The following is a 57671-nucleotide window of genomic DNA, read 5'->3' as shown; positions in this document are numbered from 1 at the left end:
GCTTCAACAAGGCGGCAGGCAAGCTTGAGGGCCTGAGGGCGGATCTTGCCGCCAAGGAAGAGGAATGGCTGGAACTGGAAGTGCTCAGGGAGGAATTGGAGGGCTGATGCCGGAAGGGCGCATCTATTTCGCCTATGGCTCCAATATGCTTGGCGAACGACTTTTGCGCCGCTGCCCTTCCGCGCGCGCCCTTGGTCCGGCCGTTCTTGAAGATCACGCGCTCGACTTTGCCAAGCCGGGGCGCGACGGTTCCGGCAAGGCGACGATTTGGGCGACGCCCGGCGCGCGCGTTTTTGGCGTGCTGTTTTCGCTCGAGCCCGGCGATTGCGACCTGCTCGACGGGTTCGAGGGGCGCGGCAAGGGGTATGACCGGGTCGAGGATTGCGTGGTCAGGCCGATGGCTGGCGGAGCGCCTGTCACGGCATTCACCTATATGGCGCCGCCTGCCTTCCGCGCATCCGGGCTTTTACCCTTCGACTGGTATCATGCCCTGATCATCGCCGGGGCGCGGCAGAATGGCCTGCCGGAGGAATATATCGCGCGGCTTGAGGGCATTGCCGCTCTTGCCGACCCGCAGGCAGGCCGCGCCGCGCGTTGCGAAGCGCTCGACATCCTCTCATCCCAGGCAACCGAGGCGTGCTTGCAAGCAAGGCCGCGAACCCCCTAAATAGGACGCCGCGCCGTCTGATAGACGGCAGCCGCCCCGTGTGAAAGCGAAAGCAAGAATGCCGGAAGCACCGCAAAAGGACCACAGAATGCAACGCTGGATTGGCCAGGCCTCCGTTGGCCGCGCGCCGCTGATCCCGTCGGTCACCGCCGCCCGCTGGCTGCTTCTCGGCGTGGCGATCGCCGCCGTCTATTTCTTCCATGGCTTTCTCGTGCCCGTTCTGGCGGCTCTCATCATCGCCTTTGCCTCGCAGCCGGTTTTCCGGGACCTCAACCGACGCCTCGGCAACCGCCGCACGCTTTCGGCAACGATCGCCATTCTCCTCATCCTTCTCTTCCTGATCCTGCCGATCATCTTCGCCGTGATCTACATGTCGCGCGAGCTCGAAGCCTGGATTGCCTGGGCGGCGGAAGCGAACAGGGTCGGTGCGCCGGTGCCGGACTGGATCTTCAACCTGCCGGTCGTCGGCGAATGGATTGCCACCAAATGGCGGGAATATCTCGGCCAGCCCGGGGATATCGGCCAGCTGATCCAGGCTGTCAGCGGCGAGAATATCGGCAGCATCTACCGCACCGCGCTGTTTGTCGGCGGCCGGGTGTTCGGCCTGCTGCTTTCAGCGCTGTTCATGCTGATCGCGCTGTTCTTCCTTTATAAGGACGGCGACAAGTTTGCAGCTCAGCTCGATGTGCTCGGCGAGCGGCTGTTTCCCGACCGCTGGTACCGCATCTCCCGCGTCGTCCCGGCGACGATTTCCTCGACGGTTACCGGCATGACGCTGATTGCCATGGGCGAGGGCATCGTGCTGGGCACGGCCTATTATCTTGCCGGCGTGCCGAACTTCGTCTCCTTCGGCCTTCTGACGGCGGTGATGGCCATGGTGCCGGGCGGGGCGCCGCTGACCTTCACCCTGATCTCGGGCTATCTGATCGCGCGCGGTACGCCGGTCCACGGGATCGCGCTGATGGCCTGGGGCACGATCGAGCTCTTCATCGTCGACAAGACCCTGCGGCCGCGTCTGGTCGGCGGGCCGATCAAGCTGCCTTTCCTGCCGACCTTCTTCGGCCTTGTCGGCGGGGTGAAGACGATGGGGCTGATCGGCCTGTTCGTCGGGCCGGTTCTGATGGCGCTGATTGTGGCGATCTGGCGCGAATGGGTGCTGGAAGCCTCCGGCACGGCGCCGGAAGCCGCCAATCCCAACGCCGAGGTCGCTCCGCCAGCGGGCGATCCGCCGGCCGGCGAGCCCGAGCATGTTCCCCGCCCCGGCGCCTATGCCGGGTCAGCGGAAGCGGCCGCCCCGCCGGAAGGAACGATGCGCTAGCGCATCGGCTCGAAAATCGGAATCGATTTCCGAAAAGAACGATGCGTAGATTCAATAAGTTAGAGCCCTTCAGGCTTAAATGGGAGCGTTCTGCGGCAAATTCATGTCGCCCAGTTCAGCGCGCTTGACGCGCTGAACCGACTGGAACACGCCCTTGCCGGTTTGGGCAAACAGAACGGATTCCATTTAAGCCTGAAGGGCTCTAGGCCTCAGCCGAGGACGGCCAGTCGCATGCCGCGTTTCAGATGCGGCAGAAGCACGCGCATGGCCGAAGGTGCAATGGCGACGCAGCCGGCCGTCGGTTCGAAGCCTGGCCGCGCAAGGTGGAAGAACACGGCGGAACCCCGCCCTTTGATACGCCGTCTCATGTTCCAGTCGAGAATGATGACGATATCGTAGATGCCGTCGTCACGCCTCAGCCGCTCGTGGCTTGCGGAAAAGGGCAGGCGGACGGCACGGTTGTAGTTCGGGTCGGACGGCGCGTCGCACCAGCCGTCATCGGGCCTGATCCGGCGAAGGCCGAGCGGGCTTTGCGGCGGAATCGGCAGGCGGTCGCGGACAAGGCCGCCGGCCAGTGGCATGATGGCAAGCGGCGTTGCGCCATCGCCTTCCCGTTTGCGCGTCGAAATGCCGCCGCGGCCGATGGCTGCGGGAAAGCGCAGCGGCCCGAAGGCGAGGATCGCGCGGTTGGGTCCGCCCGGCGCGCGGCGCACGGCGATGACTGTCCCGTTGCTGCGGCGCGTTTTGATGGGTTTCTTCACTTTTTTTTGCTTTGTGCGTGAAATCATATAGTTTCATAGGACTACGCCCGGCGATAGCCTGCCGCAATATCGATATTGACGGATCACGCCATGCGGGAGAGCGAATGGCGCATAATGACACGAGAGGGCCGAGTGCATGACGGAGAGGACGATCCTTCTGGTCGATGACGACCAGGATTTGCGCGAAACGCTTGTCGAGCAGCTGGAGCTCTACGACGAATTCGCCATCCTTTCGGCCGATTGCGCCGCCCGATCACTGAAAATGCTCAAGGAAGAACAGGTCGACCTGCTGATCATGGATGTCGGCCTGCCGGACATGGACGGGCGCGAGGCGGTCAAGATGGCCCGCAAGAACGGGTTCAAGGCGCCGATCATCATGCTGACCGGCCACGACACCGACAGCGACACGATCCTGGGGCTTGAGGCGGGCGCCAATGATTACGTCACCAAGCCGTTCCGCTTTGCCGTGCTGCTTGCCCGCATCCGCGCGCAATTGCGCCAGCACGAACAGAGCGAGGACGCGACCTTCAATGTCGGGCCCTACGTGTTCAAGCCGGGGCAGAAGCTCTTCACCGGGGCCGGCAACAAGAAGATCAGGCTGACGGAAAAGGAAGCGGCAATCATCCGCTATCTTTACCGCGCCGGCCAGAAAGTGGTAACCCGCGACATGCTTCTGGAAGAGGTCTGGGGTTACAATTCCGGCGTCACCACCCATACGCTGGAAACCCATGTCTACAGGCTGCGCCAGAAGATCGAGGAAGACCCGTCCAATGCGCGGATCCTCGTGACTGAAAACGGCGGCTACAAGCTGGTGCCCTGACCGGCCCTTTTGGCGGGCCGCAGGGGAGAGCGGCTCGGGGAGATCAAGTTATGGCACTGTCGCGCGATATCGAGACGATCCGCCGGACCGAGCTTTTTTCCGGTTTTTCCGTCGACCAGCTGCGCCTGATCGCCTTCACCGTAACGCGGCTTTCCTGCGAGACGGGGCAGATGCTCTTCGAGGAAGATGCCGAAAGTCTCGGCGCCTACCTGGTCGAAAGCGGAACGCTGACGCTTGAGGCTGGCGGGCGTTCGGCCGGCATTGCCGGCGCCGGCAGCCTGCTTGCGGAAGCCGCCCTGATCAGCTCCGTGCCGCACCGCGTCCGCGCCATCGCCGCAGAACCTGCCGACATCCTCCTCATCCGGCGCGACCAGTTCCTGCGCCTGATCGAGGAATATCCCGACATCGCCAGCGAAATGGACCGTCGGCTCCGCCGCAACTTCGCCGAAATGGTCAGCGCGCTTTCCGCCGTGAAGACGCGGCTTTCGGATTTCTAAGCGGAGGCGGGCTCGCCCTTCGGTGCGAACCCGGAGCGCCGACCGGCTCTCAGTGCGAAAGCATCACCGTGTCCGCATCGACGCTGCCCTGACTGAAGGCCTCGAGCGGCACGAGCTTCGGGCCGGCCGCCCCTTCCTTCAGCGCGGCAAGATCGAAGGAAACATAGCCGAGGCTTCCATAGGTGCGCAGCATCAGCTTACCGCCCGCAAGGTCGATCAGCGTGATCCAGGACGTGTATTCGGTGATGAAGTCCGGCTTTTCGGCCGCCGCGCCGCCGGTCAGCTTGGTCGCCGATTCCGTCAGCGCGCTCGCCTTGGCGCTGGAATAGACGGACGCGCCCTTCGGTCGGTCGAACTTGTTCATCACATGGCCGAGCTGGCGAAGCGCAGCCTCGGAACCGTCGACCTTTTCGGAAAACTGGGCGTAGTAAACGGCGCGCACGAAACGGTCGACGGCGGTGTCGGAGCCCGGAAGCGTCACCGTGGCGATGCCGGAATCGGGCTGGATGAAATCCTTGCCCAGGAATGTTGCGCTCGAATGATCGACATTGCTGAGATGGGTGTAGTTGTTGAGATTGGTCAGGTGCCAGTCGAAGCGCGGGCTGTTGGTCATCACGCCGAGCGGGTTGTCGAAGATGTGCCGCTTTCCGTCGAAGAACTCGATGACGATCGACGCGCCGCTCTTGTCATGCACCGTATAGTGAAAGGGCGGCACCACGCCGCCGAGCGCTTCCAGCGGATCGACCAGAACCGCCTGCTTCTCCAGTGCGTCCTTCACCTCCGCCACGGTTGAAAACTGCGCCAGCATCCATGCGCCGAGATCGATCGCCGACAGCACCGGCGTGTCTTTTGCTTCCGTATCGTCCGGACCGTGCGTATCGGCGAAGGCGAGCAGCGAGAAATTGAGCCCCGCCTCGTTCAGTCCCTCGACGACCTTGAGGTCTTGCGCATTGCCGTTCGGAACGACGATGCCGAAGACATCATAGACGCTCTCATAGGTCAGCGGCGCGTGCTCTCCGGCTCTGGAGGCAAGCGGTGTTCCCTTGGGCAGAAAGGCTGCGAAATAGGGCAGTTCCACAGGCAGTTCCAGCGTTCTGCCGGCAAAGACGGAGCCGGACAGGTCGGTGTAGAGGAGAGACGTGCACATGAATGACCTCGCTGCTTTTTCTCTGTTGGACGCAGCGTATTGTGCGGCTCACGCAGGCGCAAGGTCTCGAAATTTCCGGTGAGGTAAATTTTCGGCATGGCGATCTTGCCGACAGACAGATGCCCATCGGTATGCGATGCTTATCCGCGCAGGCAACGGGAGAAAGACAGAATGACGGGCTATCAGATCAACCGCGATTTCATGATCGAAGACGAGCAGTCGCTGCGGGACCTGTTCCCGCCGGTAAGCGCGCTGGCCGCGAAAAAATGCCTTCCCGCCCTCGACGCTCATGCGACCGCCTTCATCGAACGCGCACCCTTTCTCTGTCTGGGAACCCAGGGCAGCGATGGCCGCGGAGACGTCAGCCCGCGCGGCGATCCGGCGGGCTTCGTCAAGGTGCTCGATGCAAACACGCTCGCCATTCCCGACCGACCCGGCAATAATCGTCTCGACAGCCTGTCCAACATCATCGCCAATCCGAGCGTCGGTCTGCTGTTCATCATTCCGGGCTTTGACGACACGTTGCGTATCAACGGCACGGCGCAGCTTACGCGCGATCCGGCCCTGCTGGAAAGCATGAGCGTGCAGGGCAGGGCGCCGACGCTTGCCATCGTCGTCAGCATCCACGAGGTGTTCATGCACTGCGCCAAGGCCTTCCGGCGTTCGCATCTGTGGGATCCGGCGCATTTTCAGGATCGTGCCAGCTTTCCCTCACTGTCGAAGATCATCCTCGACCAGACAACCGGCGCCCCGGACGATGAGGACGAGATGAAGCGGATCGATGCCGATCTCGAAGATCGCTACAAGACCTCACTTTATTGAGACCGCTGTCAGCAGGCCATGCGCTGCCCGGCTTCATCGAACAGGTGGACATCGGCGACATCGAAGGCGAGATCGATCGCGGCTCCGGTCTTCAGAAGATGCTGGCCGGAAAGGACCGCCATCACCCGCTCGCCATTCTTCGCCGTGGCATAGACGACGGTCTCGGTGCCGAGCGCCTCGACAAGGGTGATGTCGACGGCGAAGCTTTTCTCGCCGGTCTCCGCGAGCCGGATATTTTGCGGGCGCACGCCGACCGTTACCTTCGACCCTTCCGGCGGCAGGCCTCCTGCAAGCGGCACGTCGATCGTTTCCTCGCCCAAAAGGTTGAGGGCGATGCCGCTGGCCTCGGCCTTCTCCACGGTTGCCGGCAGGAAGTTCATCGCCGGAGAGCCGATGAATCCCGCGACAAAGAGGTTTGCCGGCGTGTTGAACAGTTCGAGCGGCGTGCCGATCTGTTCGACAATCCCCTGACGCAGCACCACGATGCGGTTGGCAAGCGTCATCGCCTCCACCTGGTCGTGGGTCACATAGATCATCGTCGTCTTCAGCCGGTTATGCAGGGCGGAAAGCTCGCCGCGCATATGAACGCGCAGTTCCGCGTCAAGGTTCGACAGCGGCTCGTCGAACAGGAAAACATCCGGGTGGCGCACGATGGCGCGGCCGATGGCAACCCGCTGGCGCTGGCCGCCCGACAGCGCCTTCGGCTTGCGGTCGAGATAGGTCTCGAGCTCCAGCATCTTCGCCGCATCCATGACGCGGGCCTCGATCTCCTTTTTGTCCATGCCGGCAAAGCGCAGGGCAAAGCCCATGTTTTCCCGCACGGTCATGTGCGGGTAGAGCGCATAGGTCTGGAACACCATGGCGATGCCGCGCTTGGCAGGGTCCTCGTCGGTCATGTCCTTGCCGCCGATGGCAAGCGCGCCGGAGGTGATGTCCTCAAGGCCGGCGATCATCCTCAGGAGCGTCGATTTTCCGCAACCGGACGGGCCGACGAAGACAATGAACTCGCCGGACTTGATGTCGAGATCGACGCCCTTGATCACCTCGATCGACCCGAACGACTTGCGGATGGCATTCAGCGAAACGTCAGCCATGGAAAAACCTCAGGAAAGCGTAAAGGTGACGGTCTGGTCGGCAAAAGGCCGGCAGCGGACGGAAAGCGTCAGCGTGCCGGGTTGATCGCCGGCCTCGATATAGAGCCCGGCGGTGCCGCCCTTGAAGCTGACGAGGTCCGGGCCGATGATCCGTCCGGGCCCTTCGAGCGAAAGCGCGGCCGGATCATCGAAGAAGGGCAGGATATTGCCGGTCTGGTCAAGCGCGCGCAGGATCACCCGCACGCAGTCCTTTTCACCGGCTTTCAGTTCAGTGTCGTCCGGCGCGATCTGAAGCGTCGTCGGCACCGGATCTGCCGTGAGGTTCATCGTCCTGGCCGGTTTGCCGTCAACATAGCCGGTGATCCTGCCGTTTTTCCACACGCGCCCCCACTCGCCGAATTCTTCCGGCGTGACCGAGCGCAGGTCGATGACGATGGGAGGATGCGGCAGGTGCGGATAGGTCGCGCGGTCAGGATCGATCCGGCGCGGCTCCATATCGCCGAAACTGAATTCGACATAATCGCAGTTCGTCAGAATGATCAGCGGCAAAACGCCGCCGATATTGCGCTCGCCGCGCGCCCAGAAGGTGACGGGCTGCAGAACCACGTTGTCTTCCGGATCGCCCTGTGATGCATAGGCATAGGCCGCGAATTTCGGCTCGCGGTACATGTCGAGAACGCCGTGATAGCAGATGCGGTCGCCCGAGCCGAAATCCTGGTGGGTGTTGTAGTCGAACATGCACCAGCCGGTGCCGCCGGCAATTGTCGGGTCACCGGCAATCGCGTTCAGCATCTGCAGATGGCGGGTCACATGTTCGGCCTGGCGTTGTTCCTGGTCGAAGCGCTTGGTCGGATACATGTGGCCGCAATATTCGGTGATCATGTAGGGCACATCGCGGGAAAGCCCGGTGACCTTTTTCTGCTCGCGGCGGTGCATGCGCAGATGGTTGCTGCCCGGCATTTCCTCCGAGCCGAGAACGAAGTCGTTCATCGTGTAGACGTCTTCGAGCAACTCGCTGTCTTCGATGCAGCGCACGCCGCCGGTCGGTCTCGTGCCGTCCAGTTCATGCGCCAGACGGTTGGTCTCGGCGTAGAACTCATGGTCGTCGGCCGATTCGTTGATGCGCACGCCCCAGATGATGATCGACGGATGGTTCCAATCGCGCCGGATCATGCGCTCGACATTGGCGATGGATTCCTGTTTCCAACCCTCGCCGCCGATATGCTGCCAGCCGGGGATTTCCTCGAAGACCAGCAGGCCGATCTCGTCGCAGCGGTCGAGGAAATATTTCGATTGCGGATAATGCGAGGTGCGCACGACATTGCAGGCAAGCTCGTATTTCAGGATGTCGGCATCCTTCTCCTGCCCGCGCCTGCCCATGGCATAGCCGAGATGCGGGTAGCTCTGGTGGCGGTTGAGGCCCCGAAGCTTCAGCGGCCTTCCATTGAGGTGGAAACCGTCCGTGGCGAAGGCAACGGTGCGGAAGCCGAAGCGGGTGGCGACGGCATCAGTGCCGTCTGCCGTTTCCAGCGTGACGGCAAGCGTGTAGAGCGCCGGGTCGTGAATGTCCCAGAGCCGGATATTTTCCAGCCCGTCGATTTCGAACGAGGCCTTGTCGCCGCTGACCGCGATTTCGGTCGTGGCGAGGCTGTGGCCGTCGGCGTCATAGAGCGTTGCCTTCAGCGTCGCGGCTTCCGGAGCCGCTCCTGTCAGGAAGACATCCGCCTGAACGCATTTCTGCGGCGCAAGCGGGTCGGGCGTCTCGACCTTGACGTTGCCGATCGCCGTCGGGGTCGTCACCTTCAACCAGACATCGCGGTAGATGCCGGCGAAGGTCAGGTAGTCGATCATGAAGCCGAAGGGCGGGATCTCCGGGTTTTCCGACCCGTCGATCTTCACCGTCAGCAGGTTGTCGCCGTCCTTCAGGCGTCCGGTCAGGTCGACCGCAAAAGGCGTGTAGCCGTCCCTGTGCGCGCAGAGTTTTTCACCGTTCAGAAAGACCACGCTGTCGGCCATTGCCGCATCGAAGACGAGGGAGACGGCCTTGCCGTCAAAGGCGGGGTCGTAGGCGATGATCTTTTGATAGGTGAACGGTTTCTGGTAGCTGTTCTCGTCGAAATAGTTGAACGGCAGTTCCACGGCGGTGTGCGGCAGGGTGACGGCCGCGCCATCCTGCAGGGCGCCGGTCCAGCTTTCGTCAAAGCCTTCGGTGAAAACCCAGTCGCTGTTGAACTTCTCGAATGTGCGCATTGTCATGACCTATTTGACCGAGCCAAGCATGCCCTGGACGAACTGGCGCTGCATGGCGAAGAAGATGAAGAGGGTGGGAAGCGTGGCAAGGATCGTGCCGATCATGACGGTGCCGTAATCGGGATAATAGGCCGACGCCAGCGACGAGACGACGAGGGTGATCGTCTTGGTCTCGTTCGATTGCAGCACGATCAGCGGCCACAGATAATTGTTCCAGTTGAGCATGAAGACGATGACGAAGGCCGCCGCATAGGTCGAACGCATCACCGGAAAATAGATGTAGAAGAAGATCTGCCACTCCTTCAGCCCGTCGACCTTGGCCGCATCGCGCAGTTCCGACGGGAAGGCCTTCGAGGCCTGCCGGAAATAGAAGATGACGAAGGCCCATGCGATGGTCGGCAGGATCACGGCGATATGCGTGTCGATCAGCCCCGCCTTGGCCATCAGCATGAACAGCGGGATCATGATCGCGGCAAAGGGAACCATCAATGTCAGGAGCACGAGGGTGTAGACCCGGTCGCGAAAGCGCGAGCGGAAGATCTCGAAACCGTAGCCGGCCAGCGAGGAGACCAGCAGCGTCAGGACCGTGCCGGCGATCGCGATCTTCACCGAGTTCCACATGATCAGCGGCACATCGACCTGGGTGAAGAACATCTTCAGATTGTCGAGGAAGGCGAGGCCGAAAGAGGCCTTGCCGGTGACGATGTCGGCCGTCGTGTTGGTTGCCGAGATCACCATCCAGATGAAGGGGAAGACTGAGATGAAGGCGGCCAGCGCCAGCGCGCCGTAAAGAAGCGCCGTCGAGAGATAGCGTGTCGTGTAGCGCGGCATCATTTGCGTTCCCTCGCGGCATAAAACTGCAGGAAGGACAGGATGGCGACGATGACGACGATGACGTAGGAGACCGTTGCCGCATAGCCGAAGTTCGGCGTGAAGCGGAAGGTGAGATTGTAGATATAGAGCGACAGCGTCAGCGTCGCATTGGCCGGTCCGCCGGTGCCCTCGGTCAGATTGTAGACCTCGTCGAAGAGCTGCAGCGTGCCGATGGTCGAGGTGATGGTGGTAAACAGGATCACGGGTTTGAGCATCGGGATCGTCAGGTGCAGGAATTGCCGCCATTTCGGCACGCCGTCGACGCGGGCGGCCTCGTAGATCGACTTGTCGATATTCTGCAGCGCGGCCAGGTAGAAAATCATGTTGTAGCCGGTCCAGCGCCAGGTGATCGCCAGGATGATCAGCAGCTTGGCCCAGAAGGGATCGGTAAACCACGGGATCGGAATGTCGATAAGTCCGAGCGTCTGCAAGGTGGAATTGATGATCCCGTCTGTCGCGAACATGCTCTTGAACAGGATCGAATAGGCCACAAGCGAGGAAACGCAGGGCAGGAAAATCGCGGTGCGGAAAAGCCCGCGGAATTTCAGTTTCGGACTGTTGAGCGCGCTGGCGAGGATCAGCGCCAGCATGATCATCACCGGCACCTGGATGACGAGGAAGGTCAGCGTATTGGTCAGCGCCTGCAGGAAGACCGGGTCGTTGAAAAGCCGTTCGATATTCCCGAAGCCGACGAACTTCATCATCATGCCCCGCCCGGAATAGAACGAGAGCACCAGCGAGCGAATGATCGGGTAGAACATGAAGGTGCCGATCAGGATGAGTGCCGGGACAACGAAGGCCCAGCCGTTCACATCATAAAACCGTCTCAGATTGCCGGGTCTGGCAGTCACCATTTTTCAAAACCTCGCGCCGCATGCGACCTTTTGGAGAAAACGCCAAATCATCCGCCTCAACCTGTTGGCTAAGGTTCTCGCCTCTCATTTCCGTCATGCCGGCCTTGAGCCGGCATCCAGGGCCAAAAACCGGGGACCATCAGGTCGATGATCCTGGCACAAAAGGCGATTTACAGCCCTGGACCCCGGATCAGGTCCGGGGTGACGGACAATGGTTGGTGAGTAGCCCTTGTCTGCAACAGGCTTGTCAGAAGGCTCGTGAACAGTTTGGGGCGGACGGGGAAAATCGTCCGCCTCAAGGCATTGAGCCTGTTACTGGATCTGGTATTTCGCCTGCTGTTCGATCGCCTTCAGCACCTCGTCGATCGGCTTGCCGTCGACGAGCGAACGCAGGTTCGCGGTCACCGCCGTGTCGAGTTCATTGGTGAAGATGCCGTAGTCGACCGGCGGGATCTGGTTCAGCCAGTCGGAGAACTTCTGCCAGACTTCCTCGCCGCCGAAGAACGGGTCTGCTTCCTGGTAGGCCGGGCCCTCGCGGGCGGCCAGAAGCGAACCGACAGCGCCGCGTTCGGTCAGGATCTTCTGGTAGAAATCGACATCCTTGGCATAGACCTCGTTGAGGAAGTCGATCGCCTCGTCCTTCACGTCGGAGGAGGAGAGCACATACCAGCTCGAGCCGCCGAGATTGGAGGCGTGCGTCGCGCCTTCCACGCCATCGAGCGAGGGGATCGGCGCCACGCGCCATTTGCCGGACTGCGCTTCCTGGGCCTTGATCGTGCCGGTGATCCACACGCCGGTGACGACGGAAGCGGTATTGCCGGAGGTGAAGGCGTTGACGTAGTTGGACCAGCCGGTCGCGGGATAGAGAATGTCGGCCTTGGCCATCTTGGCCTGGGTCTCGAGCGCGGCCTTCAGCGCCGGATTGTCGACGACATTGAGGTCGCCGTTCTCATCGAAATACCATTCGCCGGCCGACTGCATCATGATGCGGGTCATGCCGCCGTCATTGAGGTCGATCGAGGTCATCTTGTGGCCGGTCTTTTCCTCAACCTGCTTGCCGATCTCGATGAAACGGTCCCAGGTGATGCCTTCCATGTCGGCGGCGGTAAAGCCGGCTTCTTCCAGATAGTCGCTGCGGTAGTAGAGCCCGGTAACGCCTGAATCGAAGGGCATGCCGTAGACCTTGCCGTCGAGCGTCATCAGCTGGACCTTGTAGGGCGCGAATTTGGAATAGTCGACGACGTCATCCATCGGCGCAAAGGAGCCGGGGAAGGACTGGAGATATTTTTGCGCGCCGTAATCCTCGATCAGCACGATATCCGGCAGCGCGTTGGTGGTGCCGGAGGCGAGCGCGGTCTGCAGCTTCTGCTCGACGTCGAGCTTGGCGAAGTCGACAACGTTGAAGGTCGTGTCGGGATGGGTCTTCGAATAGATTTCGCCTGCTTCCTTCATGATGGCGACGTTGAAATTCGGGTCCCAGCACCAGATCGTGATCTCGCCGGCAAAGGCCGCCGATGCACTCATGACGCAGGTGCCGGCAAGGGCCGCACCCGTAATCCGCTTCAGCACGGTATCCATTGGTTTCCTCCCATTTGGACGATCGCTGGCGGCGCTCTCCTTGCCGCCCGTCAAAAAGCTAACGTCAAAACCGGCGGGTTCGCAATAAAAAATTTAGTAAAATAATAAGTAAAATTTTTATTGCGATGGTGGGCGGCGGCAGCTGTCACGCCAGACCATCTCCGTGGGAATGACGACGCGCTTGGTGTATTCGCGGCCGTTGATGCGCTCGACAAGAAGGTCCACGGCGCATTCGCCGATGGCCTCGCCGGGAATTTTCATGGTCGAAAGCGGCGGCGTCAGAAACTGTGCCACCGGGATGTCGTTGAACGAGGCGACGGCGATATCGCCCGGGACCGAAAGGCCGGCCTCCTGCAGCGCGCGACAGGTGCCGATGGCGATATTGTCGTTCGCCGTCACGATCACGTCGGGCCGCTCGGCATGGGCAAGCAGGGTGCGGGCGTTTTCATAGCCGACTTCGAGGCGCAGGTTCTGGCCGTTGTTGCAGTCGTCATTGAGCGCGATCAGCGCCGAATCGAAGCCGCCATGCTCCTTCTGCCATTCGACATAGGCGTGACAGCGCGTCTCGCTGTAGGGGCTGCCCTTGCGGCTGATGCGGTCTTCCGCGCCGATAAAGGCGATCCGGCGGTAGCCCGCGGCATGAAGCCCGTCGAGAATGATGCGCGTGGCGCTGGCGAGATCGCTTGAAACGCAGTCGAAACGCTCGTCTTCCGGCACGAAATCGGCAAAGACCAGGTGCCGGCTGTTTTCCTCGAGAAAGGCGATTTCGTGGGGGCGGTGCTTGCCGATCGCGATCACCCCGGTCATCGCCTGCAGCGTCGCGGCCTCCGCTTCCAGGTCGTCGTGGAAGACCTTGACAATCTCGGTCCCATAGGTCTGGCAGCGGCGCTCGATACCGAGCCGGACGCCGATATAATAGGGATCGATCAGTTCCTCGTCGCGTTCGAGGAAATGGACCGTCGCCATGCGCGGCATCGCCTGTTTGCGGCGCGGCGCGCGCAATGGCCCGGTTTTCGCCCGCAGGCGATTGCGCGGCGTGGCGTAGTTCAGCGCCTCGGCGGTTTCGATGATCGCTTTGCGCTTGACCTCTGAGACGGAGAGCGTCGGATCGTAATTGAGGACGCGCGAAACCGTGCCGGCCGACACGCCGACCGCCTTGGCTATTTCCCGCAATGTGACCATCTGCCTGTGCCCCGCAATCATATGTTGGGGTAAATTTTTACCAATTTGATCGCACCCGCAAGCCTTAAGTTTCGAATTGCGGTACGTCAGCGCATGGCAGGTTGAGGATCAGGCGTCTTCGACCATTTCGATACGTTCCATGCCGCCCACGACCGGGGCAAACTCCGTCCACACGCCGCGAGCGCCCGCTCGCCAGGCATCCATGTCCGCGGGCTGGAACACTTCGCCGCCGTTTTCACGCGCGGTTTCCATCGCCGCCGTCTCGTCCTCCACGATCAGCGCGTTGAAATAGAGCGCGGCCTCGGCGCTGATCTCCATCAGCAGGCCTTGCGTTTCGGCATCGAGCCCGTTCCAGAAACTTTCGGAAAAATAGATCACGCCGGAGGCGCGGATATGGCCGGTTTCGGTCAGGCAGGGCACGACCTCATAGAGCTTGAAACCGGCATAGGCGGACTTGGTCAGATCCATCGCATCCGCCACGCCGGTCGCCAGCGCGTTATAGGTCTCGGTGATCGGAATGCCGACGGGCACGGCGCCGAAGGCGCTCCAGAGCCCGGTGTGAAGCGGGCTGTTGATGACCCGGATGGTGACGCCCTCCAGCTCTTCCGGCCGCGTCACCGGGGTCTTCGTCAGAAGATGGCGGGCGCCGTAATCGATGAAGCCGCCGACGATGAAGCGTTCGCCGGCGAGTTGCGCCTTGAGATCGTCGCCAACCGGTCCGGTGACGACGCGTCGCAAATGCGCAGGGTCGCGAAACAGGAAAGGCAGGTCGAGAAGCTGGAGCTCCGGCACCCAGGCGGAAAGCGCCGAAACGGTTGACAGGCTCGCCTGAACCGAACCGAGGCGAATGCTGTCGGCCACCTGTTTTTCACCCCCGAGCGCGCCATTGGTGACAACGTTGAAGCGGAAGCGGCCCGGAAGTCGTTCCTCGGCCCTTTCGGCAAAGAAGCGCCAGACCTTCGTTTCTGGCTTGTCCTCGCCGAGCAGCGAGGCGACCGTGACCGTGGTCTGGGCAAAGGCGGGACGGGCGAGATAGGGGACGGAAAGCGCTGCGAGCGTTCCGGCCTTCAGGAGTGTGCGACGGTTGAGGGTGTTCATGGCGTTTCCTCTCAGATCAGAAGGGTGAATGCGCAGATGAGCGCGACTGCCGACACAAGCGCGGCAAGATAGGGCAGAACCGCGCGAAACAGCGCCGCCGCCGGAATCGTCGCAACGCCGCCCACCACCAGCACCAGCATGCCGACCGGCGGCGTCAGTCCGCCGATCATCAGCGTGGTGACGACGATGACGCCGAAGGCGATCGGGTCGAGGCCGGCGCCGGCGGCCAGCGGCAGCAGCAGCGGACCGAAGAGCAGAATGGCCGCGCCGATATCGAGCACCAGGCCGGCGGCAAGCAGCACGGCCACGCAAAAGGCGAGGATCGCGGCGGGCGAACCGCCGAGCGCGCCGGCGGCCGAAGACAGCATCCCGGCGACGCCGTCGATGGCGAGCTGGAAGGCGAAGGGTCCGGCCGAGCCGATCAGCAAGCCGATGGCCGCCGCTTCCACGGCCGTCTGCCGGAATATGGAAAAAAGCGGGGTCCGGCGCGTTTTCGAGAAAGCCGCAAGGGCGAGCGTATAGGCAGCCGCGAGGGCGGCGGCCTCGGTGGTGGTGACGATGCCGATGCGGATGCCGACGACGACGATGATGCCGAGCCCGAAGGCCGGGACGGCGGCCAGGAAGGTCCGCTTTCGCTCGCCGGGGCTTGCCCGCTCGCCGCCCGGCTGATCGCGGGTTGTCAGGTGAATGGCGATGGCAAGGCTTGCCGCCATGACCAGACCGGCGAAAAGCCCGCCGACAAGCAGCTTGCCGACCGAAAGATCGGTCGCGGCGGCGAGGATGAGAAAGGCGATCGACGGCGGGATCACATTGTCGAGCACGGAGGAGGCGGCGATGATCGCGCCTGCGCGAGCCGGCGGATAGCCGCGGCGCGTAAGCTCAGGCTGGAAGGTCGTGGCCGAAAAGACGGCATTGGCGACCGAGGAGCCCGAAGCGCCGGAGAAAAGCGTGCCGGTGGCAAGCACCGTCTGCGCCAGCCCGCCGCGCCGGTGGCCGACAAGCGAAGCGGCGAAGGCGACGAGATGGGCGGCCGCGCCGGACGCCGAAAGGGCGGTTCCCGTCAGAAGAAAGAAAGGAATGGCGAGCAGCAGGAAATGCGACATGCCGGAGACCGCGGTGGTCACCATGGTTTCCGGGGCCAGGTTGCCGCCGAAGGGCATGGCGACAAGGGCCGCGGCGAGAAAGGCATGGGCAAGCGGCGCCGCCGCGATCAGGCCGATGGCGGCGAAAAGCGCGATCGCCGCGCTCGCCGGCAGGGCCGTTGCCAGGTTCATGCGCAGGCAGGCGAGGGATATAAGGCCGGCCAGACCCGCAGAAACGGCAAGCGACGGAAACTGCCGCTCGCCGATGCGCCTGAGAACAAGGATGACGGCGATCAGCGCCCCGCCCGTGCCGGTGACGGCAAAGCGCACCCATTCTGGAACCCCGAGGGTCGGCGATGCGCCGCCGATCAAGGCGACGACGCGGGCGCTGCCGAAGGCGAGAACGAAGGCGGCGATGAGGCTGACGGCATCGGCGACCACCCGGGAAATGCTTTGCGTGCGCGGACCGAGCGGCAGGTCGAGCCGCATGGCAAGCGGGCCCGACATGGCAAGCGGCGCGGCGAGCGAAATCAGCGCCACATTCAGCCAGATGCCGAGATCTTCCGTGCCGATCAGCCCGGTGCCGAACACGTAGCGAAGCACGACGGCGAGGAGAACAAGCGCGAGCATCAGCGCCAGGACGACGCCGACGATTGCCGCAAGCGCCGTCTCCAGCCCTCGGGCGAGCCAAACGGATCCGTTCTCCTTGATTGGCGATGTCATCGCGCCCGGTTCGCAAGCGCCATATCGATGGCCCGGCGGAAATCCCGGGTCGCCTGTCCGACATCGGGTGCATGGAAGATCGCCGAAATCACGGCGATGCCGTCTGCGCCCTCGGCGATCAGTTCGGGCACGTTTTCGAGCTTGATGCCGGCAATCGCGCCCACCGGAAGGCCGGGCCTGGCGCTTTTGAGGCCGCGGCGCAGCGCGCGAAAACCTTCGACGCCCACGGGCGGATCGGCGTTGATCTTGGAGAGCGTGTGGAAGACGCCGCCGATACAGGCGTAATCGACCGGGGACGCTGCCGCGCGCGCGCCGTCGGAGGCATTCTTGACGGTGAGGCCAATGATCGCCTCCGGTCCGAGCAGGCGTCGCGCTGTCTCCGGTTCCATGTCGTCAGCGCCGAGATGCACGCCGGCGGCATCAGCGGCGAGCGCGACGTCGACCCGGTCGTTGACCACCAGCGGCACGCCGGTCGGCTCCAGCGCCTTGCGGATATCGACGGCGCGCTCGATCATCTGGCGCGTCTTGGCGTATTTGTCGCGGTACTGGATCAGGGTCGCGCCGTTTTCGGCGGCGTGTCGCGCCAGTTCGGCGAGCGGGGCGGTTTCGACCAACCCGGCATCAACCAGCGCATTCAGCCGGTAGTCGACCGTTCTCATGGCTGCACCCCGGGCGCCCCGACAGGGCGGATTTGGCGAAATTCCAACGACATATGACGACCTCCTTGGTATTGCGGAGACCGGCGCGGAAGCGAAAACAAGGGGAATGACCATCTTTCCGTTCCTACGCCGGTATGACCCGGATCAGGTTCAAGGGTCCGGCCCATTGCCATCTCAGCATCGCAGGATGCTCCCCTCGGAATGTGGGTGATTCTGTCGGGCTTTGGGGCCCGTGTCAACAGGCCTCAGACGGCGCCGAAGGCGGCGGCCTCGAAACCGGAAAGACCGGTCAGCACGGTTGCCGCGCCGGCGGCCCGAAGCCGTTCTGCATGAGGGGATCTGGCGCCCTCAAGGTGGCTGCCGCCGACAAAGCCGATTGCGCGCATGCCGGCGCGCCCCGCGCCGGTCACGCCGGCGATGGCGTCTTCCAGCACGACGCAGTCCGCCGGCGGGGCGCCGCGTTTTTCGGCGGCGTAGAGGAAGAGATCGGGCGCCGGCTTGCCGTGCTCCACCGATTCGGCGCTGAAGGCGCGGCCTTCGAAGCGCTCGGCAAAGCCGATCGCCTGAAGCGCGACGCCGAGCCTCTTGTAGGAGCCGCCGGAGGCGATGCAGTAGTCGATCCCGGCGGCATCCAGCCGATCCAGCATCGCTTCTGCCCCCGGCATCGGTTTCAGCTCGCGACGATAGCGTTCGAAAAGCCGGGCGTACCAGTCCTTCTGGAAATCGGGATCGACCGGCCCGTCGATCCTTGCTTCAGCGAAGGCAATGATCTGCTTGACGGATGCGCCGAGAAATTTCTCGAGCAGCGTATTCCAGTCGACCGTGATCCCGTATTCGGCAAGCGAGACCTGCAGCTCGGCGAGGGCGATGATCTCGCTGTCGGCAATCACGCCGTCGAAGTCGAAAATGACTGTCTTCATCATGGTTTCCTGGCCCATGCGTTTCGGCTGAGGCGACGCCGTCGAGGCCGTGCCGTTCCATCCTGCTGCCTCCTATGGCCTGTTTTGCCTGCAAATGCAAATCCGCGCACGCGGGGATTTAATTGAAAACTAATGAAAATCAATTGTTTACGCGGACGCCTGATGGGATTCAGTATGGAACTTCCTGGTCGGAGACCAGTGGCAGGAGCGCGATGTTGGCGCTCTTGCATCAAAAACGCTGACGTCTGAAATCATTGATATTGGATATTCATCCGAATTGATCCCTGCTAATTCTGCCCCAAGGGATCTTTCAGGGCAGAGTTCGATGGAACAGGCAGAGCGTAGCGGCACGAACCGCGATATGTTGATCATCATGCTGGCGGGCGGGCTGGTGCTGGCCTTGTCCTTCGGCGTGCGCTCGGTGTTCGGCGGTGTGGTTCTGCCGCTTTCCGATGATCTCTTTGCCGGCCGGATCGAGATCTTCTCGCTGTCGATTGCCATCCAGAACCTCGTCTGGGGTCTGGCGCAGCCGTTCTTCGGCATGCTCGCCGACAAGTTCGGCGACCGGCGCGCGCTCTGGCTCGGCTTCGGCTGTTATGTGCTCGGCATGCTCATCTGCGTCTTCGGCGCCTCGCCCTTTGCCCAGCATATGGGGGCGGGCGTTCTCGTCGGCATGGGCGTTTCGGGCACGGCCTTCGGCACGGTCCTGGCCGTGGTCGGCCGCGCGGCGCCTGCGGAAAAGCGCGGCTTCTATCTCGGCGTCGCCTCCGCCATGGGCTCGGCCGGCCAGGCGGTGCTGCCGCTTCTGACGGCTTTCCTGATCAGCCGGTTCGACTGGCAGACGACGCTTCTGATCATCACTGCGCTGCTGGCGCCGATGGCGCTCGCCATCCCCTTCCTGCATGTAAAAAACAAGGGCTCCGCCGCCGAGACCGACATCGACCTGCCGCAGACCATCCGCGCCGCCTTCGGTCATGGCAGCTTCGTGATGCTGGCGGCCGGCTTTTTCGTCTGCGGTTTTCATCTCGCCTTCATCACCGCGCATCTGCCGAACTATGTGCAGAATTTCTGTACCGGTACGACGCTTTCCGCGCCGGAATTGCGCGCGCTCGGTCTGAAGGCGCTGGCGCTGGCCGGTTTTGCCAACATCTTCGGCACGCTGATTGCCGCGCGTCTTGGCAATTTCTTCGCCAAGCCGCATGTCCTGGCTGCCATCTACGCCCTGCGCGCCGTGGTTATTCTTATCTTCATCTGGCTGCCGCTGACGCCGGTTAGCGTACTCATCTTCGGCCTCGTCATGGGCGTGCTCTGGTTGTCCACCGTGCCGCTGACGAGCGCGCTGATCGTCGTCATGTTCGGCCCGCGCGCCATGGGCACGCTGTTCGGCTTCGTCTTCCTGAGCCACCAGCTCGGCGGCTTCGCCGGCGTCTGGCTCGGCGGCGCCTGGTTCGACCGGTATGGCAATTACGACGTGATCTGGTATGTCGCGATCGCGCTCGGCATTCTGTCCGCGGCCATCCACCTGACGGTGCGCGAGCGCGCCGCCCCGGCGATTGCCGCTACGGCGTGAGGCCGCGCGGGCGACCTTAACACTTCCGAAACCATGATCGCATTAATCTCGGCGCTCCCGTTCAAGGCGGGCGCCGGGCGTTTATTTCCGTCGGACTCTTTTCGCGGATTCCCCAAGCGTCTATGTTTTGAGAAGGGCGATTCGGTCCGGCAATGACCGGATCATCATCGGATGTGAATGGCCTCTTGAAGGCGGCCTTCGCGCTTTGCGGCAGCGCGGCCCGCCGAAAGACAGATGCGGAAGAGACGAATGGAGCGGGGCGGCAAAAGCAACGAGGGCCGGATGATTCGCGGCATGCGCGGAAAACGCGCAATCGCGCGATGGCTTGCAGCCGGCACGGCGCTTTCGCTCACTGCCGCACACGCCTTCGCCCAATCTGCCGACGTCGCGCCCGTGCTTTCATCCCGTGAGGTCATGGCCCTTTCGGCCTTTTGCGGCATTCTGGCGGCCACCGTCCTTTCCACCCTCTGGTTCATGCGCCTGCGTGGCCGCACCGAAGCGGAGAACCAGCGGCTTGCCCTCGAGCTCGAAAACCACCGCGAGCGCATCGCCAATCTGAAGGCGCTGAACGCCGAGCGCAATCGTCGCATCATTTTCTGGGAAGGCCCGGATGCGGACCCGGAATTTCTCGGCGCCCTGCCGGACGAGGCCGGCGCGCCGGAAGACGATCATGCCTTCCTCGCCTTTTCCGACTGGCTTTCTCCGGGCAGCACGAAACAGCTCGAGACCGCGATTGCCGCGCTGCGCCGCAAGGCCAAGGCCTTCGAGATGCTGGCGGAAGCCAGAAACGGCTATGTGCTGGAAGTCGTCGGCGGCACCACGGGCGGCCGCGCCCATGTGCGCTTCGGTGCGCTGGAAAGCATCCGCGCCGAACTGGCCGAGCTGAAGGTGGATCACAAGCGCACGAAAGCGGTGCTTGAACGTTTCGAGACGCTTTTCGACGCGATCGACATGCCCTGCTGGCAGCGCGACGGAGACGGTGCGCTCACCTGGGTCAACCGCGCCTATATCGCGGCTGTCGAAGGGGAAACGCGCGAACGCACGCTTGAGGAAAACCGCATGCTCCTGGGCGCGGCGGTTCAGGAAAAACTCGACGAGGCGGTGCGCGCCGGTGCGCGCTTTGAAGGCCGCCAGCCGGTGGTGACCGGCGGCAACCGCACATTCTACGAGCTCAGCGAAGTGGCGAGCGGCGACGGCTCCGCCGGCATTGCCCGCGATGTCTCGGAACTGCAGAGCGTCGAAAACGCGCTGGAACAGACGCTTGAAAGCCATGCCGACACGCTCAACCATCTGAACACGGCGGTCGCCATCTTCGATGCGTCGCGGCGGATGACCTTCTACAACCAGGCCTTCGAAAAGCTCTGGAAGCTCGATATGGGCTTTCTCGAGTCCCATCCCGACAATGGCGAGCTGTTCGAGCGCCTGCGTGCCGATGGCAAGCTGCCGGAGCCGCACCAGTGGCGCGAATGGAAGGAAAAGGCTCTCTCCGTCTACCGTTCCGTCGAGCCGTATAACGATCTCTGGTACCTGCCGAGCGGCGAGACGCTCAGCGTGTTCGCCTCCGCCCATCCGCGCGGCGGCACCACCTGGGTGTTCGAGAACCATACCGAGCAGGTGGCGCTGAAGACGCGCTACAACACGCTGGTGAAGGTGCAGGGCGAGACCATCGATCATCTTTCCGAAGGGGTTGCCGTTTTCGGTCCGGACGGCAGGCTGAAGCTTTCCAATCCCGCCTTCCTGGCGCTCTGGCGCATTGCCGACAAGGACGCGGCGCCCGGCACCCATATCCGCGCGCTGATCGAGACCTGCGAGGATGATCCCGGCGCCAGCGACGGCTGGAAGCTCTTTGCGCGGATGATCACCTCCTTCGATGACGAGCGCGTTTCGCGGCAGGGCCGGCTCGATCTCGCCTCGGGCCTGGTGCTCGACTATGCGGTGACGCCGCTGCCGAACGCCCAGACCATGCTCACCTTCGTCAACAAGACGGATTCGGTGAAGGTGGAGCGGGCGCTGACGGAAAAGAACGATGCGCTGCGCAAGGCGGAGGAACTGAAGAACGCCTTCCTCGAACATGTCTCCCACGAGCTTCGCACCCCGCTGACCTCGATCATGGGCTTCGCCGAGCTGCTGAAGGCGCCGGAAACGGGCGCGCTGACGCCGCGCCAGAGCAGTTACGTCGATCACATCGCCAATTCCTCATCGGTGCTGATGACCATTGTCAACGACATGATTGACCTGAAATCGGCCGATGCCGGCATCCTTCAACTGGAACTGGACCGGATGTCGATCGACGATCTGATCGATTCCGTCGCCGATGATATTTCGAGCCGGCTGCAGGAAAGCGGCGTGACGCTGGAAATCACCGCGCCGCCGAAGCTCGGGACCATCACCGCCGACTTCCAGCGGCTGAAGCAGGTTCTTCTGAAAATCCTCGGCAACGCCGTCAAATATGCCCCGCGCGGTTCGATCATCGCGCTGTCGTGCTGGCGGGAGAAGGACGATTTCGTCTTTACCGTGACCGACAATGGCCCGGGCATTGCCGATGATGCGCTGGAAAGCGTGTTCACCCGGTTCGAGTCCGGCGGCAGGCAGGCCCAATATGCCGGCGCCGGGCTTGGCCTTGCCATCGTCGAAAGCTTCGTCGCCCTGCATAATGGCCGCGTCTTCATCGACAGCGAGCCGGGTGCCGGCACCACCGTTTCCTGCCGCATTCCCGACGCCAGCGCCGGCAAGGGCGGGGCGGAAATCATCGCTGCGGAATGATGGAGCGTTTTCTCGCCGACGAGGACGCGACTGTCGCGCTGGCCAGGGCGCTGGCACCGCTTCTGCAAACGGGCGATTGTCTCGCGCTTTCCGGCGATCTCGGCATGGGCAAGTCCACCTTCGCGCGCGCGCTGATCCGCGCCCGCATGGAGGAGCCGGAGCTTGAAGTTCCGAGCCCGACCTTCACCCTGGTTCAGTTCTATGACGGCGCGCCGCCGCTTTATCATTTCGACCTCTATCGTCTTGCCGATCCCGACGAGTTGATCGAACTCGGCTTCGACGAGGCGCTCGAGGACGGCATCAGCCTGATCGAATGGCCTGAGCGCGGCGGAGACATGTTGCCGGATGATGTCTTGACCCTTTCGTTAGAAGAAGAAGGTGACGGTCGCCGCGTGCGGCTGAGGGGCGGGCAGGAGCGGCTTGCGGCCCTAGCCGTTGCATTTATCTGAGGTTCTTCCGTTTCCCAGCGGTGCTTGCACGACCACCCTTTGGTCCCTAAAACCATCAGTGAATCGTATGGGAACGGGAGCCTTCGATGGCGACGAAAGCCGGATTGTGGACGATACCGCCGGGCGTGCCGTTTCTGCAGAGCCTTGCCGAAAACCTCCTTTCCGGCCGTCTCGCGCCGGGCTTCAAATATGATGCGAAAGATCCGCTCGCCCTTGCCGATGTAAAGATCTTCCTGCCGACACGGCGCGCGGTGCGCGTGCTACGCGGCGAATTTTCAGACCTTCTTGGCGGGCAGGCGGCGATCCTGCCGGAAATCCGCGCGCTTGGAGAGACCGACGAGGACGAGCACTATTTCGAGGAAAACCTTCCGGAGGCGGCCGAAAGCCTGCCGCCGATCGAGCCCGTGCCGCGGCTTCTGGAGCTTGCCGGCCTGATCCTGCCCTGGCGCAACCGGCTGTCGGACGAGCTTGCCGGCCTTCACGGCGGCTCGCCGCTGGTCGCGCCCGCAAGTCCTGCGGATGCCGTCTGGCTTGCCCGCGACCTTGCCGAACTCATCGATGCGATGGAAACGGAGCGGATCGGTTGGGACCGGCTCGCAGCGCTTGCGGAAGACAATTACGCCATCTGGTGGCAGTTGACCGCCGAATTCCTGAAGATCGCAGCGCTCTACTGGCCGGGACGGCTCGATGAGCTTGGCCGCTCATCGGCGATTGCCCGCCGCAATGCGCTGCTGGCAGGCGAGGCGGAACGGATCGCCGCGATGACCGGCAATGCGCCGGTGATCATCGCTGGCTCCACCGGTTCCGTTCCCGCCGTCGCCGATCTGATTGTCGCCGCCGCCTCTCTGCCGCAGGGCGTGGTGGTGCTGCCGGGCCTTGATTGCGACATGGCCGAGGAAGACTGGCAGGCGCTGACGGCGGCTGATGCCGATCCTTCCATGCCCGACCCCTCGATCCGCAGCCATCCGCAATATGAAATGGCGCGGCTTCTGGAACGCCTCGCACTTTCCCGTCAGCATTTTTCGACGCTTGAGGCGGCGGAGCCTGCGCGCGGCATGCGCAACCGCGTTCTGGCGGCGGCCTTCGCTCCGGCGGAGGCGACGGACCGCTGGCAGGACTGGCGGACCGCGCTTGCCGCGGAAGATCTGGAACAGGCCTTCGCCGATGTCGCGCTGATGGAGGCGGGCAATGAGCGGCAGGAGGCGCTTTCGATCGCCGCCGCCCTTCGGCTGGCGCTGGAACGCACGGGCGAAGACGGCAGGCCGGCGCGCGCCGCGTTGATTACGCCCGACCGCAATCTTGCCCGCCGCGTAGCAGCCGAGCTGCACCGCTTTGCCATAGAGGCGGATGATTCGGCCGGCACGCCGCTTTCGGCCACCGGCCAGGGCAGGCTGGTAACTCTGATGCTGGAGGCGGCGCTGAAACCCGGTGATCCTGCCGTGCTGGCGGCACTGCTCAAACATCCGCTGGCGCGCTTCGGTCTGTCCGCCCGGAAAATGCGCGCCGCCGGTGCGGCCTTCGAGCTGATTGCGCTCCGTGGCGGGACAAAACCTGCCGAACTCGGCCATCTCGCGGGTTTTGTCGGTGAGGCGCTGGAAAAGCAGAAGGACGAGCGTTACCCGCCGCACTGGCGCACGGCCCTGCCGAAGGATGCATCCGAGGCGGCGCGCGATCTGGCGACAAGGATCGACGCGGCGCTTGCGCCGCTGATTGAAACCCATGTGCCGCGCGGTCCGGATCAGCCGCCGCTGACGGAGACACTTGCCCTTTCCGACTGGGCGGAGCGCACCGGACGGGCGCTGGAGGCGATCGCCGCGGATGAGGCAGGCGATTTGTCGGCGCTGTGGTCCGGGGAAGCGGGCGAGCGGCTTGCCACCGTGCTTTCCGAAACCATGGGGTCTGAAACCCCGATCGAAGCCGACGGGCCGCAATGGATCGATATCATGGCCGCGCTGACGGCATCGGAAGCGGTCAAGCCACGCTCCATGGGCAATCCGCGCGTCTTCATCTTCGGCGCGGTCGAGGCGCGGCTGCAGGATGTGGAGACCATCGTCATCGGCGGGCTCAATGAAGGCGTATGGCCGACGCAGGCGAAGAACAATCCCTTCCTGTCGCGCGGCATGAAGGCCGAGATCGGGCTGGAGCCACCGGAAAAACGCGTCGGCCAGCTCGCCCACGACCTGACGATGGCCGCCGGCGCACCGTATCTGATCTTTTCGCGGGCGCTGAGGCAGGGTTCGGCGCCGACGGTTGCCAGCCGCTGGCTGCAGCGGCTCCTGGCCTTTGCCGGGCCTGAGATGGAGGATGCGCTGAAACGGCGCGGCGCGGTGCTTGCCGGCTGGGCTGCCGCCCTTGATGACGAGCCGCGCGCGCCAATCCCGCAGCGCCCGGAACCCTACCCGCCGGCGGAGGACCAGCCGAAGCGCTACTCCTTCTCCGAAATCGGCAGGCTGCGGCGCGATCCTTACGCGATCTATGCGCAGAAGGTGCTGAAACTCGACCCGCTCGCCCCGTTCAATGCCGATCCGTCGGTGAAGGAGCGCGGCATCCTCTATCACGCGCTTGCCGAGCGCTTCATCAAGACCGGCGCTGACCCCGCAGGCGAAGCGGGGCGTGCGGCGATGGAGGATGTGCTTGCCGAGCTCCTGCTCGAAGCCGAGCTGCCGCCGCATCTGGCCTTGAGCTGGGTGCCGCGGTTGAAATCAGTGGCGGATGAATTGCTGAAGTTTGAGGCGGCGCGGCGGCTGTCGACGTCGATCGACACAACGCTGACGGAGGCCGGCGCGGGCTTTGATATTCCCCTTGCCGAAATCCGCCTGACCGGCATTGCCGACCGCATCGACATTCTGGAAGACGGCACGGCCGAGATCATCGACTACAAGACCGGCATGTCGCCCTCGCTCAACCAGGCGCGCTCGCTTCTGGAACCGCAATTGCCATTGGAGGCGGCGGCCCTTGCCGCAGGCGCCTTCAAGGACGTGCCGGCGCTTGAAACGAAGAGCCTTAAATATGTGCGGCTGAGGCCCGGCCATCGGTTCGGCGTCGATGCGCTGGAGAAGGCCGAGACCAAGAAGGACCCGGCCATTACGGCGGAAGGGCTTGCAAGCGATGCGCTGCGCGAATTCACCCGCTTCGTCACCGCGCTGAAAAGCGGAAACCGCCCGTTTGCCTCGCGACTGATCCCGGCAAGTGCGCGGGATTTCGGCGGCGAATACGATCATCTCGCCCGCGTTGCCGAGTGGTCGACGGCGGATGACAACGGGGAGGGCGGCGATGACTGACGATCCGAACCTTGACGCAAGCTCGGAGGACTGGCTTTCCTGGACGACGGGACGCCAGAGGCTCGCCTCCGACCCCGCCCGCACGGTGTGGGTTTCGGCCAATGCCGGTTCCGGCAAGACCCATGTTCTGACCCAGCGCGTGGTCCGGTTGCTGCTTGCCGGCGCCAGGCCGTCCGCCATTTTATGCCTCACCTATACCAAGGCGGCGGCGTCCGAGATGTCGAACCGCGTCTTCGCCCGGCTGGCCGACTGGGCCGTGCTGCCCGAGGCGGATCTTGCCGCCGAGATCGAGGCGATCGAGGGCGCGCGGCCGGATGCCTTGAAGATCGCGGTGGCCCGTCGGCTCTTCGCCCATGCGCTGGAGACCCCCGGCGGGCTGAAGATCCAGACCATCCATGCCTTTTGCGAAAGCCTGCTGCATCGTTTTCCGCTGGAAGCCAATGTCGCCGGGCATTTCTCAGTGCTCGACGATATCGCCGCCGCCACGCTGCTGGCAGACGCGCGTCGCCAGTTGTTGACCGCCACGGCAAGCCGGGAGGATCCGGCGCTGACCGAGGCTTTCCAGACGGTGCTGGACATTGCCGATGACAGCGGGCTTGAGAAACTTCTCGGCGAGATCGTCGGCGCGCGCCATGCCCTTCGGCCGTTTCTCGAGGCGGCGCGACGGAAGAACGGGCTCGACGCGGCATTGCGGGCGGCCTACGGCTTTGACGACGATACGGATGAAGCTGCGGTTGCCGGTGAGGCCTGGCCGCTGGCGGGGCTCGAAAACCTTGCAGCGCTGATCACCATTGCCCGCGACGATGGCGGGTCGCGGGCCGCCGGTTTTGCCGATGCGCTGCAGGCGGCCGTCGAGGCCTCCGATGCGATAACGCGCTTTGCCGCGCTGGAAAGCGCCTTCCTGACGGCGGCGGGCGTGCCGAAGGCTCAATCGACGCTGGTTTTCAAATCGCTCAGGGTAAAGGCGCCGGAACTCGGCGAGGCTGTTGTGGCGGCAGCCGCGCAGGTCTTCGCCATCCGCGACCGGCTGAACCGGTACCGGATTTTCGAGAAGACGCTTGCCGCCCTTATCCTCGCCGACCGGCTGGACGCGCGCTACGAGGCGCTCAAGCAGCGGCGCGGCAAGCTCGATTTCGAGGATCTGATTGCCCGCACGGCAGCGCTGCTGTCGCGCGCGGATGCCGGGCCATGGGTGCATTACAAGCTCGATCAGGGCATTGACCATATTCTCGTCGACGAGGCGCAGGATACAGCACCCCTGCAATGGGATGTGGTGCGGGCGCTGAGCGAGGATTTCTTTACCGGCGAGGGCGCGCGGCCGGGCCTTCGCACCATGTTTGCCGTCGGCGACGAAAAACAGTCGATCTATTCCTTTCAAGGCGCGCGACCCGAGCGCTTCGCCGCCGAAGGCAGGCTGACGGAAAAGCGGGTGACGTCGATCGCGGCGGACTTTTCGAAGATCGGCCTGCCATTGTCCTTCCGCTCCACCGCCTCCGTCCTCTCCGCTGTCGATTGCGTCTTCTCGGTGCCGGAAAACCGCAAGGGGCTCTCGGCGGAAGGCGAGGACACGGTGCATGTCTCGAACCGCATCGGCCATCCCGGCAGCGTGGAGGCCTGGGAGATGATCGCGCCGGAGGACCGCGAGGACGAGGAAGACTGGACCGCGCCGTTTGACGCCACGCCGGAACAGGCGCCGGCGGCCATTCTGGCGCGGCGCATTGCCCATCGGATATCCGAGATGATCGGCCAGGAGATGATCGTCGAGAAAGACCGCGCGCGACCGGTTCGCGCCGGCGACATTCTGGTTCTGGTCAGAAAGCGGGATGCTTTCGTCAACGCGCTGACGCGGGCGCTGAAAGCGCCCCATGACATTCCCGTGGCCGGCGCCGACCGCTTGAGGCTCGCCGACCACATCGCGGTCAAGGACCTGATCGCGCTCGGCCGCTTTGCCGTTCTGCCGGAAGACGATCTGTCGCTGGCCGCGCTGTTCAAGAGCCCGCTTCTCGGTCTTTCGGAAGACGAGTTGTTTTCAGTCGCGGCAAGGCGCGAGAGGGGCGAGCATGTCTGGTCGGCGCTGCGCCGGCTTTCGGCTGCCGGGGACGAGACATTCGGCGAGACGGTCGCGACGCTGGAACGGGTGATCGCCGCCGCCCGCCGGAAGAGCGCCTTCGATTTCTACGCCGACATTCTGGCGCGCGAGGGCGGCAGGCGCGCCTTTCTTGCCCGGCTCGGCAGCGAGGCGGGGGATATTCTCGATGAATTCCTCAATGCGGCGAAGGATCACGAGGATAATGGCCTGCCGGGTCTGCAGTCCTTCCTCGACGTGATGGAAGAAGGCGGTCTCGAGATCAAGCGCGAGCAGGACAAGGGCCGCGACGAGGTGCGGATCATGACGGTTCATGCCTCCAAGGGACTGGAAGCGCCGGTCGTGTTTCTCGTCGATAGCGGCGGCAAGCCCTTTGTCGCAAGCCACCTTTCCGGCTTCCGGATGATGGAGGCGGGACTGCCCGTCTGGCATTCGGCAAAGAAGGAGGCCGACAGCAGCGTTCTTGCCGATATCGCACGGCGCGAGGACGAGGCAAAGGAGGAGTATCGTCGGCTCCTCTATGTGGCGATGACCCGGGCCGCCGACCGGCTGTTCGTCACCGGCTATCGCGGAAAGACGCAGGCGCCCGATTGCTGGCACAGGCTCGTCTGGTCGGCGCTCGAGGCCGACGAGAAGGAACGGGCGCAGCCGATCGAGGTGGCCGGATCCGCCGGGGAAAGCTGGCCGGGGCTTCTGTGGCAGGAAAAAATTCCGCCGCGCTGCTTCGCGCGCGAGGCCGGCACCCAAGGCGAGGGGAACGCGCTGCCGCCGCTGCCTGCGGCGCTGACCGAGCCCTTCCGCGAAGAGGTGCGTCCGGCCCCGCCGCTCAGCCCCTCGCGCGCGGGGCTTGAAGTCGAGGACCCGCCGCCGGTCACCGCCTCGCCGCTTTTCGGCGGGCCGAGGGCCAATATCGCCCTGGAGCGCGGGCGGCTTGTCCATCGGCTCATGCAAGTGCTGCCGGGTTTCGAACCCGCGGAGCGGGAGGCGGCCTGCCGCCGCTATCTGGCGCGGGCGGCCTTCCACCTGCCGGAAGAAGAAAACGACGCCATCCTCAAAGGCGTGATGGCAGTGATCGACGACCCCGAACTGGCGCCGGTCTTTTCGTCTTCTGCCCGCGCCGAGGTTTCGGTGACGGGAACGGTGCGGCTGGAGGCCGGCGATTTCACCGTGTCCGGCCGGCTCGACCGGCTTGCGGTGTTAAGCGACAGGGTCGTGCTGGTCGATTTCAAGACCAACCGCAATCCGCCGGAAGCAGGCGAGGCGGCACCCTTTTCCCATGTGGCGCAGATGGCCGTTTATCGTGAACTCCTTGCGCCGCTCTATCCCGGCAAGGCGGTGGAATGCCTCCTCGTCTATACCGAAACGACCGGAACCCGGCGGTTGAGCGAGGAAGAGCTTTCTGCGGCGCTTGCAAGCCTTTCGACAAAGTGAGCGCAGGGCATTGATTTTTCTCCCGCCTGTGCTCACATGAAGGACAAATATACGATATTGCGAAGGTATCGCGCGAAACGGACGTGATCCTCGCCTTTGCCAAGGAGTTCAAGATGACGACAGTCAAGGTCAATACCGCCAATTTCAAGCAGGAAGTTCTCGAATCGGAAACGCCCGTCGTGGTTGATTTCTGGGCCGAATGGTGCGGCCCGTGCCGGATGATCGGCCCGAGCCTCGAAGAGATCGCTGAGGAAATGGACGGCAAGGTCAAGATCGCCAAGGTCAATGTCGATGACAATCCGGATCTCGCGGTCCAGTACGGCGTGCGGTCCATCCCGATGCTGGCCATGTTCAAGGGCGGCGAACTTGCCGACGTCAAGGTCGGCGCTGCGCCGAAGACGGCGCTTTCGAGCTGGATTTCCGGCGTCGTTCGCTGAGTTCGGACGGTCGTTCAAGCGCATGAGAGCCCGCGTTCGCGCGGGCTTTGCCATATCTGAACGAAGGCGGGAACCTGGCCGCGTCCAAAACGTTCACGCATTCAGAGTGTTTTCGGCCTTTTCGGAGTTTGCCCCAGATGACGAACCGTTCGCCTGCCCGTCTGTCGCTTCTGTTTTTGCCGGTGTTTGCATTGTTCTCAATGCCCGTCGCAGCCGCCGCTCAGGATTTCGAACCCGCCCTCGGCCCGGCCGAGACGTTTTCCTTCGAGACGCTTGCGGAGGAGGCGAAGGCGCTTTCGCAAAAGCCGTTCGAGCCCTATCCGGTCGAGCATCCCGAACTCTTCGAAGCGATCGATTACGACGCGCACTGGAAGATCATGTTCCGCAAGGATCATACGATCGATGTCGGCGACGCGCCGGTGCAGTTTTTCCATCAGGGCCGCTATTTCAAGGAACCGGTGACGATCAGCCTGGTCGAGGACGGCGAGGCGCGCGAAGTGCTCTACAGTTCCGATTATTTCGCCATGCCGGATGACAGCCCGGCAAAGGCAGTCGAGGATTTTGCCGGCTGGGCCGGTTTCCGGGTGATGCGGCCGGACATGAAGACCGACTGGATCTCCTTTCTCGGCGCGAGCTATTTCCGCACCGACGGGCCGGACAGGCAATACGGCCTTTCCGCCCGTGCGCTGGCCGTCGATACCGGTCTTGCGCGGCCGGAAGAATTTCCGCGCTTCACGTCCTTCTACCTGGAAAAGGACGACAAGCCCGGTGACGGCATCGTCATCTACGCCCTGCTCGACAGCAAGAGCGTTGCCGGCGCCTACCGCATCGAGGCGGAAAACGAGGACGGCGAAGGTCAGGTTCTGCATATTACCAGCCGGTTGTTCTTCCGCGAGGCGGTGGAGCGGCTCGGCGTCGCGCCGCTGACCTCGATGTACTGGTATTCCGAGACCCACCGCAACATGGCCTTCGACTGGCGTCCGGAGGTCCATGACAGCGACGGGCTTGAGGTGGTCACCGGTTCGGGCGAGCAGATCTGGCGACCGCTCAACAACCCGCCGCGCGTCGTGACCTCGAGCTTTTTTGACGAGAATCCCGAAGGTTTCGGCCTGATCCAGCGCGACCGGAATTTCGACCACTACCAGGACGACGGCGTGTTCTATAATCGCCGGGCCTCGGCCTGGGTGACGCCGGATGGCGACTGGGGCCGGGGGGCGGTGCAACTCGTCGAACTGCCGTCCGATGACGAGATCTACGACAATATCGTCGCCTACTGGCTGCCGGAAAATCTGCCCGAGGCCGGCGAAGAACGCGATTTTTCCTATACGCTCACCTGGGCAAGGACCGCGCCACCAAATGAGCGCCTCGCCGAGACGACCGCAAGCCGGATCGGCCGCGGCGGCGTGCCGGGGCAGCCGCGTCCGGGCGACCAGGTCAAGGTCGTGGTCGATTTCTCCGGTCCGGCCGTTGAGGGCCTGACGGCCGAAGATGGCGTGGAAGCCGAAATCTCGGTCGGCGGCGGCGCCGAGGTCATCAACGCCTATGCGATGCCGATCGTCGGCACGGACGACTGGCGGATGACCTATGACCTCAAATTCGACGGAACCGCCGATACGATCGATGTGCGCGCCTATCTTTCCGAGGATGGCGAGCCGCTGACGGAGACCTGGCTCGGCCAGTTCCATCCCGGCCAGTTCGCGCCGCACTGAGCGGCGATGTTTCCGGCAATGTGAAAAACACCATCGCTCCGTCGCGGTATCGGCGTTATCCTCCGCCCGCAATAACCGGCAGGAGGCGTGATCATGGGCGAATTTCAGGGGCGGCGGATCCTTTACACGGGTGCAGCAGGCGGGCTCGGGCTTCCGGCGAGCCTTGCCCTGATGCAAGCCGGCGCCGACGTGATCGTGCTCGACAATGATCCGGCCAAGATCGAGGCGCTGAAGGCGGCGGCGGTCGAGAAGAAGCTCTCGGAGAGGCTCACGGTCAGCAAGGTTGATCTGACCGACAAGGCGGCGCTTGAGGCAACCCTTTCCGGGTTTCTGCAACAGGGGCCGATCGACACGGCGATCAACAATGCGGCGATCTATCCCTCAAAGCCGTTCGAGGATTTCACCATGGAGGAGCATGCGAAGATCCATGCCGTCAATGTCGAGGCGGCGCTCATGATCGTCAAGGCTCTGCTGCCGGGCATGCGCGATGCCGGTTTCGGGCGGATCATCAATATCAGCTCGATCACGGTCTCGGGCGGCTGGGAGAACCTCACCCCCTATATCCAGTCGAAGGGCGCGCTGATCATGCTGGCGCGCGGCTGGGCGCGCGAATTCGGCAAATGGGGCATCACGGTCAACACGCTGTCGCCGGGGGCCTTTCCGACGGATGCGGAGAAGATCCATCCGGACCAGGAGGCCTATCAGCGCCGCATCATCGACAGCCAGGCAATCAAGCGCCGGGGCGCGCCTGAAGACCTTGCCGAGGCGCTGATGTTCCTGATCTCGAAGCGCGCCGGCTTCATCACCGGGCAGAATCTCCATGTCGATGGCGGCTGGGTGATGCATTGAGGCCGCGATGTTCTCGCCTTCGCCGCGCCGATCGGTCTATAGAGGGTCACATCAGACTTAAGGAAAGGGAACCGCATGATACCCGTCAATGATATTCAAGGACTGAAGGTTCTCATCACCGGCGCGAGTTCCGGCATCGGGGCGGCTGCCGCGCGCGCCTTTTCGCGCGCGGGCGCGGAGGTGACTATCCATTATAATTCGCGACGGGACGAGGCCGAGAGCCTTGCCGCGGCCCTGCGCGAGGAGGGCGGCACGGCCCATGTCGTTGCCGGCGACGTGACCCGGGCCGAGGACGCTGAGGACATCGTCGCGCGATCAGTGGCGATGATGGGCGGGCTTGACTGCCTGGTGAACAATGCCGGCGCCATCCTGCGCTCGCCGTCGGCCGATTTCGACGAGGCGATCTATGATCAGGTCTTCGACCTCAACACCCGTTCGATCCTGCGCATGGTGCGCCATGCGGGGCCTGCACTAAAAGCAAGTGACCGCGCCTCGGTCATCAATCTCGGATCGATCGCCGGCCGCAATGGGGGCGCGCCGGGCTCCGGCCTCTATGCCGCCGCCAAGGCCGCCGTGCATTCGCTGACAAGGGCTTTGGCGCGGGAGATGGCGGCCGACGGCGTCCGCGTCAACGCAATCGCGCCCGGCGTCATCGAGACGCCGTTCCATGACGAGACGCCGGTTTCCGCGCTCGACGCGGCGCTGGCCGCGATCCCGCTCGCAAGGCTCGGCACGGCGGAAGACTGCGCCTGGAGCTTCGTCTTCCTCGCCTCGCCGACCATGGCCGGCTATATCACCGGCCAGATCCTCGATATCAACGGCGGACAGCTAATGCCTTAGGCGCGCGTCCCTGTCGCCGGCGGAGACCAGCCGGTTGCGCTCCATCATCAGCCCCCAGTTCTGGGCGGAGGCAAGGTGTAGCGCGATGGCGTCCGTCCAGCCCTTCTCCGTCCACTGCTTGAGCGTGCGGGCGGGCAGGTTGCGGTAGCGTTCGTGGTCGATGACGCTGAAGCCGTCGAGCCGGTAGCGGCTCTTGTCGGGAAACTCCATGTCCACATGGCGGGCGAGCAGGATATCGGCCTCGGCGATCGCCTTCAGGAAGGCCGCGTCCTGGGCGCGGTGCTGGTGGTAGGCCTCGCAAAGCTCCAGCATCGGCGCGACCGTCTTGCTCGCCGTGCCGTCGTCGTTGAAGATCGGCGCGGCGTCGGGGGTCTCGGCAAGCGGCTTCACCCGCCCGCTTTCGCTGTCATAGGCGAGATAGCGCGTATCCTCATCGGGCGACTGCACCAGAATGAAGGGATAGCGGCGGATATAGGCGGGCACATAGGCATGCGGCGCCCAGCTGCCGTCCTTCTCCAGCATCAGGTTCTGGCCTTCCCTGAGGCCGACAATGGCGACCGGGGCCGGCTGGCCGGCAGCCTCGATGAAGACGATCGGATAGTGGCGCACGGCCGGCATGAACTCGCTCACCGAAAGCGGGATCGCCGTCGCCTCGGCGGAGAATGCGTAGTCATTCCTCGCCACCAGACCGAGGCCTTTGTGCTCTTCGAAGCGCAGCACCTGTGGCTTCTTGTAAAAAAGCGGCATGGCGTTCTCTTTGGTCATCGATCAGGTCTCCTTCATCCGACGGCCGGAGTGCGTCTTCTACTATCGATGTCGGTTGGCGACAATCGTCAGGTTCCGTCTCTTTCTTGATGCCGGCTGCATGTCGCCATTTCCCGGACAGATTGAGGCTTCGGTTGAAACACGCCCGAACCTCTCGCTTTCAGCGATTGACGCGGTTGACAGCGTCGCGCCCCGTTGCGAAGGTTTACAAGTTCTTAACAACGCAAGAGAGCATGACAGGAGAGGGGACATGAAATCATCGATGACGGCGCTGATGGGGACAATTGCGCTTATTGCCCTCGCCGGCTGCAGCGGCGGCGGAGGCGGCGGGGGGCCGCTCGCGCCGAACGCGCTCGGTTATTATTCGGATTTCGACACCTGGAACGAAGCCGTAAGGGGTTCGGGATCGGCGTCGGCCAATATCCAGATGAATGGCGACGGCACGGTCGGCGTCGAGATCACCGGCGGTCCCGACGCAGGCGAAACGGCGCTCTTCTATCCCGACGGCGATGGCTACACGGCCAATCTCGGCGATGGCGCGGAAGCCTATATGCGGCTCGGCTATTTCGGCGTTGACGGGATCAAGGACGGTCCGGTCGTGGCCTTCATCGATGCCGACACCTGGGATGACAATGTGGTGGGAATGGCCTTCCGGGCAACCGATGGCGTGACCGCGCCCGGCAACATGCCGCTCAGCGGACGTGCGACCTATTCCGGCCAACATCTCGGCGCGGCGGCGCTTCCGGGCGAGTATCTCGACTATATCGACGGCTCGTTCAACGCCAATGTGGACTTCGGCAGCGGACAGCTGGCCGGTGCGATGGACACACAGGTGGGCGACGTCACCTTCCAGGCGACGATCGCCGGCTCGGAGTTCAACTCCAATGCCAATTCGATCGCCGTCGGCAATGACTATCTCAACGTCGATCAGGCCAATTCCCGCGTCAACGGCGCGTTTTACGGCAATCGCGCCGCCGGCATTGCCGGAACCTACCAGGTCAACGGCGCGCGGGCCGATGCCGGGGCCGGCATGGTCGGAACGTTTGTCGGCGAACGGAACTGAGTTTCAGCGCCTTTGCGCATAGCGGCGGGCCGGCTTTCTGCCGGCCCGTCACCTTCGGTATCGTGTTTTGAGTTCCGGGAATTTCATGGGGCGTTTTCTGATCTTGTTGCGCTTGAGCCTGGCGGGTGGGCTTTTTGCCTGTCTGCTGGCGCTTCTTGCCGCCGGCAGCGCCGCAGCGGCCGTCAATCCGTTTCCGCAGATCAAGGTGCTGATCGAGAGCGGCCAGTATGAACAGGCCATGGCGCTTTCGGCTGAGCTTTCGGCTGATCCGGAACTCTCCGCGCTTTCCCAGCAATTCACCTATGCGCTGATCCTCAAGCATGAGGGCCACTTCAGGGAAGCGGCGATCCTGATGCGCGGCGTTCTCGACAAGAAGCCGGATTTTTCCCGCGTGCGACAGGAGCTTGCCCATACGCTGGCGCTGATGGGCGAGAAGAAGGCGGCGATCTATCACTTCTCGCTTCTCGCCGACAATGCGCCGAGCGAATCGCTCCGCTCCTTCTACGAGGACTTCATCGACCGGGTTAATATCGACCGGCCCTGGACGCTCGGCGGCTTTCTCGCGATTGCGCCGAGCACCAACATTTCCAACGCCACGGATCAGAGCCTTGTTCATGTCGGCGGCATTCCGCTTGCGCCCGGCACCCGGGCGGAAAGCGGCGTCGGCCTCAATTACGGCGTCAACGGCACCTACTCATTCGATCTCGTCGACGACCTGTCGCTCACCTTCGGCGGCTCCGTCACCGGACTTGCCTACAAGGAAAAGGCCTATAACCAGACCCAGTTCGGCGGGTTCTCGCAGCTGTCCTGGCGCAATGATCCTTGGATTTTCAGCGGCGGCATGGCAGCGGAATATGTGCTGATGGGCAATGAGCCCTACCGTGTCGGCTACGGGCCGGTGTTTTCGGTGCGCCGTTCCTTCGGACCGTTCGGGGTCACGTCGGCCAATTTCTCGTTCCAGTGGCTCGATTACCACGACATGGACGCCTATGACGGCTATGAGGCCGGCATGAGCATCAACCACCGCTATGCGCTGACGCCGTCGAGCAGCATCCGCATGGGCGGCGGGTTCAACTATGTCTCCGCCGAGAAGGACTTCAACTCCTATTACGGCTACAACATCAATGCCAAATATGCCCGCGAATGGTCGGGCGGCATTCTGACCGATATCGAGGTCGCCGGCACGCTGCGCGATTATGAGGGCGATTTTCCGCTGATGACGAAATCGCGGCTTGACCGAAGGCTCGATATTGCCGTCGGCGCGACCTTCCGCACCCTTGCGATGAAAGGCTTCGCGCCGCGCCTCGAATATGCCTATTCGAAGAATTTCTCCAATGTCGAGCTCTACGAATACGACAAGAGCACGGTCTCGCTGTTCGTCACCAAGCAGTTCTGACCTCAGCCGAAGAACGGCTCTGTCGTCTTTTTCTCGGCTCTCGCGAACGCCTCTTCGACTTGACCGAGCGGGGTCGCGTCGACGTCGCTTTCGCCGCTGCCGACCAATGCGGCGAAACGGCTGTAGACGGCCTGATATTCCTGCTGCCGCCTGTCGAGAAGCAGGGCGCCGTTAAAGGCGAGCCGTTCGCCGCTGCGGTCCAGCAGAAGCATGCCCCGGTCGGTCTCGACCTCGAGCGCCTTGTCGTCCGCGCCCTGATGGTTCCAGTCAAAGGCGGCGGAAAAATTGTCGCAGCCGTCCATGGCGATGTCGAGCTCGGCCGCCACCGGCACCCTTCGGTTCTCCGGATATGCGAGCCTCGCGCCCTGCACGGCGAAGGGGGCCGGCAGCACCGCCGAGGCGAGCGACAGGCCGTTGATACCCATGTCGAAGACGCCGAGGCTTTCCGGCTCGAAGATCCAGCTCTGGTCCGGATGCCAGCGGCGCACATCTTCCTTCCAGGTCAGCCTCACCGAACGGATATGGGCATCCAGGAGCAGGTCACGCGCCGTGGCAATGCCCGGGGCAAAGCGCGAATGCCAGGCTGCAAACAGCGACAGCCCCTTTGCCGCTGCATTTTGCCGCAGCGTCTCGATCTCCTCCAGCGTCACGGCCGGCGGCTTTTCCAGCAGCACGTGCTTGCCCGCCTCAAGCGCCTCTGCGGCTAGCGCATAGCGCGCGGCCGTCGGCACGCAGAGCGCCACGCAATCGACCGCCGGCCCCTTGTCGAAAAGGCCGGCAAGATCGGAAAAGACGGGAAGATCGGCAGGCGCGGCGCCTTTGGTGACAATCGCCGCAAGCTCGAAATCACGGGCTCGGTCGATCGCCGGGCGATGCTCTTCAACGGCGATCTTGCCGTAACCGACAATCGCGATCTTTAAAGCGCTCATACTGTCCTCGATGCCTCGGCAGGCGGAAGACGCGGCAAGCCTGCCCATCACCGTTAGCGCGCTTGCGCTCCGTTGAAAAGAGCCGGCGCGACTTTCACCGGCCGATCAGGTCCTCGGGGAACTGCTCGGGCCTCCGCTTGATTTCCCGGTCGATCAGCGCCAGCACCCGCTCAACCGGCGGCGGCTGGACGGCGGTCACCCGCTGGATGATCGAATAGGGGCTGACATCGATGCTTTCGCGCACGGGCAACTGGCAGATCGCCGCCCCCAGCCTGCCGTCGATGTGCAGAAAGTCCGCCACCGGCCGGGCAACAGGCGTCACGGCGTCCGTATCCGCGATGATGGCGAGCGACAGAAGCGGCGAGGTGGTGACAAAGACATGGCGGGGCAGGGTGAAGCCGTTGGCCAGAAGATGCGCCTCGATCGAGCGGCGCATCGGCGCCCCGACCGGTTGCAGCACCCAGTCATAATCAAGGCATTCGCCGATCGAGATCGGGCCCTTGTCGCAAAGCGGGTGGCCGGTGCGGGCAATCATGTTGATCGGCTCGACGCCGAGCGGACGCATGGTCACCGACTTGGCGTCCACCTCCTCCGGCAGGCGGCCGATATAGAAATCGAGATTGTGGGAGAAGAGCGCCTCGGCCAGCTTGTCGGAGGTGTCGACCAGCACCGAAAGCTCGATCTCGGGATAGTTCTCCCTGAGTTCGCGGATCACCGGCAGCACAAGCTGCATCGAGGGCCCGGTCACCGCGCCAATGCGCACCTGGCCGCGCGCGCCGTCGACGATCTGCGATATCTCCTGGTGAGCGCTGTCAAGCTGGTTGAGGATGATCAGCGCCTGGCGCGCCATCGCCTGCCCGGCCTCGCTCAAGACGACCCCGCGCCCGTGGCGCTCGTAAAGCTTCGCCCCGACGGTGTGTTCAAGCTCCGACAGAAGACGCGAGGCTGCCGACTGGGTCATCCCCAGCTGCGCCGCCGCCGAAGAGATCTGCCCCTTGCGGTCGAGAAGCGCGATCAGGCGCATCTGCGAGAACCGCAGTCCGCGGCGGATGAACTCGTCCTGACTTTTCTGGCGTAGGTCATGCGCCATGATATCCATACCAATTCTGCTATATCAGAAACACGATTATTCATTTGTCCGTATGGAGGGAAATTGCAAGAATTCCCTCGTCGCAGGGCCCTTTTAGCGCAGAAAAAGCGGGTGGATCACCCCTTCCTTTCTGCGGCAGGGCGACACGGTTTCGCCGGGAGGAAAGGCCGAAAACCGTGTCAACCTTGGCATTGCGATGGATCGGCCGCAAGGGCCGATAGGCAGGGTCTCCCCATCCGGAGGAGGCCGGTGCCGGAACGGCAATCATGATTGCCATCTGTTCCTAACGGGAGGACAAAACTGATGAAATCGATATTTCTAGCAGGCGTCGCCGCCTTCACCCTCGCTGCGACCGCCGCATCGGCGCAGACGGTCGGCTTTTCGCAGATCGGCTCGGAATCGGGCTGGCGCGCGGCCGAAACGACGTTGACCAAGCAGCAGGCGGAAGAACGCGGCATCGACCTGAAATTCTCCGATGCCCAGCAGAAACAGGAAAACCAGATCGCCGCGATCCGCGCCTTCGTCGCGCAGGGCGTCGACGCCATCCTGCTCGCCCCGGTCGTTGCCACCGGTTGGGATTCGGCGCTGGAAGAGGCAAAGGATGCCGACATTCCGGTGGTCCTGCTCGACCGCCAGGTCGACAGTTCCGATGACCTCTACCTGACGGCGGTCGGCTCCAACCTCGTGCATGAGGGCGAAGTGGCCGGCCAGTGGCTGGTGGATACGGTCGGCGACGAGCCGTGCCGCGTTGTCGAGCTCCAGGGCACGACCGGCTCGTCGCCGGCCATCGACCGCGCGACCGGTTTCCGCAATTCGCTGGAAGGCCATGACAATATCGAGATCGTCCGCAGCCAGACCGGCGATTTCACCCGCTCGCAGGGTAAGGAAGTCATGGAAAGCTTCCTGCAGGCCGAAAACGGCGGCGCGGATATCTGCGCGCTCTATGCCCATAATGACGACATGGCCGTCGGCGCCATCCAGGCGATCAAGGAAGCCGGCCTGAAACCCGGTTCCGACATTCTGGTCGTCGCCATCGACGCCGTGCCGGATTACTTCCAGGCCATGGCCGCAGGCGAGGTCAATGCCACTGTGGAACTGACGCCGAACATGGCTGGTCCCGCCTTCGATGCGCTGGAAGCCTATTGGGCCGACGGCACCATGCCGCCGAAATTCATCCAGACGGAATCCAAGCTTTACACCCAGGCTGACGATCCGCAGGGCGAATACGAGCGCCGCAAGGGCCTCGGCTACTAAGTCCGCTTCCTCCCGGGTGCGGTCGGGACTCCAGGGTCCCGGCCGCCTCGGTTCATGATCATGGCGCCGCGCGATCGATCCAAGGTGCTGGGAAATGCTTCTGACAATCAAAAACCTGACCAAGACCTTTGTCGGCATGAAGGCGCTCGATGACGTCTCCTTCGAGCTTGAAGCCGGCGAGGTGCACGCCCTCCTCGGCGAAAACGGCGCCGGCAAATCGACCCTCATCAAATGCCTGACCGGGGCCTATAGCCGCGATTCGGGCGTCATCACGCTGAACGGCGAGACCATCTCGCCGCGCTCCACGCTGGAAGCGCAGGATCTCGGCATCGGCACAGTCTACCAGGAGGTCAACCTTCTGCCGAACCTGACCGTTGCCCAGAACCTCGTCTTCGGACGCGAAAAACGCCGCTTCGGCATTATCGACGGGGGCGCCATGCGCCGCGATGCCGAGGCGATGCTGGAAGGCTACGGCCTCGATATCGACGTCAACCGCGACCTTGGCAGCTATTCCGTCGCCGTCCAGCAGATCGTCGCGATAGCCCGCGCGGTGGCGCTGTCCGGCAAGGTGCTGATCCTCGACGAGCCAACCGCAAGCCTTGATACGCGCGAGGTCGAAATGCTGTTCGATGTCGTCCGGCAATTGCGCGACAAGGGGCTCGGCATCATTTTCGTCTCGCATTTCCTCGACCAGGTTTTCGAGCTGACGGACCGGCTGACGGTGCTTCGAAACGGCTGCAAGATCACCACCGAAAAGACGGCCGAACTCGATCGGGTCCGGCTGATTTCCCACATGCTCGGCCGCGAACTTGACGAGGCCGAGGAGATCGGCGTCCGGCGCGACACCAAAGGCCGGGTCAGCGAAAAGCCGCTTCTCAGCTTCAAGGGCGTCGGGCGGAGGAATTTCGTCGAACCCTTCGATCTCGAGGTGCACCAGGGCGAGGTCATCGGCCTTGCCGGCCTTCTGGGCTCGGGCCGCACGGAAACGGCCGAACTCATCTTCGGCGTGCGCACCGCCCAGTCGGGAACGGTCTCCGACGACAATGGCAAGATCTCGATCGGCAGCCCGCGCGATGCGATCGCCGCGGGCTTCGGCTTTGCCCCGGAAGACCGCAAGACCGACGGCATCATCGCCGATCTCTCGGTGCGCGAGAACATCGCCTTGGCGCTGCAGGCCCGGCGCGGCTGGGCGCGACCGATCAGCCGGGGCGAACAGGCGCGGCTTGCCGCCGACTATATCGAAAAGCTCGACATCCGCACCTCGAGCGCGGAAAAGCCGGTCGGCGAACTGTCGGGCGGCAACCAGCAGAAGGTGGTGCTTGCCCGCTGGCTGGCGATGAACCCGCGCTTCCTCATTCTCGATGAGCCGACGCGCGGCATCGATGTCGGGGCGCATGCCGAGATCCTTCATCTCATTCACCAGATCACGGCCGAGGGCATGTCGATCCTGATCATTTCCTCCGAGCTCGACGAACTGATTGCGGTCTCCGACCGGGTCATCGTCGTGCGCGACCGCCGCCATGTCGCCGAACTGACGGGGGCAGAAATCGCCACGGAAAACATCGTCAAGGCGATCGCCACATCGGCGGCCGAGAAAAGGGAGGCTGTCTGATGCCCGGCGGTCTGAAGCGGGTCATCCCGCAGCTTGTCACGCTCGTCTTCCTCGTAGGGCTGGTGAGCCTGTTCTTTCCGACCTTCCTGCAGGTCGAATATTCCGGCGGACGCTTTGTCGGGCCGGTCATCGATGTTCTGAAACGGGGTGCGCCCGTTGCCCTGCTGGCGATCGGCATGACGCTCGTTGTCGCGACGCGCGGGATCGACCTTTCGGTCGGCACCGTGATCGCGATCTCGGGCGCGGTCGGCGCGGCGACGATCGCAAGCGGTTACGGCCTTGTGCCGGCGCTTGTCACTGCGATCGCCGCAGGGCTTGCTGCCGGGCTTTTCAATGGCATTCTGGTCGCCTTCATCGGCATCCAGCCGATTGTCGCGACGCTGATCCTGATGATTTCCGGGCGGGGCATCGCGCAGTTGATCACCGAAGGGCGGATCCTGACCTTCAACCTGCCGAGTTTTGCCTTTCTCGGCTCCGGCGACGTTCTCGGCATTCCGGTGCCGGTCTGGATCTGGGTGCTGGCGGGGGCGCTGGTCATCTTCCTCGTCCGTCGCACCGCGCTTGGTCTCCTGATCGAATCGATCGGCGTCAACCGGCGGGCAAGCGCGCTGGCCGGCGTCAATGCGCGGGTTCTGCTGATCGCCGTCTACATGGCGTCGGGCTTCTGCGCGGCTCTTGCCGGCATCATCATCACGGCGGATATCCGCGGCGCGGACGCCAACAATGCGGGTCTCTGGCTCGAGCTTGACGCCGTGCTTGCCACCGTCATCGGCGGCAATTCCCTGATGGGCGGCCGCTTCTCGATCTCGGCCGCCGTCATCGGCGCGATGATCATCCAGACCATCGATACCGGCATTCTGCTGGCGGGCTTCCCGTCGGAATACAATCTGGTGATCAAGGCGGTTCTGGTTGTCATCATTCTGGTGCTGCAGTCGCCCAACATCACCGGCGACCTGAAATTCCTGAAGCAGAACCTGTTTGCGGGGCGGGCCAAGCCCGAAGCCCGGCAGGAGGCAGGCAAATGAAAAATCCGCGTCTCTATCCGCTGTTCGCCACCATTGCCATCTTCATCGTGGCCTATGCGATCTGCTACATCCAGTTTCCGTTCATGCTGTCGACAAGGGTGGCGGGCAATCTTTTGACCGACAACGCCTATCTCGGCATCGTCGCCGTCGGCATGACGGTGGTGATCCTGTCGGGCGGGATCGACCTTTCGGTCGGCTCGGTGATCGCCTTTTCCGGCGTGTTCATCGCCGTGCTTCTGCGCGATACGGGCCTTCACCCGCTTGTCGTCTTCGCCCTGCTTCTGGCGGTCACGACCGCCTTTGGCGCGGCCATGGGCTGGCTGATCTACACGCTCGGCATGCCGGCCTTCATCGTCACGCTGGCCGGCATGTTCCTCGCGCGCGGCGTCGCCTACATGCTGACGATCGATTCCGTGCCGATCGACAATCCGTTCTTCGACATGCTGCAGGGCGCCTACTGGCTGATGCCTGGCAAGGGGCGGCTGACGCTGATCGGCGTGATCATGCTGCTCGCCTTCGTCATCGGTCATTTTGTCGCCCACAAGACCCGTTTCGGCGCCAATGTCTTCGCCATCGGCGGCGGTCAGCAGACGGCGACGCTGATGGGCTCAAAGATCGGGCAGACCACGGTGATGATCTATGCCTTCTCTGGCTTCATGGCGGGCCTATCCGGCATCGTCTTCGCTATCTACACCGGCTCGGGCTATCCACTGGCAACGGTCGGCACCGAGTTGACGGCGATTGCGACCGTGGTCATCGGCGGCACGCTTCTGACCGGCGGCGCGGGCTATGTCTTCGGCACGCTTTTCGGCGTGTTGACCATGGGCCTGATCCAGACCTACATCGTCTTCGACGGGACGCTTTCCAGTTGGTGGACCAAGATCGCGATCGGCATTCTGCTTCTACTCTTCATCGTGCTGCAGAAGGGCCTGCTGAGACTGACGGTCGAACGCACTGCGGCCCCCTGATTGAAAAAAGAACACGTTGCCGGCACGGGAAAGGCGGCGCCGGCAACACAACAAGATAAAAAACGAGGCACACCATGTTCTCCATCGGAATCGATTACGGAACCAATTCGGTCCGCGCGCTTGTAGTGGGCTGCGACGATGGGTTTGAGTACGGAACCCATGTCTACAACTATCCAAGCGGCGACCAGGGCGTGCTGCTTGACCCCTCTGACCCGCTGCTTGCCCGACAGAGCCCGGCGGATTACCTGAAGGGTCTTGAGGAAAGCGTGCGCGGCGCGCTCGCCGAAGCGGCAAAGCATAAAGCCTTCGATGCAGCGAAAGTGATTGGGATCGGCGTGGATTCGACTGGTTCCAGCCCGCTTCCGGTGGACGAAAACAACGGCGCGCTGTCGATGGATCCGCGTTTCACCGACAATCTCAACGCCTATTGCTGGCTGTGGAAGGACCATACGAGCTGGCGCGAGGCGGAGAAGATCACGGCGCTCGGCAAGGCTGAACGGCCCGAATACCTGGCCATGGTCGGCGATACCTATTCATCGGAATGGTGGTGGTCCAAGATCTGGCACTGCCTCAATGTCGACCGGACCGTCTTTGATGCGGCGGCCTCCTGGGTCGAGCTTGCCGACTGGATTCCGTCCGTTCTCGCAGGCGTCAAGGCGCCGGCCGATATCAAGCGCGGTGTGTGCGCCGCCGGTCACAAGGGGCTTTATAACCCCAAATGGGGCGGCCTGCCGGACAAGGACTTTCTCGGCAAGCTCGATCCGGCGATCGCCGATCTGCGCGACCGGCTCTATGACACGGCGCAGGACATCTCCGTGCCCGCCGGCGCGCTCTGCGCCGAATGGGCGGAGAAGCTTGGCCTGCCGGAAGGCATCGCCATTGCTACCGGCGCCTTCGACAACCATCTGGGCTCGATTGGCTGCGGCATCGAGGAAGGCATGCTGGTCAAGGTCATCGGCACATCGACCTGCGACTGCGCCATCGTCGATCTGTCGAAGTCCGATACGATCCCCGGCGTTTGCGGCATTGTCGAAGGCTCGATCCTGCCGGGTTTCTTCGGCATCGAGGCCGGCCAGTCGGCCGTCGGCGACATCTTCAAATGGTGGGTGGAGCGCGTCTGCCAGGGCGGGCCGGAACTGCACCGCGAACTGACGGAAGAAGCGACGGCGATGAAACCCGGCCAGAGCGGCCTCCTGGCGCTCGACTGGAACAACGGCAATCGCACCATTCTCGTCGACCAGCGGCTGACGGGTCTGATGCTCGGCCAGACGCTCTATTCGACCCGCGCGGAAATCTATCGCGCTCTTGTCGAGGCGACGGCCTTCGGCGCGCGCGCCATCGTCGAGCGGATGACCGATTTCGGCGTGCCGATCGATAAGGTCGTCTGCGCCGGCGGCATTGCCGAAAAGAACCCGATGCTGATGCAGATCTATGCCGATGTGATGAACCGCACCATGCTGGTCACCCGCTCGGCCCAGACCTGTGCGCTGGGTGCGGCCGTGGCGGCTGCCGCCGTTGGCGGATCGCATGAGAATATTGGCGAAACGACGCGCGCGATGACCGGGCTGAAGGACATCCGCTACGACCCCATTCCCGAAAACGTCGCGATTTACGAGGAGCTCTACGGGCTTTACCTGACGCTCCATGACGGTTTCGGCGGCATTACCCGCGACAGCGACATGTCGCAGGTGATGAAGGATTTGATCGACATCAGGGATAAGGTGCGCGGCTGAGCCGCCCCGTCCCGGTTTATTGCAGAAGGATTAAATAACATGATCGGCCTGAAGCCCCTCAAGATCTGGTTCGTGTGCGGCTCGCAGCACCTTTACGGACCCGAAGCGCTGGCGGAAGTCGACGCGCAGTTCAACGCCATTGCCGCCGCTCTTTCCAAGGATGGCAATCTGCCGCTCGAAATCGTGCCGCAGCCCGTCGTCAAAAGCCCGGCGGAAGCCGCCGAGCTTGCGGTGCGCGCCAACTCCGATCCGGAATGCGGCGGGCTTATTCTCTGGATGCACACATTCTCCCCGTCGAAGATGTGGATCCGGGGGCTGTCCATGCTCAACAAGCCGTTCCTGCATTTGCATACGCAATATGCCCGCGAACTGCCGTGGGACACGATCGACATGGATTACATGAACCTCAACCAGTCGGCCCATGGCGACCGCGAGGCGGGCTTCATCCATACCCGCATGCGGCTTGGCCGCAAGGTGGTCTCCGGCCACTGGTCGGACCCGGAAGTCCATGCCCGGATCGACGCCTGGATGCGTGCCGCGCGCGCCTGGGACGACTGGCAGGGCGGCCGCTTCTGCCGCTTCGGCGACAATATGCGCGAGGTCGCGGTGACCGAGGGCGACAAGGTGGCGGCCGAAATGAAGCTCGGCTTTTCCGTCAATGGCTATGGCATCATGGACCTGGTCGACGTGATGAATACGCTTTCCGACAGCGATGTCGCAGCGCTCTCTGCCGAATATGAGAACCAGTATGATGTCGTCGATGTCCTGAAAAAAGGCGGCGAACGCCATGATGCGCTGCTCAACACCGCGCGCCAGGAACTTGGTCTCAAGGCTTTCATGGAAGCGGGCGGCTTCAAGGGCTTTACCGATACGTTCGAGGACCTGCACGGCATGGAGACCCTGCCGGGCATGTCAACCCAGCGGATGATGGCGGCAGGCTACGGCTTTGCCGGCGAGGGCGACTGGAAGACGGTGGCGCTGGTGCGCGCGCTGAAGGTGATGGGACACGGCATGAGCGGGGCGACCTCGTTCATGGAGGACTATACCTACCACATGGCGCCGGGCCACGAGCAGGTGCTCGGCTCGCACATGCTGGAGGTCTGCCCGACAATTGCCGATGGAAAGCCCAAAGTCGAGATCCACCCGCTCGGCATCGGTGGCAAGGCGGATCCCGTGCGCATGGTCTTCAACGCGAAGCTCGGCCCGGCGCTGAATGCCTCGCTGATGGACATGGGCAACCGCTTCCGTCTGCTGGTCAATGAAGTGACCTCCGTGCCGCATCCCGATTTGCCCAACCTGCCGGTTGCGCGCGCGGTGTGGGAATGCAAACCTGACTTCAAGACCGCGCTCTCGGCGTGGATCCTTGCCGGCGGCGCGCATCACACCGCCTACAGCAATGACGTAACGACGGAGATGCTGGACGATTTCGCCACCATGGCGGGGATTGAACTTGCGGTCATTGACGGCGAGACCAAGCTCGATCGCTTCAGGCAGGATCTGCGCAATAACGAGATCTACTGGCATCTCGGCCTTGGCATCAAGGCCTGAGAAAGGGGTAAGCAATGTATACGGAAATCCGGCGCGAGGCTTACGAGGCCAACCTCGCGCTTCCACGTCACGGTCTGATCAACCTGACCTTCGGTAACGCAAGTGCCGCCGACCGCGACAAGGGCGTCTTCGCCATCAAGCCCTCCGGCGTCGATTACGATGAGCTGTCGCCGGAAAACATGGTGATCGTCGATTTCGACGGAAAGATCGTGGAGGGCAATCTCAGGCCCTCCTCCGACACGCCCACGCATCGCTGCCTGCTGCTCGCCTTTGAGGGCATTGGCGGTGTGGTCCACACCCATTCGACCAAGGCGACCGCCTTCGCCCAGGCCGGCAAGCCGATCCCGAATTTCGGCACCACCCATGCCGACTATTTCTACGGCGAAATTCCGGTGACGCGGAAGATGACGCCGGAGGAAATCGCCTCAGCCTATGAGTGGGAGACCGGCAACGTCATCCTTGAACGCTTCAAGGGGCTGAACCCGCTTGATTTTCCGGGCGTGCTCGTCAACCGCCATGCGCCGTTCACCTGGGGCAAGTCGGTGGCGAAGGCCGTCGAGGTGGCCGTCGCGGTGGAATGCATCGCCGAGATGGCACTGATGTCGATGCAGCTCAATCCGGGCCTGCAGGCAATCGAGCAGGAGCTGCTCGACAAGCATTTCCTGCGCAAGCACGGCGCGACGGCCTATTACGGGCAGCCGGAATAGGAGAAAATCCCCGGGGCGATCCGGAGGCGCCCTTGGACGGGCTCCAGACTTCGCCTCGTATATCATGTTGAACTGCAGCAAGCCGCACCCTAGTGTTACGGAAACCCGGGCGGTCTCGCAGGCCGGTCCGGTTGTCATCCAAGAGAGGTTTGCTCCGCCGATGAAATCGCTGCGCCGCCTGTTCACATCGCCAAAGCCGAAATCCACGTCCCGTCCCGAGCCGCCGCCGAGCTTTCGCGGCGGCTTGCCGAAGCCGGATCGCGCTTTTGTCGCGATCGGCGATATTCACGGTTGCGCCGAGAACCTGGCGCGGCTCTGGGAAAAGCTCGACCAGACGGTTCCGGATTTGCCTTTGGTGCATGTCGGCGATTATGTCGATCGCGGCGATCATTCGGCGCAGGTGCTTGAAATGCTGTTCGACAGGCAGAAGGAGCGCGCCGATGTCGTCTGTCTCAAGGGCAATCACGAGGAGATGTTCCTTGAGTTTCTCTACGATCCTTCGGAAAGCGGCGAGCGCTGGTTGCGTTATGGCGGCCTGCAGACCGTCGCCAGCTTCGGCCCCACGGGCGATGCCTATGGCCGCAAGGACATTGCCCGCCTGCGCGACGCGGTGATCGAGCGGCTGGGCGAGGAGCGGCTTACCTGGCTGAAAGCCATGCCGCTCGTCTGGTCGAGCGGCAACATGGCGGTGGTCCATGCCGGCGCCGATCCGCGCAAGCCGCTTGATGAGCAACCGTCCCGCAACCTCACCTGGGGCCACCAGGCTTTCGGCCAGTTGCCGCGTCGCGATGGGTTGTGGGTCGTCCACGGCCACACGATCGTCCAGGTGCCGCAAATGGCCAATGGCGTGATCTCGATCGACACCGGCGCCTATGCCACGGACCGCCTGACGGCGGCGATCGTCAGGCCGGACCGCGAGGTCGAGTTCGTCCAGGCGACATCGGGCAAGGCCACGCCCTGAGCGACTGCGTAAATTGTCATGATACAATTTTCGGGATTGCCCGCTGCCTGATCCCGGCGGCGTGGGCTTTTCGCGCAAAAGAAAACGCCCACCGGGGGAGGAGGATCCGGTGGGCGTCATCATGGTGACCAGCGATTGGGAGGAGGAGGATCGCCGGTCCAGATCGAAGCGCGCTGGGAGGAGGAGGGCGCAGCTCCGAAAACGTGTGTTTCGGCTCCTTGTGAGCCGAAGGAATTCTTTAGAACGCGGCCTTGCGGGCGACGCGGCGGATATCTTCGCGATTGATGCCGAGGTCGTGCAGTTCGCGGGTGCTCATGCGGCCAAGCTCGGTAACGGTTTCGCGGTATTTGAGCCAGTTGTTGAACGAACGGGTCATGCTCATTTCCGGTCTCCTTTGTTGGCTTCGTCTTCGCTGTTGTTGATCCCTATATACGTCGGCACTTCGCGATGAGGCAGTGGGGCAAAAGCAATGCCCCTATGCAAAAAACGCAAGGCTCGGTTTTCGTGCCTCAAATGTGCGCAGCATATGGGCGATAAAGCGAAGAAGCTGTTCGCTGCATGAGAGCGGGCCGTTCAGGGAGCGTCCGCCGGTTCCTGCTTCAGCCAGCCGACAACGGCCTCGGTGGCGCGCCTGGCATGGGCGTTCAGCCCTTCCTCGCTGGTGTCGAAGCCGAAGACCTCGGCCAGGGTGAAACGGTTTGAAACGGGAAAATAGCAGAGCGAGGCGATCATCAGATAGACCTCGAGCGGTTCCGCCCGGCGGTGGAAGATGCCGTCCTCGCGGCCGCGCCGAAGCACATCAGCGAGCTTGACCAGAAGCTTCGACTGGATCTCGCGCCGGTCGCCTATGGCGGCGACGGAGGAGCCCTCGCGGAGGTTTTCCGTATTGAGCATGGTGATGAACCAGGGGCGTGTACGGAAATGGGTCATGGTGAACATCACCAGGGCCGCCAATGCCTCTTCCGGCGGAAGTGCGTCGAGGGCGAGGGCTTCCTCGCCGGCCCGGATCTGCACATAGGCCTCGCGCAATGCGGCCTTGTAGAGTTCGTCCTTGTCGCCGAAATAGTCATAGAGAAGCGGTTTCGACAGGCCCGCTGCGGCGGCGATCCTGTCGACGCGCGCGCCGTCATAGCCAACGGAGGAAAACTCGTCGAGCGCGGCCTGAAGAATGGCTGCGCGCGAGGCTTCCGCATCGCGCACGCCGCGGCGTGTCCGTCTTGCCGTTTCCCTGCCGCTTCTCGCCACTTGCGTCTCTCCCTGATGGTCGCCTTCTGCCGTTTCTCTTCTGTTAGCACTGCCGCCCCTGCGGGTGAACCGGAGAAGAATACGGATCGGCGGGATCGAGACGGTCAGCCGGCAAGGCCTGCGTCATCGGGCGAGCGGAGGTTTCACCGCCAAAGCGCGTCCGTCTCAGCACCAGCCAGCCGCGCGGGCGATGATTGTTTCCAGCACGTCGTCCGGATCGCGTTTCCACCAGTTCTCCGCCGAGAAGATCTCGACCTCGTTGAGGCCGGCAAAGCCCTCCGCTTCGACGGCCTGGCGCAGATCGGGGATATCGATCACGCCGTCGCCCATCATGCCGCGATCGTTCAGCATGTCGGTGGTCGGCACCAGCCAGTCGCAAAGATGAAAGGCCAGCAGGCGCTCCTTTCCCGCGCGGGCGATCTGCGCCTTGACGTCCGGGTCCCACCAGATGTGGTAGACGTCAGCGGCAAGGCCGATGCCGTCGCCGAGGCGATCGCAAATGTCGAGCGCCTGGGCCATGGTGTTCACCGCCGCACGGTCGGCGGCATACATCGGATGCAGCGGTTCGATGGCGATCTTCACGCCGGCGGTTTTCGCATAGTCCAGCGTTGTCGCCAGTCCCTCCTCGATCATGGCGCGCGCGCCCTCCAGATCGCGGCTTCGGGGCGCGAGCCCGCCGACCACCATCACCAGGCAGGCAGCGCCGATCGCCGCCGCCTCGTCCACGGCGCGGCGGTTGTCATCGATGACGGTCTGCGTCAACGCCCCTTCCGCTGTATACCAGCCGCCCCGGCAAAGGCCGGAGACGGCAAGCCCCGCCTCGCTTATCTGTCGGGCGGCCTTTTCGACGCCGAGCGCCTGCAACTGGTCGCGCCAGGGCGAAACCCCGCCGAAACCGTGCCGCGCCGCGCCGTCGATTGCCTTGTCGAGCGTCCATTGCGCCCGCGTGGTCGCCGTGTTCAGCGACAGTCGTTCGGGGGTGATGACATCCATGGGTCTAGACACCGATGCCATAGGTCGCCATCACGCGGGCCGTCCGCGTTGCCGCCATGTCGGCGTCGGCAATCAGCCCGGCCTTGTCGGCAAGGCGCACGACGTCTGCCAGATGCTGCGCGGAACGGGCGCTCTGCTGGCCGCCGAGCATGGTGAAATGGTCCTGATGGCCCATCAGATAGGCCAGGAACACGACGCCCGTCTTGTAGTAACGCGTCGGCGCCTTGAAGATATGGCGCGAGAGCGGCACGGTCGGCTCCATCACCGCGTTCCAGCGCTGCATGTCGCCTTTGGCAAGGTCCGCAAGCCCGGTGGCGGCTACCGGGGCGATCGGATCGAAAATGCCGAGAAGCGCGTGGCTGAAGCCCTGATCGTCGCCGGCAATCAGTTCGGGGTAATTGAAGTCGTCGCCCGTATACATCTTCACGCCGTCGGGCAGTCGGCGGCGCATGGCGATTTCCTTTTCCGCAGACAGCAGCGAGATCTTGATGCCGTCGACCTTGTCGGCGTTGTCTTCGATCACCTTCAGGCAGGTCTCCATCGCCGCCATGTGATCGGCGCTCGCCCAATAGCCTTCGAGCGCCGGATCGAACATCTCGCCGAGCCAGTGCAGGATGGCCGGTTGCTTCAGGCCGGAGAGAATGTGGCCATAGACACGTGCGTAGTCGTCAGCGCTTTTTGCTACCTTGCAAAGCGCCCGCGAGGCCATGAGGATGACCTGGCCGCCGGTGGCTTCGACGGCTTCGCACTGCATTTCATAGGCTGCGATCACGTCGTCAATCGTCTTTGCCTCCGCCGGATCGAGATGGTCGGTGCCGGCGCCGCAGGCGATCGCATGGCCGCCGGCCTTTGCGTCGGCCACCGAGCGCTGGATCAGCTCCAGCGAGGTTGGCCAGTCCATGCCCATGCCGCGCTGGGCGGTGTCCATGGCTTCAGCCACGCCGAAGCCGAGCGACCAAAGGTGGTGCCGGAAGGCGAGCGTCCTGTCCCAATCGACATTGCAGTCGGACCAGGGATTGTTGTCGGCGAGCGGATCGACGACGACATGAGCGGCGGCAAAGACCGAACGGTTCCATTGGCCCCGGTCGGCGGCGATGGCCGCGCCGGAGAAGGTGAAGGGCTCAAGCGTGCTGGACGCGGTCGGAAGTGTGATCGTGTTCATGGTCAAATACCCAGGTCTTCAATATCAATCCAGCGGCGCTCGCGCGCGCTCTTGTAGCCGGCTTCGGCAAGCTGCACGCCCTTGGCACCTTCGCTCAGCGTGTAGGCGAAGGGCGCATCTTCCAGCACGTGGCGCAGGAACTGCTCCCACTGCACCTTGAAGCCGTTGTCGAACACGGTGTTGTCCGGCACCTCCTGCCAGTCGTCGAAGAAGTTCATCTTCTGCGGCTCGTCCGGGTTCCACACCGGCTTCGGCGTGTTGGCGCGATGCTGGCTGAAACATTTGTGCAGGCCGGCGACGGCGGAACCATGGGTGCCGTCGATTTGGAAGGTCACGAGATCGTCGCGGCGCACGCGGGTGCACCAGCTCGAATTGATGTGAGCGATGATATCGCCCTCGAGCGCGAAGGTCGCATAGGCCGCGTCATCGGCCGTTGCCTGGTATTCCTTGCCCTGTTCGTCATAGCGCTTCGGGATATGGGTGGCGGTGGTGCAGGAGACGGCTTTCACCGGGGCGACGACATTGTCGAGCACATAGCGCCAGTGGCAGAGCATGTCGGAAACGATACCGCCGCCATCGGCGGCGCGATAGTTCCAGCTCGGGCGCTGCGCCGGCTGGTCCTCGCCGGTGAACACCCAGTAGCCGAACTCGCCCTTGACCGAGAGGATCTGGCCGAAGAAGCCGTTATCGCGCAGCCGCTTCAGCTTGAGAAGGCCCGGCAGGTCAAGCTTGTCGTGAACGATGCCGTTCTTGACGCCCTTCTCCTTGGCATAGCGGGCAATGGCAACCGCCTCCTCAAGACCTTCGGAGACCGGTTTTTCGCAATAGACATGCTTGCCGGCATCGATGGCCTTCCTCAAAAGCGCCGGGCGCAGCTTGGTCGAGGCGGCGTCGAAGAAGATGATGTTGTAGGGATCGGCAAGGGCCGCGTCGAGATCGGTCGTATAGCGCGCGACATTGTGGCGGCGGGCGAGCGTCTCGATCTTCTGCCCGTTGCGCCCGACAAGGATCGGGTCCGGCATCACCGTTGAACCGTCCTTCAGCCGAAGCCCGCCGGAATCGCGAATGGCCAGAACCGAGCGGATCAGGTGCTGGTTCATGCCCATGCGCCCGGTCACGCCGTGCATGATAATCCCGATACGATTTGTCTCAGACATTGGCTCTCCTCCCGTCAACCGGATTGTTACCTACCAGTTAGTAACAAATTGGTCAAGAAAGGGGGGGAGGGGAAATGGTGGTGCTGGTCGGGACGGAATTCAGAGGCGTGGATTGTGAAGCAACGGGCAAGAGCCAGCGCGAACGCGCGCGACCTCTCCTCCCTGTGTCTTCCTCGGGCTTGACCCGAGGATCCTGGCCGCACGACAAATGGCCGCGGAAGCTATTCTGAATTGAATGACTTGAATTGCCTGGATGCTCGGGTCAAGCCCGAGTATGACGCAGGTGGAGGGGTGGAATGGCCATCGACGATACGCGGCTGATGGCTAAACCGTAAACCAGCGGGGCGAGCCCAAGCATAAAGCCCGTATGGAAAGGCCCGCGCAATACAAATGAAAACTAGAGCCCTTCAGGCTTAAGTGGAAGCGTTCTGCGGCAAGGAATTTGCGCCAGGACCAAGGGCTTTGGCGCAGGGCATAGCCGTCGCTATGTCCAAGCCGAAGGCCGCCGGTAATCAAATTCATGCCGCCCGGTTCAGCGCGCTTGACGCGCTGAACCGACTGGAATGCCGCCCTTGCGGGTTTGCCGAAACCGGCCCTCCACTTTGTCGAAGCCTTTCGACATAGCTATGGCTATGCCGCGCGGGCTTCTTCGCGTGGAATGACCGGTTTGGGCAAACAGAACTGCGTCCATTTAAGCCTGAAGGGCCCTAAAAGGCGCAAGGCTCTTCGGCTGCGAACCCGCCAACCGACAAAATGCTGCCTGTTCACACTGCCTCGAACAGGTCGATCACCTCCATCTCCGGCACCAGGACCAGCCCCTTGTCGGTGAGGCGGATTTCGGGGATGACGGAGAGCGGGATGAGGTTGAAGCCCATATAGGGGATGGCGCAGCCCGCTTCCTCCCATTCGAGCTTCAGCACGCGCACGGCGTCGGCGACATCGTGGACGCGCTTGTCGGACAGAAGGCCCGCGATCGGCAGTTCGACCATGGCCCGGACCTTGCCCTCATTGACCACGCAGACGCCGCCCTGGCTCTCCTCGATGGCGCGCACAGCAACCTGCATGTCGGCTTCGTTGGTGCCGGCGACGATGATATTGTGGCTGTCATGGCCGACGGAAGAGGCAACCGCGCCGCGCTTCAGCGAGAAGTCGGACAACAGGCCGCTGGCGACATTGCCGTCGGACTTGCCGTGGCGCTCGATCACCGAGACAAAGCAGAGGTCGTGCCGGTCGAAATGGTCCTGCCAGTCATTCGCCGGTTCGAGCTCTAGTCTGTCGTGGATCAGCGTGATGCCGGGCAGTTCGGTGCGGATGCAGTGGGCGATCACCTTTTTCGTCGGAAGATCCGGCGTCAGCTTGATCGCCTTCGGCAGCTTCACCGTGTGATAGGCGGCTTCCGGGTAGCGGTAACGCTGCGAAAGCGCCTCATCGAGCAGCGGCGTCACCTTCTCGTCTTCCACCACGAGCTCGCCGCCATACCATGTGTTGACCGGCTTCAGCGTGTCGTCCAGCAGCACGATATCGGCGCGCCTGCCGCCGCCGAGCCCGCCGATCTCGTCACCCATGCCGAAACGTGTGGCACCGTGGAGCGAGCCCATCGACCAGGCCTGTTCCGGCTTCATCCCGGCTTTGACCGCCTGTCGCGTCACCCAGTCCTGGCCGAACATCAGGAGATCATCGGCGTCGCGGTCATCGGTGCAGACGGCCACGCGCTTGTGGGATGCGCCGAGCTCGGTGATCGCCTTGATCGCCTCGGGCAGCGAATGCCAGGGTGTGGTCGGCGGGCCGCCGCGCAGGAAGACCCAGACGCCGGCCTCGATCAGGTCGTTGGCGATTTCGCGGTCGATGGCCTCATGCGTATCGGTCACGCCGGCAGCCGCATAGGCCGCGACGAAATCGCGGCCATAGACATGGCCGGAGACCGGACGGCCGCGTTTGAGCGATTCGGCGATGATGGCATGCGAGCGCTCATCACTCATGGCCACCGGCACGAAATCCATCTTTTCGCCGAGCGCTACGGCTTCCGGCCACTCGTCGAATATTTTCGCGATCTTTTCCGGCGTCAGGTCGCCGCCGGCCGTTTCCATCTCGGGGCTCGTCGCCGGTACCGTGCTTGGAACCGTGAGGAAGATCGAAAGCGGCGCCTCGCGCGCATCCTCCAGCATCGCCTCCACGCCGGCGACATCCATGACATTGCCGATCTCGTGGCTGTCGCAGAAGATCGTCGTGGTTCCGTTCAGAAGGGCCGCCTCGGCATAGGCTGAAGCCGTGACCATGCTGGACTCGATGTGGAGATGCGGGTCCACAAGGCCGGGCGCGATGATGCCGCCCTTGACGTCGTGGATCTCGGCCGCCTTGCCGTGATAGGTTCCGGCCGGTTTCATCGCGGCGATGCGCCCGCCGGAAATCCAGATCTCGCGCTCGTCCAGCATCCGCTCCGAATAGGTCGACAGAACCCGCGCGCCGGTGATGACGCGGTCCGGTTCCTCGCGGCCGAAGGCGACGTCGGCGAGCCGCCGCGTCATTTCGGAAAGGGGGGCGACGGAAAAACGTGTCAGCTTGCTCATGATCGGCCTTCGTGCTGGTCAGGTTGGCGCGCGTCTCGGACGGACGCCCTCGGCCATGAGGCTAACCACGGCCGGGCGCAGGGTCCAGAGCTTTCTTGAAAAGCCTTATCCAGGCCGTTTTGCGGCGCTCAGCCGGCAGACCGCGCCTCGGCGATCGCGGATTCCAGCATGATCCTGTCGAGCACGCCCGGATAGACCATGCGGCCGATCACATAGGACGGCGTCCCGTTGAACTGGAAGGCCTCCGCCTGGTGGTAATTGCTGTCAAGCAGATCGGAAATTGTCTTTTCGTTCGCCTTCACCGCTTCGGCAATGGCGTCGAAATCCAGCCCCGCGCCGGTCAGGAGTTCCTCGATTCGCTCATGCGTCAGCCGGCCCTTGGCGGTCATCAGCGCGTTGAGCGCCGTATCATATTCGCCGAGCGCCGCCGCGCCCTGAACGGCCTGGGCGGCATAGACGGAGACCTCGCCGAAGATCGGCCAGTCCTTCATCACCAGTTTCACATTGCCGTCTTTGGCAACGACATCGCGCACCATCGGATAATCGCGCTTGCAATAGGTGCACTGGAAGTCGAAATATTCGACCACGGTCACGTCGCCGTCCGGATTGCCGAGAACGGGGGCGTTCGGATCGGCGAACACGTCCTGCGGGGTCGGCTCGTGAGCGAAGGCCGCGCCGAGAGGCGACAGCACCAGCCCCGACCCCGCGATCATGCCCTTCAGCAGGCTACGTCTTTCAATCATCAGTCATTCCTTCAATCCAATTCGGGCCGAGTATAGGAGATGGAGCCGGCTTGCTTCCATCAACTTTGCGCGAGGCATTGCGCGATAAAAATTTTCTATCGAAACATGAGAAATTGAAATTGGACATGGACAGCCCTGTTCCGCTTCATTCACCATAAGAAATTAGAGGGAGCGACAAAGTGGACCACAGAAAACTCTATCTCAAATTCATCGACGCCAACGTGCAGGGTATAATTTCTCTTTATTGGGAGAATGCGCCGGAGACCTGCAAGGCGATCTGGGGCGCGCTCGAAAAGCCGATCCAGTGGCCGGCAACGCACGCGATCTTTTCCGGTCCGGAGATCATGATGGGCCTGCCGGAAGAAGCGCGCAATTTCGATCCGACCAGCCTTCCGCCGGAAAACCAGACGATCCTGCCGGAGCCCGGCGAAATGCTGTGGTTCTATCAGCCGAAGAACTTCTTCAAGATCGATCCGGATGAGTTCTGGGAGCTCGGCATGTTCTACGGAAAGGGCGGCCGTACGTTTGGCCCCACCGGCTGGATCTCGTGCACCTATATCGGAAAAATGACCGAAAACCTCGATGCGGTTGCCGAGCAGTGCAAGCTGATCCGCACCGAGGGCGCAAAGCGGGTGGAAATCGGGCGTCTTGCCTGAGCCATCCGAAACCATAAGAAGAGGAAGGGAATAGCATGAAACGCGTAACCACATTGCTGGCGACTGTGTCAGTTCTCGCCGCCTCGCAGGCTTCTGCCTTCGCGGCGGAAATCACCATCAACTCCTTCGGCGGCGCCTATGAGGAGGCCCACCGCAAATGCGTCATCGAGCCGTTCACGGCAGAGACCGGCGCGGATGTGAAGATCGTCACCGCCTATTCGGCCGACGCCTTCGCCCAGCTGCGCGCCCAGAAGGACGCGCCGCAGTTCGACGTCATCCATTTCTCGGGCGGCCAGGAGATCGTCGGCGCCGAGGAAGGGCTTCTTGCCCCGATCGA

Annotated in this window: 49 protein-coding genes and 1 riboswitch (2 of these 50 cut by a window edge); of the genes, 27 read left to right on the top strand and 22 right to left on the bottom strand. The window is 63.2% G+C overall.

Going from position 1 to position 57671, the window contains the following annotated elements; translation table 11 throughout:
* The 3 genes in view from FF124_RS06615 to FF124_RS06605 are tightly spaced (at most 58 nt apart) and all read left to right on the top strand, a layout consistent with a single transcriptional unit that may run on beyond the window.
* Positions 1 to 107 carry the final stretch of an ABC-F family ATP-binding cassette domain-containing protein gene (locus FF124_RS06615; RefSeq protein ID WP_138747696.1) on the top strand. Its footprint begins 1720 nt before the window's first position, so 107 of the gene's 1827 nt are visible here — the last part of the coding sequence; its start codon lies off the left edge, out of view; its stop codon occupies positions 105 to 107.
* Positions 107 to 667 carry a gamma-glutamylcyclotransferase family protein gene (locus FF124_RS06610; RefSeq protein WP_187326838.1) on the top strand — a complete coding sequence of 187 codons (561 nt, stop codon included), beginning with the start codon at positions 107 to 109 and terminating at the stop codon, positions 665 to 667. The genes FF124_RS06615 and FF124_RS06610 overlap by 1 nt, the downstream gene beginning before the upstream one ends.
* 58 nt (positions 668 to 725) lie before the next feature.
* Positions 726 to 1985, top strand: coding sequence for an AI-2E family transporter (locus FF124_RS06605; RefSeq protein ID WP_138747694.1), 1260 nt, complete (start codon positions 726 to 728; stop codon positions 1983 to 1985).
* A 209-nt stretch (positions 1986 to 2194) separates the two neighbouring features.
* Here FF124_RS06605 and FF124_RS06600 read toward each other — a convergent pair whose 3' ends face one another.
* Positions 2195 to 2746, bottom strand: coding sequence for a L,D-transpeptidase family protein (locus tag FF124_RS06600; RefSeq protein ID WP_246072222.1), 552 nt, complete (start codon positions 2744 to 2746; stop codon positions 2195 to 2197).
* 136 nt (positions 2747 to 2882) lie between these two features.
* Between FF124_RS06600 and FF124_RS06595 the strand changes: the two genes are divergently transcribed.
* Positions 2883 to 3566 carry a response regulator transcription factor gene (locus tag FF124_RS06595; RefSeq protein ID WP_138747692.1) on the top strand — a complete coding sequence of 228 codons (684 nt, stop codon included), beginning with the start codon at positions 2883 to 2885 and terminating at the stop codon, positions 3564 to 3566.
* A gap of 50 nt (positions 3567 to 3616) precedes the next feature.
* Positions 3617 to 4063: a Crp/Fnr family transcriptional regulator gene (locus FF124_RS06590; protein ID WP_138747691.1), complete on the top strand. Its 447-nt coding sequence runs from the start codon at positions 3617 to 3619 to the stop codon at positions 4061 to 4063.
* 49 nt (positions 4064 to 4112) lie between these two features.
* Here the strand turns inward: FF124_RS06590 and FF124_RS06585 are convergent, their stop codons facing one another.
* Complete coding sequence (locus tag FF124_RS06585) at positions 4113 to 5210, bottom strand: linear amide C-N hydrolase (RefSeq protein WP_138747690.1); 1098 nt, start codon at positions 5208 to 5210, stop codon at positions 4113 to 4115.
* A gap of 171 nt (positions 5211 to 5381) precedes the next feature.
* On the opposite strand from FF124_RS06585, the gene FF124_RS06580 reads away from it, so the two are divergent.
* Positions 5382 to 6032: a pyridoxamine 5'-phosphate oxidase family protein gene (locus tag FF124_RS06580; protein ID WP_138747689.1), complete on the top strand. Its 651-nt coding sequence runs from the start codon at positions 5382 to 5384 to the stop codon at positions 6030 to 6032.
* Between the two features lie 8 nt (positions 6033 to 6040).
* Here FF124_RS06580 and FF124_RS06575 read toward each other — a convergent pair whose 3' ends face one another.
* The 10 genes from FF124_RS06575 to FF124_RS06530 form a co-directional block, all read right to left on the bottom strand.
* Complete coding sequence (locus tag FF124_RS06575; protein WP_138747688.1) at positions 6041 to 7126, bottom strand: ABC transporter ATP-binding protein; 1086 nt, start codon at positions 7124 to 7126, stop codon at positions 6041 to 6043.
* Between the two features lie 9 nt (positions 7127 to 7135).
* A complete protein-coding gene (locus FF124_RS06570; RefSeq protein WP_138747687.1) occupies positions 7136 to 9376 on the bottom strand; it encodes a glycoside hydrolase family 2 protein in 2241 nt (746 codons plus the stop codon).
* A 9-nt stretch (positions 9377 to 9385) separates the two neighbouring features.
* The gene (locus FF124_RS06565) at positions 9386 to 10207 is read right to left on the bottom strand and encodes a carbohydrate ABC transporter permease (protein ID WP_138747837.1); all 822 of its coding nucleotides are present in this window, start codon (positions 10205 to 10207) and stop codon (positions 9386 to 9388) included.
* Positions 10207 to 11103: a carbohydrate ABC transporter permease gene (locus FF124_RS06560; protein WP_138747686.1), complete on the bottom strand. Its 897-nt coding sequence runs from the start codon at positions 11101 to 11103 to the stop codon at positions 10207 to 10209. Before FF124_RS06560 ends, FF124_RS06565 begins: the two co-directional genes overlap by 1 nt.
* Before the next feature lie 312 nt (positions 11104 to 11415).
* The gene (locus FF124_RS06555; RefSeq protein ID WP_138747685.1) at positions 11416 to 12681 is read right to left on the bottom strand and encodes an ABC transporter substrate-binding protein; all 1266 of its coding nucleotides are present in this window, start codon (positions 12679 to 12681) and stop codon (positions 11416 to 11418) included.
* 117 nt (positions 12682 to 12798) lie between these two features.
* On the bottom strand, positions 12799 to 13863 hold the full coding sequence (locus FF124_RS06550; protein WP_138747684.1) for a LacI family DNA-binding transcriptional regulator: 1065 nt from the start codon (positions 13861 to 13863) through the stop codon (positions 12799 to 12801).
* A gap of 108 nt (positions 13864 to 13971) precedes the next feature.
* Complete coding sequence (locus FF124_RS06545; RefSeq protein WP_138747683.1) at positions 13972 to 14961, bottom strand: TRAP transporter substrate-binding protein; 990 nt, start codon at positions 14959 to 14961, stop codon at positions 13972 to 13974.
* 11 nt (positions 14962 to 14972) lie between these two features.
* On the bottom strand, positions 14973 to 16766 hold the full coding sequence (locus FF124_RS06540; RefSeq protein WP_138747682.1) for a TRAP transporter large permease: 1794 nt from the start codon (positions 16764 to 16766) through the stop codon (positions 14973 to 14975).
* Positions 16763 to 17425 (bottom strand): thiamine phosphate synthase, encoded by a 663-nt coding sequence (gene thiE / locus FF124_RS06535; protein WP_138747681.1) that lies wholly within the window; start codon positions 17423 to 17425, stop codon positions 16763 to 16765. Before thiE ends, FF124_RS06540 begins: the two co-directional genes overlap by 4 nt.
* A gap of 104 nt (positions 17426 to 17529) precedes the next feature.
* A riboswitch (TPP riboswitch) is annotated at positions 17530 to 17632 on the bottom strand.
* A 38-nt stretch (positions 17633 to 17670) separates the two neighbouring features.
* A complete protein-coding gene (locus FF124_RS06530; protein ID WP_187326836.1) occupies positions 17671 to 18345 on the bottom strand; it encodes an HAD family hydrolase in 675 nt (224 codons plus the stop codon).
* A 325-nt stretch (positions 18346 to 18670) separates the two neighbouring features.
* Here FF124_RS06530 and FF124_RS06525 point away from each other — a divergent pair, with 325 nt between their 5' ends.
* The 9 genes from FF124_RS06525 (at position 18671) to FF124_RS06485 (ending at position 33760) form a co-directional block, all read left to right on the top strand.
* A complete protein-coding gene (locus FF124_RS06525) occupies positions 18671 to 19915 on the top strand; it encodes an MFS transporter (RefSeq protein ID WP_138747679.1) in 1245 nt (414 codons plus the stop codon).
* Between the two features lie 249 nt (positions 19916 to 20164).
* On the top strand, positions 20165 to 22678 hold the full coding sequence (locus tag FF124_RS06520; RefSeq protein ID WP_138747836.1) for a PAS domain-containing sensor histidine kinase: 2514 nt from the start codon (positions 20165 to 20167) through the stop codon (positions 22676 to 22678).
* Positions 22675 to 23127 carry a tRNA (adenosine(37)-N6)-threonylcarbamoyltransferase complex ATPase subunit type 1 TsaE gene (gene tsaE / locus FF124_RS06515; protein ID WP_138747678.1) on the top strand — a complete coding sequence of 151 codons (453 nt, stop codon included), beginning with the start codon at positions 22675 to 22677 and terminating at the stop codon, positions 23125 to 23127. Before FF124_RS06520 ends, tsaE begins: the two co-directional genes overlap by 4 nt.
* 86 nt (positions 23128 to 23213) lie before the next feature.
* Positions 23214 to 26408 carry a double-strand break repair protein AddB gene (gene addB / locus FF124_RS06510; RefSeq protein ID WP_187326835.1) on the top strand — a complete coding sequence of 1065 codons (3195 nt, stop codon included), beginning with the start codon at positions 23214 to 23216 and terminating at the stop codon, positions 26406 to 26408.
* Positions 26401 to 29925 (top strand): double-strand break repair helicase AddA, encoded by a 3525-nt coding sequence (gene addA / locus FF124_RS06505; RefSeq protein ID WP_138747677.1) that lies wholly within the window; start codon positions 26401 to 26403, stop codon positions 29923 to 29925. Before addB ends, addA begins: the two co-directional genes overlap by 8 nt.
* 86 nt (positions 29926 to 30011) lie before the next feature.
* On the top strand, positions 30012 to 30362 hold the full coding sequence (trxA, locus tag FF124_RS06500) for a thioredoxin (RefSeq protein WP_281285247.1): 351 nt from the start codon (positions 30012 to 30014) through the stop codon (positions 30360 to 30362).
* 137 nt (positions 30363 to 30499) lie between these two features.
* Positions 30500 to 32071, top strand: a complete 1572-nt coding sequence (locus FF124_RS06495; protein WP_246072218.1) for an OpgD/OpgG family glucan biosynthesis protein — start codon at positions 30500 to 30502, stop codon at positions 32069 to 32071.
* A 93-nt stretch (positions 32072 to 32164) separates the two neighbouring features.
* Positions 32165 to 32920: an SDR family NAD(P)-dependent oxidoreductase gene (locus tag FF124_RS06490; protein ID WP_138747674.1), complete on the top strand. Its 756-nt coding sequence runs from the start codon at positions 32165 to 32167 to the stop codon at positions 32918 to 32920.
* 75 nt (positions 32921 to 32995) lie between these two features.
* Positions 32996 to 33760: an SDR family NAD(P)-dependent oxidoreductase gene (locus FF124_RS06485; protein WP_138747673.1), complete on the top strand. Its 765-nt coding sequence runs from the start codon at positions 32996 to 32998 to the stop codon at positions 33758 to 33760.
* Here FF124_RS06485 and FF124_RS06480 read toward each other — a convergent pair.
* Positions 33749 to 34525 carry a SapC family protein gene (locus tag FF124_RS06480; protein ID WP_138747672.1) on the bottom strand — a complete coding sequence of 259 codons (777 nt, stop codon included), beginning with the start codon at positions 34523 to 34525 and terminating at the stop codon, positions 33749 to 33751. The genes FF124_RS06485 and FF124_RS06480 overlap by 12 nt on opposite strands.
* A gap of 250 nt (positions 34526 to 34775) precedes the next feature.
* On the opposite strand from FF124_RS06480, the gene FF124_RS06475 reads away from it, so the two are divergent.
* Positions 34776 to 35588, top strand: a complete 813-nt coding sequence (locus FF124_RS06475) for a Slam-dependent surface lipoprotein (RefSeq protein ID WP_138747671.1) — start codon at positions 34776 to 34778, stop codon at positions 35586 to 35588.
* 85 nt (positions 35589 to 35673) lie between these two features.
* Complete coding sequence (locus tag FF124_RS06470) at positions 35674 to 36984, top strand: surface lipoprotein assembly modifier (RefSeq protein WP_138747670.1); 1311 nt, start codon at positions 35674 to 35676, stop codon at positions 36982 to 36984.
* 2 nt (positions 36985 to 36986) lie between these two features.
* On the opposite strand, the gene FF124_RS06465 is transcribed toward FF124_RS06470, so the two are convergent.
* Both FF124_RS06465 and FF124_RS06460 read right to left on the bottom strand, forming a co-directional pair.
* Positions 36987 to 37913 (bottom strand): Gfo/Idh/MocA family protein, encoded by a 927-nt coding sequence (locus FF124_RS06465; protein WP_138747669.1) that lies wholly within the window; start codon positions 37911 to 37913, stop codon positions 36987 to 36989.
* Positions 37914 to 38007: 94 nt separating this feature from the next.
* A complete protein-coding gene (locus FF124_RS06460) occupies positions 38008 to 39012 on the bottom strand; it encodes a LysR family transcriptional regulator (protein WP_138747668.1) in 1005 nt (334 codons plus the stop codon).
* Between the two features lie 294 nt (positions 39013 to 39306).
* On the opposite strand from FF124_RS06460, the gene ytfQ reads away from it, so the two are divergent.
* The 8 genes from ytfQ (at position 39307) to FF124_RS06420 (ending at position 48811) form a co-directional block, all read left to right on the top strand.
* Positions 39307 to 40257, top strand: a complete 951-nt coding sequence (gene ytfQ / locus FF124_RS06455) for a galactofuranose ABC transporter, galactofuranose-binding protein YtfQ (RefSeq protein ID WP_138747667.1) — start codon at positions 39307 to 39309, stop codon at positions 40255 to 40257.
* 94 nt (positions 40258 to 40351) lie between these two features.
* The gene (locus FF124_RS06450) at positions 40352 to 41869 is read left to right on the top strand and encodes a sugar ABC transporter ATP-binding protein (protein ID WP_138747666.1); all 1518 of its coding nucleotides are present in this window, start codon (positions 40352 to 40354) and stop codon (positions 41867 to 41869) included.
* On the top strand, positions 41869 to 42894 hold the full coding sequence (locus FF124_RS06445) for an ABC transporter permease (protein ID WP_138747665.1): 1026 nt from the start codon (positions 41869 to 41871) through the stop codon (positions 42892 to 42894). The genes FF124_RS06450 and FF124_RS06445 overlap by 1 nt, the downstream gene beginning before the upstream one ends.
* A complete protein-coding gene (yjfF, locus tag FF124_RS06440; protein ID WP_138747664.1) occupies positions 42891 to 43862 on the top strand; it encodes a galactofuranose ABC transporter, permease protein YjfF in 972 nt (323 codons plus the stop codon). The genes FF124_RS06445 and yjfF overlap by 4 nt, the downstream gene beginning before the upstream one ends.
* A gap of 74 nt (positions 43863 to 43936) precedes the next feature.
* Positions 43937 to 45595 (top strand): ribulokinase, encoded by a 1659-nt coding sequence (locus FF124_RS06435; protein WP_138747663.1) that lies wholly within the window; start codon positions 43937 to 43939, stop codon positions 45593 to 45595.
* 39 nt (positions 45596 to 45634) lie between these two features.
* A complete protein-coding gene (gene araA / locus FF124_RS06430) occupies positions 45635 to 47143 on the top strand; it encodes an L-arabinose isomerase (RefSeq protein WP_138747662.1) in 1509 nt (502 codons plus the stop codon).
* 14 nt (positions 47144 to 47157) lie between these two features.
* Positions 47158 to 47850 (top strand): L-ribulose-5-phosphate 4-epimerase AraD, encoded by a 693-nt coding sequence (gene araD / locus FF124_RS06425; RefSeq protein WP_138747661.1) that lies wholly within the window; start codon positions 47158 to 47160, stop codon positions 47848 to 47850.
* Positions 47851 to 48010: 160 nt separating this feature from the next.
* Complete coding sequence (locus tag FF124_RS06420; protein ID WP_138747660.1) at positions 48011 to 48811, top strand: metallophosphoesterase family protein; 801 nt, start codon at positions 48011 to 48013, stop codon at positions 48809 to 48811.
* A 238-nt stretch (positions 48812 to 49049) separates the two neighbouring features.
* Here the strand turns inward: FF124_RS06420 and FF124_RS06415 are convergent, their stop codons facing one another.
* The 7 genes from FF124_RS06415 to FF124_RS06385 all read right to left on the bottom strand — a co-directional run bounded on the left by FF124_RS06415 (position 49050) and on the right by FF124_RS06385 (position 56678).
* Positions 49050 to 49193, bottom strand: coding sequence for a DUF1127 domain-containing protein (locus FF124_RS06415; RefSeq protein ID WP_138747659.1), 144 nt, complete (start codon positions 49191 to 49193; stop codon positions 49050 to 49052).
* 191 nt (positions 49194 to 49384) lie between these two features.
* The gene (locus FF124_RS06410; protein WP_138747658.1) at positions 49385 to 50056 is read right to left on the bottom strand and encodes a TetR/AcrR family transcriptional regulator; all 672 of its coding nucleotides are present in this window, start codon (positions 50054 to 50056) and stop codon (positions 49385 to 49387) included.
* A gap of 165 nt (positions 50057 to 50221) precedes the next feature.
* Complete coding sequence (locus FF124_RS06405; protein WP_138747657.1) at positions 50222 to 51049, bottom strand: sugar phosphate isomerase/epimerase family protein; 828 nt, start codon at positions 51047 to 51049, stop codon at positions 50222 to 50224.
* Positions 51050 to 51053: 4 nt separating this feature from the next.
* Positions 51054 to 52211, bottom strand: coding sequence for a dihydrodipicolinate synthase family protein (locus FF124_RS06400; protein WP_138747656.1), 1158 nt, complete (start codon positions 52209 to 52211; stop codon positions 51054 to 51056).
* A gap of 2 nt (positions 52212 to 52213) precedes the next feature.
* Positions 52214 to 53368, bottom strand: a complete 1155-nt coding sequence (locus FF124_RS06395) for a Gfo/Idh/MocA family protein (protein WP_138747655.1) — start codon at positions 53366 to 53368, stop codon at positions 52214 to 52216.
* Positions 53369 to 54132: 764 nt separating this feature from the next.
* Entirely contained in the window at positions 54133 to 55935 is a 1803-nt protein-coding gene (locus FF124_RS06390) for an adenine deaminase (protein ID WP_138747654.1), read from the bottom strand.
* 128 nt (positions 55936 to 56063) lie between these two features.
* Entirely contained in the window at positions 56064 to 56678 is a 615-nt protein-coding gene (locus FF124_RS06385) for a DsbA family protein (RefSeq protein WP_138747653.1), read from the bottom strand.
* Between the two features lie 179 nt (positions 56679 to 56857).
* Between FF124_RS06385 and FF124_RS06380 the strand changes: the two genes are divergently transcribed.
* Both FF124_RS06380 and FF124_RS06375 read left to right on the top strand, forming a co-directional pair.
* The gene (locus FF124_RS06380; RefSeq protein WP_138747652.1) at positions 56858 to 57334 is read left to right on the top strand and encodes a DUF3830 family protein; all 477 of its coding nucleotides are present in this window, start codon (positions 56858 to 56860) and stop codon (positions 57332 to 57334) included.
* Positions 57335 to 57369: 35 nt separating this feature from the next.
* Positions 57370 to 57671, top strand: the start of a protein-coding gene (locus tag FF124_RS06375; protein ID WP_138747651.1) for an ABC transporter substrate-binding protein. It continues 730 nt past the right edge of the window; the window shows 302 of its 1032 coding nt (coding positions 1-302); it begins with the start codon at positions 57370 to 57372; the stop codon falls past the right edge of the window.

The organism is Martelella lutilitoris (assembly GCF_005924265.1).
GTDB lineage: Bacteria > Pseudomonadota > Alphaproteobacteria > Rhizobiales > Rhizobiaceae > Martelella > Martelella lutilitoris.
Note: the sequence above shows the minus strand (reverse complement) of the source record. Positions and strands in the feature narration are given on the sequence as shown.

What these genes read in the sequence shown, in the direction of transcription:
- addB (WP_187326835.1), top strand. Translation starts at nt 23,214, where the DNA reads ATGGCGACGAAAGCCGGATTGTGGACGATACCGCCGGGCGTGCCGTTT.
- FF124_RS06475 (WP_138747671.1), top strand. Translation starts at nt 34,776, where the DNA reads ATGAAATCATCGATGACGGCGCTGATGGGGACAATTGCGCTTATTGCC.
- FF124_RS06450 (WP_138747666.1), top strand. Translation starts at nt 40,352, where the DNA reads ATGCTTCTGACAATCAAAAACCTGACCAAGACCTTTGTCGGCATGAAG.
- FF124_RS06575 (WP_138747688.1), bottom strand. Translation starts at nt 7,126, where the DNA reads ATGGCTGACGTTTCGCTGAATGCCATCCGCAAGTCGTTCGGGTCGATC.
- FF124_RS06395 (WP_138747655.1), bottom strand. Translation starts at nt 53,368, where the DNA reads ATGTCTGAGACAAATCGTATCGGGATTATCATGCACGGCGTGACCGGG.
- araA (WP_138747662.1), top strand. Translation starts at nt 45,635, where the DNA reads ATGATCGGCCTGAAGCCCCTCAAGATCTGGTTCGTGTGCGGCTCGCAG.
- FF124_RS06465 (WP_138747669.1), bottom strand. Translation starts at nt 37,913, where the DNA reads ATGAGCGCTTTAAAGATCGCGATTGTCGGTTACGGCAAGATCGCCGTT.
- ytfQ (WP_138747667.1), top strand. Translation starts at nt 39,307, where the DNA reads ATGAAATCGATATTTCTAGCAGGCGTCGCCGCCTTCACCCTCGCTGCG.
- FF124_RS06610 (WP_187326838.1), top strand. Translation starts at nt 107, where the DNA reads ATGCCGGAAGGGCGCATCTATTTCGCCTATGGCTCCAATATGCTTGGC.
- FF124_RS06390 (WP_138747654.1), bottom strand. Translation starts at nt 55,935, where the DNA reads ATGAGCAAGCTGACACGTTTTTCCGTCGCCCCCCTTTCCGAAATGACG.
- FF124_RS06520 (WP_138747836.1), top strand. Translation starts at nt 20,165, where the DNA reads ATGGAGCGGGGCGGCAAAAGCAACGAGGGCCGGATGATTCGCGGCATG.
- FF124_RS06565 (WP_138747837.1), bottom strand. Translation starts at nt 10,207, where the DNA reads ATGCCGCGCTACACGACACGCTATCTCTCGACGGCGCTTCTTTACGGC.
- FF124_RS06495 (WP_246072218.1), top strand. Translation starts at nt 30,500, where the DNA reads ATGACGAACCGTTCGCCTGCCCGTCTGTCGCTTCTGTTTTTGCCGGTG.
- FF124_RS06415 (WP_138747659.1), bottom strand. Translation starts at nt 49,193, where the DNA reads ATGAGCATGACCCGTTCGTTCAACAACTGGCTCAAATACCGCGAAACC.
- FF124_RS06540 (WP_138747682.1), bottom strand. Translation starts at nt 16,766, where the DNA reads ATGACATCGCCAATCAAGGAGAACGGATCCGTTTGGCTCGCCCGAGGG.
- FF124_RS06580 (WP_138747689.1), top strand. Translation starts at nt 5,382, where the DNA reads ATGACGGGCTATCAGATCAACCGCGATTTCATGATCGAAGACGAGCAG.
- FF124_RS06460 (WP_138747668.1), bottom strand. Translation starts at nt 39,012, where the DNA reads ATGGATATCATGGCGCATGACCTACGCCAGAAAAGTCAGGACGAGTTC.
- FF124_RS06595 (WP_138747692.1), top strand. Translation starts at nt 2,883, where the DNA reads ATGACGGAGAGGACGATCCTTCTGGTCGATGACGACCAGGATTTGCGC.
- FF124_RS06445 (WP_138747665.1), top strand. Translation starts at nt 41,869, where the DNA reads ATGCCCGGCGGTCTGAAGCGGGTCATCCCGCAGCTTGTCACGCTCGTC.
- araD (WP_138747661.1), top strand. Translation starts at nt 47,158, where the DNA reads ATGTATACGGAAATCCGGCGCGAGGCTTACGAGGCCAACCTCGCGCTT.
- FF124_RS06555 (WP_138747685.1), bottom strand. Translation starts at nt 12,681, where the DNA reads ATGGATACCGTGCTGAAGCGGATTACGGGTGCGGCCCTTGCCGGCACC.
- FF124_RS06385 (WP_138747653.1), bottom strand. Translation starts at nt 56,678, where the DNA reads ATGATTGAAAGACGTAGCCTGCTGAAGGGCATGATCGCGGGGTCGGGG.
- FF124_RS06420 (WP_138747660.1), top strand. Translation starts at nt 48,011, where the DNA reads ATGAAATCGCTGCGCCGCCTGTTCACATCGCCAAAGCCGAAATCCACG.
- FF124_RS06550 (WP_138747684.1), bottom strand. Translation starts at nt 13,863, where the DNA reads ATGGTCACATTGCGGGAAATAGCCAAGGCGGTCGGCGTGTCGGCCGGC.
- addA (WP_138747677.1), top strand. Translation starts at nt 26,401, where the DNA reads ATGACTGACGATCCGAACCTTGACGCAAGCTCGGAGGACTGGCTTTCC.
- yjfF (WP_138747664.1), top strand. Translation starts at nt 42,891, where the DNA reads ATGAAAAATCCGCGTCTCTATCCGCTGTTCGCCACCATTGCCATCTTC.
- FF124_RS06590 (WP_138747691.1), top strand. Translation starts at nt 3,617, where the DNA reads ATGGCACTGTCGCGCGATATCGAGACGATCCGCCGGACCGAGCTTTTT.
- FF124_RS06605 (WP_138747694.1), top strand. Translation starts at nt 726, where the DNA reads ATGCCGGAAGCACCGCAAAAGGACCACAGAATGCAACGCTGGATTGGC.
- FF124_RS06490 (WP_138747674.1), top strand. Translation starts at nt 32,165, where the DNA reads ATGGGCGAATTTCAGGGGCGGCGGATCCTTTACACGGGTGCAGCAGGC.
- FF124_RS06530 (WP_187326836.1), bottom strand. Translation starts at nt 18,345, where the DNA reads ATGAAGACAGTCATTTTCGACTTCGACGGCGTGATTGCCGACAGCGAG.
- FF124_RS06480 (WP_138747672.1), bottom strand. Translation starts at nt 34,525, where the DNA reads ATGACCAAAGAGAACGCCATGCCGCTTTTTTACAAGAAGCCACAGGTG.
- FF124_RS06485 (WP_138747673.1), top strand. Translation starts at nt 32,996, where the DNA reads ATGATACCCGTCAATGATATTCAAGGACTGAAGGTTCTCATCACCGGC.
- FF124_RS06570 (WP_138747687.1), bottom strand. Translation starts at nt 9,376, where the DNA reads ATGCGCACATTCGAGAAGTTCAACAGCGACTGGGTTTTCACCGAAGGC.
- FF124_RS06560 (WP_138747686.1), bottom strand. Translation starts at nt 11,103, where the DNA reads ATGGTGACTGCCAGACCCGGCAATCTGAGACGGTTTTATGATGTGAAC.
- FF124_RS06470 (WP_138747670.1), top strand. Translation starts at nt 35,674, where the DNA reads ATGGGGCGTTTTCTGATCTTGTTGCGCTTGAGCCTGGCGGGTGGGCTT.
- FF124_RS06585 (WP_138747690.1), bottom strand. Translation starts at nt 5,210, where the DNA reads ATGTGCACGTCTCTCCTCTACACCGACCTGTCCGGCTCCGTCTTTGCC.
- FF124_RS06545 (WP_138747683.1), bottom strand. Translation starts at nt 14,961, where the DNA reads ATGAACACCCTCAACCGTCGCACACTCCTGAAGGCCGGAACGCTCGCA.
- FF124_RS06525 (WP_138747679.1), top strand. Translation starts at nt 18,671, where the DNA reads ATGGAACAGGCAGAGCGTAGCGGCACGAACCGCGATATGTTGATCATC.
- thiE (WP_138747681.1), bottom strand. Translation starts at nt 17,425, where the DNA reads ATGAGAACGGTCGACTACCGGCTGAATGCGCTGGTTGATGCCGGGTTG.
- FF124_RS06400 (WP_138747656.1), bottom strand. Translation starts at nt 52,211, where the DNA reads ATGAACACGATCACACTTCCGACCGCGTCCAGCACGCTTGAGCCCTTC.
- tsaE (WP_138747678.1), top strand. Translation starts at nt 22,675, where the DNA reads ATGATGGAGCGTTTTCTCGCCGACGAGGACGCGACTGTCGCGCTGGCC.
- FF124_RS06405 (WP_138747657.1), bottom strand. Translation starts at nt 51,049, where the DNA reads ATGGATGTCATCACCCCCGAACGACTGTCGCTGAACACGGCGACCACG.
- FF124_RS06435 (WP_138747663.1), top strand. Translation starts at nt 43,937, where the DNA reads ATGTTCTCCATCGGAATCGATTACGGAACCAATTCGGTCCGCGCGCTT.